Source organism: Vibrio sp. ZOR0018 (genome assembly GCF_963865925.1).
GTDB lineage: Bacteria > Pseudomonadota > Gammaproteobacteria > Enterobacterales > Vibrionaceae > Vibrio > Vibrio anguillarum.
Map to the genome: position 1 here is coordinate 1 of NZ_CAWMCN010000117.1, position 47855 is coordinate 47855.

The following is a 47855-nucleotide window of genomic DNA, read 5'->3' on the forward strand; positions in this document are numbered from 1 at the left end:
GCGCTGATGAAGATTCAGAACATCCAAGTCTACACCCATGACTCGATTGGCTTGGGTGAAGATGGCCCAACCCATCAACCAGTTGAGCAAGTGGCTTCACTGCGTTTGACACCGAACATGAGCACATGGCGTCCGTGTGACCAAGTGGAATCAGCCGTCGCATGGAAGTTGGCGATTGAGCGTAAAAATGGCCCATCAGCGCTGATTTTCTCTCGTCAAAACCTAGCGCAGCAACCACGTAGCGAAACGCAAGTTGCGGATATCGCGAAAGGTGGTTACATCCTAAAAGAGTGCGCGGGTCAGCCTGAGCTTATCCTGATTGCCACTGGCTCTGAAGTTGAACTGGCGGTAAAAGCCGCAGAGCAACTTACAGCAGAAGGTAAGAAAGTGCGCGTAGTTTCGATGCCATCGACCGATGCGTTTGATAAACAAGACGCAGCTTACCGCGAAGCCGTACTACCAGCAGCCGTGACTAAGCGTATTGCAATTGAAGCAGGTATCGCCGACTTCTGGTACAAGTACGTTGGTTTTGGCGGCAAGATTATCGGTATGACTACCTTTGGTGAGTCAGCACCGGCGGATCAACTGTTCAAAATGTTCGGCTTTACGACTGAAAACGTGGTGAAACAAGCACAAGAACTGCTTGCTTAAGTCTTCTTATTTTTAATGCAAAAGCCCAGCGAGTCATTCGCTGGGCTTTTTTGATCTTGTCGCGTGTGAAAAGAGATACATCACTTAAAAGGCACGCCACCAAAAGGCATAACTTAATTATTGGAAACAATAAATAACACTTCCACACGACGGTTACATGCTTTACCTGCATTGGTTTTATTCGTACAAGCCGGAACGTATTCACCATATCCACGGGTAAAAATAGAGTCCATCGCCACATTACTTTTCACTAAAGTGTTCTTTACCGCTTTCGCTCGACGTTCAGATAAACCATCATTAAAAGTGGGCGCTCCACTACTGTCCGTATGGCCATCAATCACAATATCAATACCGGGTTCTGAGGCTAAATAACGTCCCATCATAGTAAGCCAATCACCAGAGCCAGAGGAGACGGTGGACGAGCCCGTTTCAAATTTCACCGTATCTTTCAATTTAACCATAATGTGGTTACCTGGGAGAACCTCGTAATCAACGCCATTCTTCAATAAAAAACTTTGCAAAGAATCATAGCTACTCACGCGCTGCTGTCCCATCGGGCCTTGAACACCTGTTGAAGCAATCTTCGGCGCATAGCCCCATTCGGGATAGAGCACGTCAAAATCACCTTTTGGCGCTGCATCCAATAGATTGTCGCTAAACATCCGATCTGCGGTGGCTAATGTTCCACACCCCGTTAACAACATCAATAACGGTAAGGCTAAATACTTCATTCAAGCATCACTCCATTCTCTTACTACCTAAACTGTATCGGCCAAGACTGTAAAACTTTATATATATTTGGTAGCAATTTCGTGGTTGTTTCTGTTTTCCTTGTCACGGTAAGCCGTTAGAATTCAAGTATTCTTTTTTAACTCAATACTCGTTATGAAAAAAAACACACGCTATTGGTTGACTCTCATCACAACACTACTGATTCTAGCAGGCTGCGGTGACAACACTACGCCACAAAAAGGGAAACAATATGATGAGCTTCCCGTAAGTCTTGCAACATACCGCCTGCCAGCCGTCACGGAAGTGTTTTCGCTGACTTGCGGACACTGTCGTTCAATGGAAAAGGTCATCCCAGAGCTAGAGAAAATAACAGGCGAAACATTTGGTAAACTGCATGTCACCTTTAACGAAGGCGCACAGATTGGAGCCATGATTTACTATTCAGCCGTGATGCAACTGGGAGCAATTCCCGATCATGCCATGATGGAACAGCTATTTTCGGTCGTGCAAATGGATGAAGAAGTAACGTTAAGTGAGCGTAAAGAAGCGATTGATTTGGCCTTCAGCCAACGAGGGCTAATCAGCCCGTATTCGTTAGATGATGAGCAGCAAAAACAGTTATTCCAAGAGATTCAGCTCGCTGATGATATTTCAGTAAAAGGCCAAATCAATGCCGTTCCAACCTTTATTGTGAAAGGCAAATATTTAGTCATCACCTCCGGTCATAAAGATGTAGCAGATATCGCGAATACCATCTCATATTTATTGACTCACCCCTAATCCACAAGGCTTTAAAAATATGTCTAAATTTGTATTTCCAGTTATTATTTTTTTACTGGCTGGCTTTTTTATCTATCGTACGTGGAATAACCACAAAATTGCCGATGAAAATTTTGCTAAAGGCCAAGCGTTTTTGGCTGAAAATACTCAGCAAGATGGCGTGATAACAACCGAAAGTGGCCTACAATATCTCGTACTCCAACAAGGTACTGGCACCGTTCATCCGAAAGCCAACAGTCGTGTAAAAGTGCATTATCACGGAACTTTACTTGACGGTTCGGTGTTTGATAGCTCAGTTGAACGTAACGACCCGATTGTGTTTGGTTTGAAGCAGGTGATTCAAGGCTGGCAGGAAGGTCTACAACTGATGGTGGAAGGACAAAAAATGCGCCTGTTCATACCCAGTAATTTAGGTTATGGCAAAAGTGGCAGCGGCCCTATCCCACCCGCATCCGTACTGATTTTTGATGTGGAATTAATTGAAATCCAGTAAAGCGGTGTTGAGCCGCATTACGCGGCTCTATTCTTGAGAAGGGACTGGATAAAACACCAGTTTTCCTTCCTCTACCATCACACAATCCATTCCTCCAGCGTGAGCGGCTTGTTTACCCAAATGAGTATCTTCAAACACCACACAATGCTTAGGTTCGAGATCTAATAAAAAGGCTGCACGCAAAAATGTATCTGGATTCGGCTTATGGTTTTCAACATCAGACGCCGTTACTACAGCATCAAAGCGATTTAATAGCCCAGACTTTTTAAGCAATGCGAGTGCACTTTGCCTTTGGCTTCCAGTCCCAACCGCAAGCTTCTTTTTACCATAAAACTGCTCAACAACTTCATGAGTACAAGAAATTACCTCGCCACTATTTTCGATAGAAGAAAATGCCGCCATTTTAAATTGAGCGACCAGCTCTGGCACCAATTTGAGATCGTGCAGCTTATTGATTTGTGAAACGATTTTAGCGCTAGGCATGCCACCTAAACTGTGCAACCACTGTTCTGAGAATGGGAAACGAAAATGTTGCGCTGTTTTTGACCAAGCCTCTAAATGCGCTGGCATGGTGTCAAGCAACGTACCATCCATATCAAAAATAAGTCCTTGGTAATTTTCTAATTCAATCATGTTTATAGAGCGCCTCTAACAAATTCTATGGGAATCAACAAAATAAAAGTTCCAATATTGTGTCACGATAATGAATGTAATTTATATTTTTGCGTTCATTGATATACGCTTCATTTAATCCTAACATTCCAATTAAACATACTAATAATTACATTTTCATCAATTACTGTCATTTTACTTAGGTGTATAATCTCATGAGTATCAAACAAAAATTATATTCACTGGGTGCTATTGCGGTTATCGGGGTTCTGGTAATGTTAGCCACTACCACACATTTTTCCCAAACCACCGAAACGCTCAATCAAGCCATTAACTTAGTCGATAAACTTGAAATTAGACTGCTCAATTTGCGGCGCAATGAGAAAGATTTTCTTCTGCGAAGCGACGTGAAATACCTTGAAACCTTTAAAAAAAACAGCACTCTTTTTTTAGATCTGGAATAGCAACTTTCCCTCATCCTGTTAGATCGAGATCTCCCCTCTAGTAGCCAACTCCGACAAGACCTTTTGGCTTATAAACAAGGTTTTGAAAAATTGGTACAGGCTTATAGCCTATACGGATTAAATGAAAAATCCGGCCTTTTAGCCACTTATTTACAAGCATTGGAAACCATAAAACCTAATGCTGATGATGCATTACTTTTAGAGCTAATGGCGTTTGATCAAAGCGTGCAGGTTGGAGAGCTGCAAAACAGCACAGTGACCAACCGTTTTCCGGCATTAGCACAGGCCGCCCAACAGCTTGTCGATCAGAAAAAAGTGATTGGTTTGAAATATAATCAAGGGCTACTTGGTGAAGTACGTAATCTTTCTCATAATGTTGAACAACAGTTTGTTACCTTTTCTGAAGTGTTAAATAAAGAGATTACAAGTATTGAGCAAGAACTTAACTATGTGAAACAAGGGCTCAGTGCGTTAGTGATCGTGCTAATCCTTGGATTTATTCTCCAAATAGCGCGCTCCATTAACGTGCAAGTGAGTAAGTTGTTGTCAGTAATGCAAATGATTTCAAACAGCAACAACATCAGTTTGCGTGTTGAGCTGACTGGCCGCAACGAGTTGGTATCGATCGCAACTTATTTTAATACCTTACTCGATAAGTTCGAAACTCTTATCGCTGGCTCTCAAACAAAGTCTCACCAGCTATCGAACAGTACATCAAGTATGCATAACGAATTAGAAGATGTGATTGAACAGTTTCACGTTCAGGCTGACCACACCACGACAATGGCAACGGCCGTTCAAGAAATGGTGTCCACCATCAGCGAAATTTCAGAAAGTACTAGTGTAGCGGTAGAAGGTGTACACAAAGCCGCGCACAATGCTCAGCAAGGGCGTTTGGTGGTGGAATCAACGGTAAAAAATGTCGATGAACTCTCACGAACATTGGAAAAAAGTCAAATCTCCATCGCCTCATTGAACAAGCATGTCGAACAAATTGGCGGTGCTGTTAACATCATTCAAGGTATCGCAGAGCAGACCAATTTACTGGCATTAAATGCCGCGATTGAAGCCGCTCGCGCCGGAGAACAAGGCAGAGGCTTTGCTGTGGTCGCCGATGAAGTCCGCGCACTTGCCAGCCGCACGCATCAGTCAACGGAAGAGATCACCAATGTCGTTTCTGCAATTCAAAGCCAAATGAGCACCGTTGTCACTGATATTGCACAATGCAACACTCAAGGTCATGCGACGCTAACGGCTTCAGGAGAACTGGATAATAGTTTACGTCAGATTCTCTCTGACATGGAAATGATACAAAGTAACTCTGAGCGAATCGCCTCTGCAATTGAAGAACAAGGCATTGTGATGAACCAAGTCAGTGAATCGATCACCGAACTTAACTCTATCTCTGATAATAATATGCACTCAGCCAAACAGTGTTTGATTGAAGTCGATATCGTTTCCAAGCAAGCAAACGACATGGACAACGCGGTCGCCGAATTCCAGACTCAGAAATCCGTCAGTTAGCCAATGTATAGAGATAAAATATAGCGAGAGTTAGTGAAAAGGGTCTAGAGTTAGACCCTTTTATTCATGTTTGCTTAAAGCATAACAAGATGTGGATTACTTTTGTATTCCTTCAACATAGAGTTCCATATCGACATAGCTTGAAGCGCCCATTACTGCAATATTGAAATCCGCGAGTTCGATACGTGTTGTTCCCGAAAAACCAGCGCGTTGACCACCCCATGGGTCTTTACCTGCACCAATAAATTCTGCATCAATAGTAATGGGTTTGGTTTGACCATGCAGAGTAAGATCACCGAGCACTTCTAGTTTACCATTCCCTTTATCAACCACTTGAGTACTGGTAAACGTGGCTTGTGAATATTTTGATGCATCAATGAAATCAGCACTACGAATATGTTTATCACGTTCAGCATGGTTACTATCCAGGCTGCGAGTATCTACATTAACTTTCACTTTTGAGCTTGCAAGGTCGTTAGGATCGTAGGAAAACTCACCATCAAACTTGTTAAAGCGGCCCTTGGTAAAGCTATAACCAAGATGGCTGACTTTAAAGTTAATTGAAGCATGCGCACCTTTGGTATCTATAACATAGTCAGCAGCGTTTGCACCTAGCGGCATGAGTGTTGCGAAAGCCAATCCAGTAGCAAGTAACGTTTTCTTCATTTAGAAGCTCCTATCATTTTTCGTAGCGTATCGTCTTTATCAATAAAATGGTGCTTGAGTGCGGCAACAGCGTGCACGCCTGCTAAAATAATCAGCGTCCAAGCTGCGTAAAAGTGAACCGTACCAGAGAGATCGGCTTGTCCTTCAAACAACAAGCCCATACTTGGTACAGTAAACCAATTGAAAACATCAATCCCTCGGCCATCTTCTGTTGAGATCAAATAGCCTGATACAAACAGCGTCATCAATAATAAATACATTAATCCGTGCGCCGCTTTAGCCGCAATGCGCTCATAGTGGCCGCCCCCAATGGCAGGAGAGACACTCACCAACTTCCATAGTATGCGGAACAGGGTGACCGCGAGCAGCAACAAACCGACAGATTTATGCCAATGTGGCGCGGTGTTATACCATTGACTGTAATAGGTTAACTCAACCATCCAGATCCCAACACCAAACATACCAATGATAACGAGTGCGGATAACCAATGGATAAGACGCGTGACTAAGTTGTAATTTTTAACTTCAGTTGTCATAAATTTTCTAAACCAGCAAGTGAAACAGCAACAAAGTGAATTGAATCTATATTCTAGCCTAAATTATTAACACAGTATTTACCATACTTTACATTGTGGACATACTTTAGTACTGATTGAGTTATTCGAAAAAACTGAAGGAACTTATTGTGGATATAGATAACCACGACTTATGCTCAAACACCTTGAAACAACGGTAGCTTCAAATCATAAGGGTATAACACCTGTAGAATGCTCGTATTAGAAGAATAGTGTGAAAGATCAAGAACTCGCCATTTGCTGCTCGTGCTTGTTGATAACTGTGGTAATCTTGCTTGGCTTTATTAAAGGAGAACAACGAGTTGCTATTGGATATACTCACGCAAAGCGTCAACGAATTTCAAGCTGACTGTCTAAAACTTTGTGAAAAGCACTACCCCACCATACACAACCAAGGAATGAGTGAACATCACTTAGGACTGGCTTTTGCTCGCAGGTTGGCTCGTACACTCAGTGAATTTGGGCACCCATGCCACTATTCTGCTATTGAATCAATCCCTCAGCGAGACATGCCACACCATTACCGAGTGAGCAGTGATGCCGGAACGGTATGGATCCTGACTCACCATATGGTCAGTGCAGGTAAAACCTGTCGAGAAAAGTTGATGCAAGACATTGCGCAGTGGAAATATGAGTACGCTTACGCGATTCAACCGAATGATTTACTGTTATTACTGACCGATCACTGGATCAGTCGTAGCCAAAAAAGTCGCGAGTTACTTCATTGGTGGACAGGGCAATTACCCGATGAAATAGATCAATACCTCGCACAAGGTATCACGCTGTATGAAAGTGACTCATTGCTAACTCAATCTTTAGAGAACCGTTTTCAAATTAGCCCTTGTTATATTAAATTTAGCCATCCTTTAAAACGCTCTAAAAACCAGCAACTAGTCCGAAAATACGTTCAATTATATGCCGTATTACAATGGGCGTAACGTAAACAAACCGCCCTCATTTCCTTCCAAGTTCTAGATTTTACCTTATTACCCTCTTCTTTGTGCTGTCTTCTGATTTAGCACACACTCAATCAATTGAGCCTGCCGCATCACATTCACTAAATAATTCAATATTTGTGACGCTGTTTTGACAACCCACAAATTTTCATCTTAGCCAAAGGTACAATTGACAAAGGTCAAGGTGGGTCAATAATATGGCATGGCATATTGGCGCTCGGATGCTTCAAGCAAAAATTAATGATTAGGATGTCGAAAATTGTATGCTTTTAACTAACAAAACTCAGTTTTCAAAATGCATGTCTCTGGATTCCGATGGCCAGTTTATTGCTCATTACCAACATCTTGTGCTGCGAAGCGTTTTCCAGCCGATATTCTCGCGGGATAACCGTATTGTGGGCGTTGAAGCCCTAGTGAGAATAACCGCCAATGGCAGCACGACCATTCGCCCCGATTGCTTTTTCCATTCCGACACTATTAATCCCATCGACAAACTTAACGTAGAAAGACTCAGCCGAGTTATCCACATCCGAAACTATGCCCTTTCCGAATATCGTCAATGCCAATTATTTCTAAATTTACTGCCTGTCGCGGGTGAATTGTTTGCCATCAGCGACATCAACAAAGCATTGCTATGCGATCGCCTCAAAGAACTGCATATAGAACATAATCAACTGGTCATGGAATTGATTGAAATCGATTCAGAAAATGAAAGCAAGCTGCAATGCGCAACGCAAAGTCTGGCTGCAAATGGTTTTAAAATTGCCATTGATGATTTTGGTACTCAAGCCTCAACACCACAACGGGTTAATTTGGTGACGCCTGATATCATCAAATTTGATCGAAGCTTATTACTCAAATATATGCAAGGTGATTGTGACCCACTTATGGATGGCATTACCCTTGCGAAACAGAATGGTTCCAATACCGTTGTAGAAGGCATCGAAACCCAAGCGCAACTCGAAGCAATGCAAAAACTCGATATTGATATGTTTCAAGGCTATTTTTTAGCCATGCCGGAAGCGATAGTACCAGCCATTAAGATGGCCATTTAATAACGATATTCTTTACATTCGCGTAGCACCCCAACTTTACCGCTACTTTCAATATTCACTCACTGTTTTCCTAGCGACAACATCACGTTATTTAACTGTATGACATAGCGTGATGTTTAATAAGAAAAGGAAATAAGCTCTTGGGTATAAGGGTGCTGAGGATTGAGAAACAGCTGTTGCGTTTCCCCTTGCTCAACGACTTCACCCTGTTTCATCACCATAGTGTAATGGCATAATGATTTCACCACATGTAAATCATGGCTAATGAACAAGTACGTTAACCCATATTTTTGTTGCAGCGATTTAAGCAGATCCAACACTTGCGCTTGAATCGTACGATCTAAAGAAGAGGTTGGTTCATCAAGTAAAATGAACTCAGGTTTAAGCACCAATGCCCGAGCAATCGCGATACGTTGTCGTTGCCCACCTGAAAACTCATTGGGATAACGGTAGCGAGTGGCTGGGTCGAGTTCAACTTCTCGCATCACATCACAAATCATTCGTTCAACAGTTTGTCGATCATAACGGCTATGAACCTCTAACCCTTCACCAATAATCTGCGCCACCGACATTCTCGGATTCAGTGCTGAAAATGGATCTTGAAAAACGACTTGCATCTTGCTGCGATAAGGTAACATAGCTTTCCTATCTAACCCTTGCAGCTCATTATTGTCGTAACAAATCGAGCCTTCCGAATGGACTAATTTTAGTATCGCCATACCAGTGGTCGATTTACCCGAACCGCTCTCGCCAACAATTCCTAATGAATGTCCTCTTTTAAGCTTAAACTGCATGTCGGTGACAGCTTTAATATGCGAGACCGTGCGCTTGAATAAGCCGCCAGTGATGGGAAACCAGACTTTGAGATGCTGAAGCTGCACTAGAATTGAGTTGTCAGGGTTTACGTCAACGGGCAAACCTCGAGGATCGGATTCAATCAATTTTTTGGTATAAGAGTGAGAGGGTGATGAGAACAGCGTTTTGGCATCATTCACCTCGATCACTTGCCCATTTTGCATCACTGCAACGCGATCAGCGATACGCTTAACAATACTGAGATCATGAGTAATGAACAACATGGCCATACCCAGTTCTTGTTGCAGGTTTTTAAGTAGATCTAATATTTGCGCCTGAACAGAAACATCAAGCGCAGTGGTCGGCTCATCAGCAATCAGTAATTCAGGCTCATTGATCAAAGCCATCGCAATCATGACTCGCTGGCGTTCTCCCCCAGAAAGTTCATGTGGATAAGCATTGATCTTAATTTCTGGCGATCGAATACCCACTTTTTCTAACCATGCAATGGCCAACTGACGTGCTTTGCTGCCTCTTAGTCCTCGATGAATCTCCACAACTTCGATCAACTGTTTACCAACTTTGTGCAGAGGATTGAGTGAGACCATTGGCTCTTGGAAAATCATACCAATCCGCCCGCCTCGTATACCTCTTAATTGCCTCTCGCTACAGTTCAACGTGTTGATACCATCAAAAAAGATCTCCCCTTGCAAATAGTGGGCAGCACTTTTCGGTAACAACTTCAAAATGGCATTCGCCGTCACTGATTTACCAGAACCACTTTCCCCCACCAGCGCTAAAGTTTCCCCTGCGGAGAGAGAAAGTGACACAGCTTTAATCACAGGTTCAATATTGTCTTTTTGACCAAACCCGACCGAAAGATTTTGGATAGAGAGTACGGTTTTACTCATCATCTTCTCCCTGTCGAATGCGGGTCAAAGGCATCGCGTACAGCTTCGCCGATAAAGACCAATAATGTCAGCATTAACGAGAGCACCACAAATGCTGAAATACCTAACCATGGAGCTTGTAAATTGGCTTTCCCTTGCGCCAATAATTCGCCCAAAGAGGGCGAGCCGACTGGCAAGCCAAAACCGAGAAAATCTAAGGATGTTAAAGTCGTAACTGAGCCTGAAAGAATAAAGGGCATCATGGTTAAAGAAGCCACCATCGCGTTAGGTAGCATGTGGCGAAGCATAATGCGGCGATCACTCACCCCCATCGCTTGCGCAGCCCGCACATAATCAAAATTACGACAGCGTAAAAACTCCGCTCTCACCACGCCCACTAAACTCATCCAACTAAAAAGCACCATAATACCAAGCAACCACCAAAAATTCGGTTCGACGAAACTCGATAAAATGATCAGCAGAAAAAGCGTTGGCATCCCTGACCAAACTTCAATAAAACGTTGCCCAAGTAAATCAAGCCAACCGCCATAATAACCTTGAGTGGCACCAACGATAACGCCTATCACTGACGAGACGAGTGTTAATACAAAGCCAAACAAAACCGAAATACGAAACCCGTAAATAATACGAGCCAGCACATCGCGCCCTTTATCATCAGTACCAAGCCAGTTCACTGAATCTGGCGCTGACGGCACTGCATTATTGATATTAAAGTTGATGGTGTCGTAACTAAATGGGATCAATGGCCAAACAATAAAGCCTTTTTGTTCAATCAGATCGATGACGTAAGGATCGGTATAATCCGCTTCGGTTTCAAACTCACCACCAAAACGAGTTTCTGCATATTGTTGAAAGGTGGGGAAAAACCACTGCTGATCGTACTCAACCAAAAGGGGTTTATCATTTGCAATCAGCTCAGCAAATAGGCTCACCACAAATAAAAGCGTAAACAACCATAGTGAATAAAAACCGCGCCGATTGGACTTAAAACCGTGCCAGCGCAATACGTTTAATGGGTTGGACAGCCTTTTTTTTACCATCATGAACGAGCCTCAAAGTCGATTCGAGGATCAACCCAAATATAGGTCAAATCGGAAATGATGCTGAGGACTAATCCAAGTAACGTCATGATGTATAAAGAACTAAACACTACAGGATAATCCCGTTGAATGGTCGATTCAAAACCAAGTAGCCCTATACCTTCCAGTGAAAACATCACTTCAATCAGCATCGAACCGGTGAAAAATATGCTGATAAAAGCACTCGGAAAACCGGCAATAATAATCAGCATCGCATTACGAAAAACATGCTGATAAAGAATACGTCCTTCATCCAGTCCTTTTGCTCGAGCCGTCACCACATACTGTTTGTTGATCTCATCAAGAAATGAGTTTTTCGTTAGCATACTCAAAGTGGCAAACCCACCGATCACCATTGCAAAGATGGGCAAAGCCAAATGCCAAAAATAGTCGCCAATTTGTTGATACCAAGTCAGATCAGCAAAATTATTTGATACTAAACCACGCAGTGGGAACCAACTGAAATAATTTCCGCTGGCAAAAATAATGATCAAAATGATCGCAAATAAGAAGCCAGGAATGGCGTAACCTATAATGACCACCGCGCTTGACCATACATCAAACCTTGAACCATGGTGAATGGCTTTTAAAATTCCGAGAGGAATGGAGATAAGGTAGATGATCAGCGTACTCCACAGCCCTAAAGAGATCGAAACGGGTAAACGCTCAGTGATCAAATCAATAACATTGCCTCCTTTGAATAAGCTGTCACCAAAATTAAAGGTTGCGTAATTTTTTAGCATTTCAAAATAACGGACATGAAGAGGCTTATCGAAACCAAACTGTTTTTTTATCGCTTCGACTACCTCGGGGTCTAAACCTCGGGAACCTTTATATCCTCCAGTGTTAGCCGACAGCGACATATCCACCTCTTGGCCGCCTCCAGTAAATCGCTCCATAATTCCGTCACCATGCCCTTCCATTTGTGCAATCGCTTGCTCAACTGGGCCTCCAGGGGCAATTTGGATGATAAAAAAATTAATGGTAATAATCGCCCACAGCGTGGGCACAACGAGCAGCAATCTGCGGAAAATATAAGCAGTCATTGCATCCTCTTAACGGCGTTTTTCTGGTAGCAATTGCGCTTTCTGCTCCGAAACCCACCAAGTATCAAGACCAATATCATATTTTGGCATCACGCTAGGGCGCTCGAATTTGTCCCAAGTTGCGATACGATATTGGCTCAGATACCACTGTGGGATCAGATAAAAATTCCATTGTAGAACGCGATCTAATGCTCGGCCTAAAGGCAATAATTTTTCTGGATGCTCTTGATTGGCGGCAATTTGTTCAGTGAGGAAGTCGACAACTGGGTCTGCCACTCCGGCGCGATTGTACGTTGAATCGATGTAGTTTGAATTCCAGATAATCAACAAGTTAGGACTTGGGTAAGGATTCGCCGCATAGGCCGACGAAAGCATGTCAAAATCTCTATCGCGTAAACGCTTAAGATATTGTGTGGTATCCACTGAGCGAATCTTCATCTCGATACCAAGCTGTTTTAGATTTTTTTGCAAAGGAATAGCAATGCGTTCCGTGGTCGGACTGTAGATCAATAACTCAAACTCAAACGCTTTACCCGTTTCTTTATGGGTCATCACTTTATCTTTCAGCTCCCACCCCGCCTCTTTGAGCAATTGAAAAGCGACTCGTAGTTGTTGACGAATACGACCAGACCCATCCGTCACTGGTGGTTGGTATTTTTGGGTAAAAACACGTTCTGGGATCTTATCTTTTAGTGGTGTAAGAATAGTGAGTTCATCAGTAGAGGGAAGACCTTTCGCTTCATACTCTGTGTTTTGAAAATAGCTACGCGTTCGCGAATATTGATCGTAGAACATATTTTTGTTCATCCATTCAAAATCCATCGCATAGGTCAAAGCCTCGCGCACTTTCGGATCACTAAACACTTCTCGTTGAATATTAAATACAAAACCTTGGGTTGAAGCTGGACTATTATGCGCGATCGCTTCTTTCTTGATGAATCCTTTATCGAAGTTCAATCCAGTGTATGAGCTGGCCCAAAACTTCGCCGAACTCTCTTGGCGAATATCAAATTCCCCAGCTTTAAATGCCTCAAGCATTACGGTATCGTCGCGGTAATAGTCGTATTGGATCTGCTTGAAATTATGCCGCCCAATGTTGACTGGTAAGTTGGCAGCCCAATAATCTTTCTGCAACTCATAAGTGACACTCTGCCCAGTTTGATAACGTACGACTTTGTAAGGACCGCTGCCGACTGGCGGTTCATTTAATGGTTCTGCTAAGTTTTTATCCTGCCAATAGTGCTTAGGCAACACTTGAGTTGATTGAGCCAAACTAAAAAGCTTTTCTCTATTAGGTTCTGACATCTCAATACGAACCGTTAAAGGATGGATCGCCGTTACCGATTTAACCGCTTTGTAAAACAGTCGATATTGAGGCACTCCTTCTGTCATGAACTTGTTGAACGTAAACTCAACATCTTGCGCGGTGATCGGTTTACCGTCTTGAAAACGTGCGTTCGGGTTGATATCTAGTTCTAGCCACGAATAGTCATCAGAATAACGGACTTTAGAAGCAATCAATGGATAATAGGTATCAATTTCGTCACTGGGCGCAAACATCAGTGGATCATAAAGCTCACCACTGCCTGCCGCCGGAGCGCCTCGGGAAGCAAAGCGGTTAAAATTGTCGTAAGTACCTACCTCGCCATAAGTTACTTTTCCGTACTTAGGTGCGCTTGGATTAACATAATCGAAATGAGAAAAATTGGCGGGATATTTGGCTTGCCCAACGCCGGATAATGTTGTGGTTTCTACAACATCCGCAGTCGCCAAAGCACTCATCAGCAGCACAGTCACACCTAACAGCGTAGGCTTAATTTTTCTCATACTAGAATCCTTCCATTGATAACTTCGCGACATTCCATCAGTGTAAACTATTAATAATTCAGTCACTTGGGTAAGTATAGAGAAAAATAAGATTTACGAAACCCCAAGCTGCAATTATAACGAAACAACTTGGCATTGCTGGTAGGTGATGAGCCGCAATAAGAATTGGTAACTTTGTGGTTTTAGGAACGAAACGTATAGAAAACGCCGCGATGAGATAAAAAGCCCTGCCATGCAGGGCTTCACCGGCTTTAACCATCTGTGGTAATTTGGCTGATCAGCTCTTTTTCTACCTGCTCGGCCATTTCAAGAGCAATTTGGCACGTTCCAGCCGCTTGATGGCCTCCACCACCATATTTGAGCATTAATCCGCCCACATTGGTTTTAGAGCCACGATCAAAAATAGATTTCCCCGTAGCAAACACGATATTTTGCTTCTGAAAGCCCCACATTTTGTGAATCGAGATATTACACTGGGGAAATAAGGCATAAATGATAAACCGATTCCCCGCGTAAATAATTTCTTCGCCCGTCAAATCAAGAATGACAAGGTTTTTATAGACTTTGGCACAACGTTGAATCTGCTGTTTAGATAGAATTTCATGCTCACGGTACAAAGTAACGCGCTCTTGAACGTCCGGCAGAGCAAGAATCTCGGCAATGGAGTGGTTCGCACAGTAGTCGATAAGATCCATCATTAACTGATAATTGGAGATACGAAATTCATGGAAGCGCCCTAAACCTGTTCTTGCATCCATCAGGAAATTCAGTAAATTCCATCCTGCAGAATCAAGCACTTCATCCCGAGTAAACTGCGCGGAGTCACCTTTGTCGACAGCAATCAGCATCTCTTGCCACTGAGAGGGAAACGTATCCAGTCCGCCATAATATTGCCATACTACATGCGCGGCAGACGGCGCGTTTGGATCAATAATATGATTCGGTCTTTCACCTTGATTGCGAATAGTTTCCGATAGGTGATGATCAAAAATTAAGTGAGCATTAGCGACGTAAGGCAGGTTAGTGACAATGTCACGCTCAGTTGTCGTCACCTTCCCATCTTGCATATCCTTTGGGTGAACAAATACGATCTCGTCAATTAGGTTGAGTTTTTTGAGCAACACGGCACAAACCAGCCCATCAAAATCGCTGCGTGTCACTAATCTAAATTTACTTTCAGCTTGTTGATGCTCAGACATAGACAATTTCCTTATTAGCAGTCATATCACTGCTCGGCGTGGGTTTAAGCAGTGTTTTGTATATCAAATTCTGAGTTAACACCTTCTAGGTTTACCAATGCAGGTGGTATGTTTTAATTTTAGACGCCATCGTCTTTTTAACAAACTTAACACAATGGTTTTCAAACATTATTCAACACAGCACATCATTTTATTGAGCAAATATCGAATAAAGTAGTGAGGTATGAAGACTGCTGTTACAACTAGGGAATTGGAGGTAAGAAAAAGCCAGCAACAAATGCTGGCGGTTAGGTTGAGCTAAGAAGCGAGGTATCTCTATTTACGTTTATTCTGAATGTACTTACGGCTCACATCAACAAGCGCTACATCTTTAAAGAAACTACGACCAAGTAACAATGGGTAAGTCAGATGTGTACGATCGGCAAGCGTAAATTCGGTTCTCTCTTTGAGATCACCAATTTCAATCCAAGCGATAACGACCGCACGTCTTTGTGTACCCTCTGCGCTGGATTGCCGAATTCTGACCCAGCGTTCAACAGGTAAACTTATCTCATCACTTTTGATGTCATCGTGTTCAATCCTGAACTTGACCCAATCATTTCCATCGCGTTCAAAAGCAACAACATCCACAGCGCTAATTGAAGAGGTGGTGGCTCCGGTATCGATACGCGCTTTGAAGCTTTCGTTCAAGCCCGGCACATAGACCCACTCTTTTTCACCTAAAATAAGCTTACCGTCTGAGGTTTTCCTTGCCTCGACCACAACTACTGGCTCTTTCGAGGGCTTTTTAACCGGTTTTTGTGCCTCAGTATTTTGTTGTTTTGGCTCTTCAACTTTTGGCTTTTGCTCTGGTTGTGTTGAGGTTTGGTTTAGCGTGCTGCATGCCATCAAACCAGTACTCAACATTAAAAGAGCAATAAGTTTCAAGTGTTGTTTCATTGACCCACCTAATCAAACTGATAAATATTTAAGAGACATTCACTATGGCTTGAGCAACATACGGAATATGTTGTTCTGATAAGCCTGCAATGTTAATTCGGCCATCACCTACCCCATAGATTCCGTATTGATCTCGTAGCTGAGCCATCTGTTCTGGAGTAAAGCCTAGCACAGTAAACATCCCTTTGTGACTTTCGATAAAGTCGAATTGTGAAGTATTGTGCTGATTTCTCAAATGATTACACAAGGTTTGACGCAGGTTTAACAAACGCTGTTGCATTTCACTTAACTCTTGCTTCCAAATCGCGGTTAATGCTTGATTTTGTAAAATAGTTTTCACCAATGCCGCACCATGATCGGGCGGCATAGTGTAGGTCGAACGGGCTAACGTTAGTAATTTACCTTTCGCATTCGCCACATCTTGTGCGTTTTTACCGACCACAATCGCGGCACCTGTTCGTTCTCGGTAGAGACCAAAGTTCTTTGAACAAGAGGTGGTGATCAACATCTCTTCGACGTTGTTTGCCATAAAACGCAGCCCTTTCACATCCTCTTCAAGACCTTCACCAAACCCTTGGTAGGCAACATCAACAAAAGGGATGAAGCCATTTTTCTGCGCAAGACTGGTGATCGCTTGCCATGCGGCGAAATCAATATCCGCGCCCGTTGGGTTATGGCAACAACCATGGATAAGCACCACATCTTTTGGCCCTGCTTGCGATAAATCATCAAGCATCCGCGCAGTATCGACTTGCTTAGTCTCGCGACAGAAGTAAGAATAATATTTCACTTTTAAACCCGCCGCTTCCATCACAGGTTTATGATTGACGTAACTTGGGTCAGTAATCCATACCGTCGTTTCGGGTTGTGCTACGTGCATTAAGTCACCGAGCATACGCAGCGCACCGCTTGCTCCGGGCGTTTGAATCGCAGCCACACGATCAAGCACTGAAGTGCCAGACAATAATAAGTTCACCATGCTTTGGTTAAACTCTTCACACCCAGCAAGCCCAACATACGATTTAGTGGTTTGTGTGGCAATCACGTGCTCTTGCGCTTTGGCAATGGCGCGCATAATCGGCGTCTCTCCTTGGCTATTACGATAAACGCCAATGCCTAGGTCAACTTTTTCGCTGCGAGGATCGTTGCGGTATGCAACCGATAATGAAAGTATTGGATCGAGTGTTGGTGTTGGTAAATGTGAAAACATGAAGGTCACAACCCTTTGAAATTCAAGTAATGACCTTCAAGTTAGCACTAGATACATAATTTTTACAGTTTAAATTGATGGATTATTTGATTGGCACTGCCTCGCCATTCTAAGCTTGGATCGGCTTTATCCTGTTCAAATTTTCCATCAATCAAGACATCAACATATTCAATGACTTGTCTTTGAGCATCATTGAGTTCGTTTAGGGTATATCCCGTCCATAACCAGATATCTTTCCCCACACATTCAGTCTTTACTCGTTTAACCAACTGCAAAATAGAAGCAAGGTTTTGCGGGTGTAAAGGATCGCCACCCGACAAGGATAATCCTCGGCGCTTGATGCGCGTGTCGTTCAAATCGGTGATGATCTGCTGCTCTAGTTGCTCATTGTAAGTGTGGCCAGAATGCAGCGACCAAGTCCCTTTGTTATAACATCCTTTGCACTGATGTTCACAGCCGGAGACGAACAGCGTACAACGCGTCCCCGGGCCATTCACAACATCAATCGGATGATATTGGTGATAATTCATGCCAACAGGTTACTCACTATCACTTACAAGTGTTTAACGCGACGTTTAACTTCTTCTTGTTTACCGAAGTTAAACGGACGAGCATCTGGGCTACCAAGGTAGCCACACACGCGGCGGGTTACGGAGACTTTGGATGAGTCGTGATTACCACATTTAGGACAGGTAAACCCTTTACTCGTACACTCAAATTCGCCAGTAAAACCGCATTCATAGCACTCATCAATTGGCGTATTGGTCCCATAATAAGGAACACGGCTGTAACTGTAATCCCAAACGTTTTCAAGCGCTTCTATGTTTTTCTGCATATTCGGAAACTCTCCATAACAGATAAATCCACCACTTGAAACCTCTGGATATGGCATCTCAAAATCAATCTTATCGTATGGATTAACTTTCTTTTGCACATCCAAATGGAAGCTATTGGTGTAATAACCTTTATCCGTTACACCTTCAATCACACCAAATTCTTTGGTGTCAATACGGCAGAAACGGCTGCAGAGGTTCTCACTTGGCGTACCGTACAAACTGAACGCGTAACCGGTTTCTTCCGCCCATTGGTTAACGGCCCCTTTCAGGTATTTAATGATATCTAACGCGCGATCTCGCAGTTCACTATCATCATAAACATGTGTATCACTGCCATAGAGTGCAGTAATGGTTTCGTGCACACCGATGTAGCCCAAAGAGATAGATGCTCGGCCATTTTTGAATATATCGGCAATAGAATCATCGGCTTTTAAACGAACACCACATGCCCCTTCCATATACAAAATAGGTGCGACGCGTGCTTTGACTTTTTCAAGGCGGCTGATGCGAGTTTCTAAAGCACGGCGAGCCAGTTTTAATTTTTTATCGAGTAATGTGTAGAACTGTTCAATATTTCGGCCCGCTTTCAGCGCGATACGAGGTAAATTGAGACTGACTACCCCCAAATTATTCCGCCCTTCGTGAATCAGCTCACCACCTTCTTCATATGTATTTAAGAAGCTGCGGCAACCCATTGGGGTTTTGAATGAACCAGTCACTTCAACTACTTTGTCGTAGTTGAGAATATCCGGGTACATGCGTTTGGTCGCACACTCTAATGCGAGTTGTTTAATGTCATAATTTGGATCTTCCGCTTTATGATTTAAGCCATCTTTGATGGCAAATACCAATTTAGGGAATACAGCCGTTTTACGATTTTTGCCTAAGCCAGCAATGCGATTTTTCAAAATTGACTGTTGAATCAATTTAGAGGCCCAACTGGTCCCTAGACCAAAGCCGAAAGTGACAAACGGAGTTTGCCCATTATGTATTATATCAGTCATTCTCATTCTATTTTTAATAGAAAGATAACATTGAGCCTTATACAACAATGAGTTATTGTAATATTGATTATAATTAAAGGACTTTGACTGCTCTCATGAAATTAAAAAATGTCAGATACGTAACCAACAGACAAACGACGATTGTTAATTCTCGAGTAGTCGAAACGACCTCTCATCACCTCTACAGGATTAGTGATGGTTGTGAAATCGAGGAATTTCGGTCTTACGAAGAGGAAGTGGTACGTCTAGCCGAAACTACAACTAAAAAGCAAAATCTGAGTCCTAACACTCTCAATTCATACAGAGGAGCTGTCATTAAATTTATAGATTACCTCCATGAAGCAGGTGTTATGGGATCTGACGTCCCTTTAAATTTAACTCATGCACATAAAGTAATCACTAGCTACCCAGCATACATCCAAAAAGAGCCAAAAAAGAATGCCACGCATGAAGTTCTAGTTTTGCGAGAATTAATGGAAAGCTTCCGTCCCAATCTTGGCAATAATGCAATAAATGTGCATTTAAATGCAATTGAGCACTACATCAAAATATCTGAACGTTATGCTAGGGCAACTCATACCAGAGCCTGCCGCGCAATGGGTATCTCTCCATCAGAGACCGAATACCAGCCGTTGTTTGATCAAGTTTGGAATTCATCAGAACTTTCACATTCACAAAAATTATATTGGCAGAATAATACCGCTCTGGGTGGAATTCTCGGTGCGCATAATATTAAAGGAGAAATGAATCAAATATTCTCACGTCAACCCACTGATGAGTCGCCTGTTCGCGATAAAGTTGCGATTACGCAGGAAGAAATAAAAACCTTGCTCAATCAGGAATCCTTATCAGTTCGTGATAGAACGTTATATGCCCTGCTATTCGCTAGCGGATTACGGATTAGTGAAGCATTGCTACTCCAATTAGCACATATTGATTTTACAGAGCGAAGGATCTTTTTGACCCCAAACATATCAAAACGTGGCTTAACCTTAGAAGAAATTAGATTATGTTCTGCATGGAAAGGGCGTAGAACTCTGAACAACGAAGTAAACCTGTTTGGTGTAGCTGAAGGAATTTTCTGGAATTCACTGCACGAACTCCTAACATCTATGATCACTGATTATAGCCATGATTTTTTGTTCACATTTGAGAAAGGTATTAATAAAGGTCGTCCTTACCTACTGACTCAAAGAGCCGATGAAAAACGCAGTCACTCTAATATAGTTACCCGATTCAAAAAAGCTTTAATGGATGCTGGCATTTCAGAAGAACTACTACACGGGCCGCATTTTGCTCGACATGCACTAGTTTTCTATTTAAATACTGAATGCCCTCGCCTAACTGAGGATGGAAAGCTAATTTACGGTTATGAACTCAACGATATCAGCAAATTGATAGGTCATACAAACCCTCTTAGCACAGAAAAATACAACAGAGACAATTCAGAAAAATTAAATCAAGAGCACAAGCTTGCTCGTGAGGTTACACGCCTGAACTTAAATGAACAACAGGCTGAATTACTGAAAGAACAACACTATCATCTAGCCCAAGCAAAAAAATTAGAGGGGATGCTATTGAAATTAGAGGATCATAAAAAATGATATTCAATACAACAAATGCACTTTATTACCCATCTGGTAAAGACAAAGCTAATAAGCGTTGTACGGAAATTGCTCTAGATCTTAAGACTCGTGTATCTGCCTTCTTTTCTAATGTCGGTGTTGACAAAAAGTTTTGTATTCCAGAGATGGAAATATTAGATCGAAGCTCAAACATTAGTATAGGCAGGGCTGATGTACGATGCGTAATCTGTGAAATAGCTGAAAATATAACGGATACAGGAAAACTATTTTCAATCGCATCTCAAACAGCTAGCGCTTCCAACTTTGCAACCAGAAAGAGCAACGCAAACAAACATAATCACAAGGGAAATATTGGTGCAGTCGCATTCATAAAACATACTGAGGAATTATTTCTATCTGTTGGAATTAAACCCGAACAAATTAGTAAAGGGGCATATCAAGCGGTAATATTGTATTCTAGGTTAATACTAATCAAACTTTGGAGAGAGGGCTTAGTTGTATTACCAGTTTCAGCCGATTTTGAGCTAGGATCGAAACGCTTTGAAGAATTTGCTCAGTTTAAACCGACTAACCACAAGTCAAAACCGCCAATGTACGGAGCGTCTAATGCTTACTGCATGTTGTTACAAAATGAGTTTACACAGCTTATTAACGACATTCAGAGCGCTACTCCACTAGAGGCACTAGTCATCGAACATGAAGAAGGAAGATGTTACGATGCAATGTCAAGTATCATCTATTGTAGTACTCTGTATACACCCCAAGAGATTAATATTAAATCTTACGATGGCATTATAAAATTACTCTGCCTATATGACACTTTTGACATAAAGAGGCCTGCTGATGCTAGCCTGCTCAAGGAACTATCAGGTGGAGTCATCCCATTTAAAGCTCTACGTTCTAGATTAAAGGATTTCCGAGCTTTTGCAACCAAATTAGGTTGTCATAAAAAAGACATATTAAGTGGTCATACACGTGCTATCACCGTTCCCTACAAATCTGAATTACTCCAACTCCAGTCTATATCGCAATTTAATTTTGATGAGGTCATGTACGAGAAGGATGAAGAAGCTCTTTTTCAGTTCTTCGCTGACAATGATTACCAAGCCACTCAAGAATTTTACAATCGCGGTTTGCTTGGGAAACCTGACTTCAGAGCATGGGATACGTATAAGGACAACCACCTAAAATCTCTTTCTAAACCTTCTTTTGCGAATGCCCAATGGGGATGGAATGTTATTTACCAATACATTGGTTATGTATCTTGTTGGTGCGATATGTTTCCAGAACAAGCAGAAATCGAAGGCATATTCACTCCAACGAGATTTAGGGATATGGATAGAGAAACATTCGTGGTTCGCTCGCACTCCAATCAAGACAAAGATACTGACCAATGGCCACGCACACTGAGCGATTTTTTACTACGTAAATCAGTTTCGGTGGCGACATGGGTAAAGGCAGCAATTAATTCAGTTGAGGATAATTTTCGTTTTAATACCGAACACGTTGGCTCAGGAGGTAAACTGCTATTACCAATGGAATTCACTAACGCTTGGCATAAATCACAACGAGGCATCAAGTTAGGATCTCTGAGCGAGTCTGTCAAAAAGGTATTTACAAGAGATGAATACGCCGTAGTTTTGCAAATCGCCTATGCCATTGAAAAGTATGGTGCTTATCTCCAAGAGCGGGTGCTAGAAGGATATAATTATCAACTACTCGGTTTTAGACCTGCAATTTCATACCATTCTGATAATCAATATAGGTTGATTGAAATTGGTGGAAGAATTTCAACTCCTGCTGGAATATTGAAATATCAAGTAGATAACACTCCACTAAATGGTGATATTGTAGAAAAAAAGACAATAGCTAACGTGTTCCACTGGGCGATACCTTTAGCGTATTACGATGATTTTATACGCGTTGGTGAAAATAATAATAAGGCTCTCAAACGTGCTGTTTATTCCCATGACTGCGCAGGATTTTCTCCAATAGTATGGTACGTTAATGATGAACTTAAATACTCCTACGTTCGGTTAGATAGTCCCTCGAAAATCATCGAAAACCTATTCTCGATGACTAACTTTGGAACCATAGAAACAAAAACAGAACACATGATCACCCCTCTACTTGGACCAATCAGAGGATTTATAGTGGCTCTTGAGCAGGGAATACGGCATAAACATATCCGCTATTTAGATAAACGTTTTTTCGATCAGTTCGTAGACCCAAAAAATGAGGACGGGATCGTTCAACTATTGATTAGCACTGATAAAAGTAGACGTAACCCCTGGAAAGCGAGTTCACACATCGATGTTGTAACAATGCTCAGAGCTGAAAGGGACTTTCAAAATTTGAGAGCAGATGTTGATCATCTGATTTCTTATAATGATACAGGCTTAGAAGTCGATGTATTATTTCGCAACGCATCAGGACAGCCCTTTTCAGAAATTGTGTGGGCAGACATTTGGAAGGCATTCTTAAACATTTCACAAAGTATTATCAATAACTCATTTAACGATGTCATAGAAGAATGCGAGTTTGTTAAGATGGTTCCATTATCAAGTAAAGATAGTATGACATCTCAAACGGTTGAAAAGATAATCTCATCTGATAGTGAATACGTTACCCGAGCCAAGGTTCCAGGAAAAAACGCCAAACTTGGGTTTGATGCTCAGGGTCATCGTGTAAAACTACTGGCATTACTGTCACCTCACTCAACTAGAACAACGTACGTTAGCCACCGAGTTGGCTACATTCCTATTGAGACTGTTAGTAAAAACATTGGTCATATGAAGGTGGCTACAACCTTCTATTACTTCAAAGAAACAGAAGAAGAAAGAGCGCGTAAGGTTGGTGAATATCGCAGAGCCAATCTGATGCTAGTGCGTGGTAGCAACAACACAGATAAAATCGTACCTATGCGCACTATGGATGTTTCTCAATCTGAAGTAAAGGAGTCATTCAAACATCGTCCTTCCGAGACAATGAGCTTATATGGTTTTACATCAATTCCAATTGTAACTGTTGATGATGACGGTAATGAAATCATTAACCCTACAGGTATGGATCTTGTTACTTCTACTCCTATGTCGATGATTGCCTTTTCATCCACACATATCTGTGTTCACAACATGGAATGTCCATCAGATATAATTACTGAAAATGGTGGTTATCAACGATGTGGAGTTTGCCGTATTAAGATTTGCCATATAGACAATCTGATATCGATTTCGCGTATAGTTCAGCGGTTGGAAATAGATTTAAAGAGTAACGTAACATCCCTGATAAATTTAAACAGGAGTAAAATTGATGACAAGGTTGTTCACAAAGTAGAGGTTGCTCAACTTAAAAGAGAGCAATCTGTTTTGAAGAGTGAATTGCTTGGTTGGCAAGCTGCCCTGCGTATCGTAGAACAAACACGGTTAAAGTTGTTGGATAAAAAGAATAATAACAAGTTTGTTGTTTCTGCACCAAAGTTGTTATCAAAGACGATATCGTGCGAGACATTTAAAATGTCACTCCCTGAATTATTTTTAAATCATATGACTACTATGAGTGATGTTCCGTCACTAAACAGTCCTGAAGTAGAAAAAATTATCGCAAAAATTGAGAAACGCATTCTATTGGAATCTAAACGGGCTAGTGAAGATGTTATGAGAGGAGTCGAAAGCTGTTTCGTAAATCATTCTCTAGATCCTCGACACATTATGTCTCCAATTATGAGCATGTTGGATGCCAAAATTATCACTAAGGAACAACTCATAGACGTAATTGAGAGTGATTTATCTAATACTCAACCTTTAATAAGAAGCCCATTGCAAAGTAATGTACTAGAGGCCTTATCTAATGGGTAATAAAAAGAAGAGAACGGAGTCTCTCGCTGATCGAATAGAACGCGTTGTTGAGATACTTGATACATATATCAAGACCCCAAGCCTCAAGGTGAGTATATCAAATATGGATCAGCTAGCGAGTAAATTAGCTAGGGAAACGGGAATTGGATACTCCACGTTACTTAAGAGCACGGCTAAAGGTGGTTACTACCGTGAATACCTCGATAGTGCATTACTAAAAATTGCACCTAGCATGGGTAAAATAGGCTCATTGGCACAACCTGAACCAAAAAATTGGGTACATCAAAAGGCTATATATGAGTCCAAAATTGGAATTTTAAACGAAAAGATAAACAAACTGAGATTGAATCTACAACAGGTAGAACTAGCACTTTCTACTGTGTCTCAGTCCAAACTGACACTACATGAGGTATCTGATATCAGACAAGCGGACATTGTAGTTGAAATGCTATGTAGAGCACTTGCCCAAATCTTGGACCATGAAGAAGTAGGATTAGACTTAATGCCCGACGGGAGTATTGAGTATTTCGGTGAAACTCTTGTTAGTTCAGATCAGGCTCAACCCTACTTAGCTTGGCAGGAACGTACCAAACCTGCCCTTCTCAAAGGATAAAGATGAACATTGAACCAATCAAACTGACAGCTGAGCAAGAGAATCTGCGTGGTGTTGCCAAATCTTCGCTATACGTCCAATGCTATAAACAAGTGATTAATCAGATGCGTGATAAAGGAATCAAATTCCCACGCGACAAACGTGGTACGAATGAGCTGGGAATTAATGTGACTAAACTGGCTAAATGGTGTGCTTTTAAGGATCGCGCAACATTGTATAACAACTCTACTATCAGGAAGGCACTTCCTGAAGACATACGAGATATTGGAATTGAGGATCAAGAACCGAAATCAATAATAGAAAAAAAACATGAAAATTTGGTTGCTGATCAAGCAAGAGATATAAATGAACAAGGCGCTCTAATACTGACTCTCAATGCCCGCATACAAATGCTTGAGCAGCAATTGAAAGAGAAGGATTCAATAATATTTAATTTGGAAGTGAGTTTGGCAGGCTCTGAGCAAACTGTAAAAAACCATATGGCGTGCCATGCAGAGCAGATCGCTAATTCTATTCTCAGCGGAGGGCGGACATTTGATCGAGCTTAGATTATTGGTAACAAATACCAGTAAATTAAGGAACTCTTATATTGTTTATGGTAATAACACTGCGAACAATAAAAGACTGTCTATACTCATCAATAACGAAGATACATATAAGACACCTTGTGAAGGTGAAGTATGGATATTTTCTTGCACAAACAATAAAAATCTGGTCAATTACCGCTCTCAATACTCGGCTATATCAGGCAGGTTACTTTTATCTGCCTTTCATGATGTCGAGCACGATCTTAGTGTTCTAGAACGAGCATTACGTCAACACGAGTTACCTACCCTTACAAAGCAACTATTCTTCAAGCATCCCGAATTCCGAGGAATTGGTTGTGGAGAGCAACGAATTAAAACAGCAATTCGGAGAGTTGGATCTGCAAGACTGTTCTTAAATGAACTAAAAAACAACAATCTAGCTGCCATTGTTGATGCATTTAATAGTACCGAACGTGGACTCGCGTTTCTAACGGCATACAACTCCGTTCAGGCTGAATTTGAATCTATTGAATTTATCGAAATGGCTGGGTATGACAAACGTACAGCGCATAGACTCATCAGGTTATTAGGGCGAAACACAAAGGCTTTATTGACGAGTAATCCTTACGCTCCTATTCGCTTCGGCTGTAGATTTAATAATGCATGGGGGGTTGCCGAACGATTACGAAAGACCAAAGAAATTAATATTCCAGACAACTCCACTTTTAGGTTGATTGGTGCAATTGACTACGTTGTATATCGCTCACTAAAGCAAAACCATACTGCTATAAGTAAAGAAAAATTCAGGGTAGCACTATCATCGTTGATTGGAGAAAAATTAGTTGATGTGGCTATTAACACAGGACTGTCACAAATGGTTCTATGTAGAACTAGTAAAGGAAACTATCAAGGTGTCGGATTAGCCTATCTTGAAAACATCGTCGAAAAATCAATGGCGAAGAAATTAGTCAATTCAATTGAAGCAAAACCATCAGATGAAAGAATCATCACTCTGATAAACGAGTTTGATGGATACTTATTTAAAATTAAGGGATTCCACCTTACAGAAGAGCAAAAAACACTCGCACTCAACTCGCTGAGCCATAATCTTTCAGTTACTCAGGGAGAGGGGGGAACTGGTAAAAGTACTGCTCTGGCATGCATTAAGTACGTGTGTAACCGTCTAGACAGAGCTGTGTATTTTGTTGCAGTTTCAGGCATAGCCAAAAAACGTGTTAAGGATGAGTTGGAACGAATGCGAGTGATTCGAAAATCAAACATAAATCTTTTCGGAGACAGCGAAGATGAGGTATGTTGTTATACGGTGCGAGGGATAATTCGTCAGGTCGAACTAACCGTAGAAAATCCAAATATAAATAAAGCAATACAGCTACACCAGAAGCCACTAATTGTGTTTGATGAATCTTCAATGCTGGATTTATCACTTATAGTTGAGTTTGCATCTTTGTTCGATAAACATGCTATTGATTACAGTATCTCAATGGTGGGAGATATTGCTCAAATCGCTCCTGTTGGTTTTGGGGTTATTTGGCAACATCTCGTAAACCTAGGCAGATTGAAGCCTGATATTTTGCCATACAGTGAACTTAGTACTGTCCATAGGCAGAAATCTGACAATCCGATCAGAGATGTTGCGAAACTTGTAAGAGCCGTAGGTCATCTCAAACAGGATAAATGGGATGACAGAACATATGAGTTTTCAAGCAATCCACTAAGCGCCCTAACCCACCTAAGTTCATTTAAAGGTCAAGCTGGCGTCTACTACCTGCAAGTTAATGACTCACAAATCATTGCAAATGCATATGCGTTATCCAAAAAACTTGGGTTAGATAGTTCCCAAGTCATTACACCTTTTTCAAATGCAGATAACCTACTTTCTACTGTATCGATAAATAACCAGTTCATAATAAATGAGCGAAAGTGTAGCGACTCCCAAACTTTATGGGGATTTGGTATAGGTGAACGAGTTATTGTCACAAAAAACTTTGCACCACTTGATCTATACAATGGTGACATTGCAACTGTCACTGACATTCACTACGAACAAGTTGAAGCTGGCGGAGATATACAAAAGAAACTTGTCTGCCAGTTTAGTCAAAGGACTATCACTATAGATGAGAACACTTGTTTTGATGCTGGGTTAGAACATTCTTATGGTATCACCATTCATAAAACACAAGGCTCAGAGTTTACCTTCACGATAGTTCTATTACCCAAATCCACCTCCACATCTTTTGTGGAGAACAGTATGATTTATACAGCGCTAACGCGTTCTAAAACTGCCACCATTTTTATCGGTGACATGGAAATATTAACAATGGCAATTAACAGCAAACCCGCATACATGAGAATTTGTTCGGGGTTTGATCTTGACGCAGAGTTATCGAAGGCTAAAGTGTAGCAACTCATACTCGATCTTACACATCCGCTGGTTGGTCACAACTAGATCGTACAGTAGGCATGCTTGTATCGTAACTCAAAAATGGACATGTTTTATCGCAATTGCTAATTTAGCAAGATTTTGATTACTTAAAGTATTACAAAACTCGCTTAAGTCGATGTCCAGTCTTACAAGAGCAGATCAAACTGACGCTATATAACTCAAGTAATCTCAAACACTCGCCTATCCAGTTATCGGATAGGTTATCTCGAGATCACTAGAAGGAGATGAACTTAACCGATGTTGAGGCACGCCAAGAGCTATCAATTTATCTTGCGTATACGATATGCCATCACCATAATTCCAGTTCTCCCAAACAGCATTAGGGTAAGCTTCCAAGATGCATCTAAAGTACAGAACATCAATATCATTGACCGAATGGCCTATCACAATGATTTTTGTAACATCTCCGTAGCCTTCTAGTTGAGCACGATGACGTTCTAGTATCTCAGCTACTGGTTTGTGAAACTTATCTGTAACTGAAGCAACTGTTCTTTGGGACTCATCAAACCAAGGCTCGTCTTCATTCCATGGTATCGATGTAGATTGGTTGCCATTCCCGATTCCATGTCCAAAAATGACATTCGATCTGGCTTTACCATGAATATGCAGAACATCTTCGTCAGGAACTGAATATATGTCTTGGAGAGTAGATGTATAGTTGAAGTTAATGAACTTAGATCCATTAGGAAATTCAAATAATTGCGTGGCTGTGGTTACCTCTATTGCTCTTATCCAAGTTTTGAACGTATCTGTTACTGCATCCACCAATTCATCTACTTTTATAGTCATCTCATCTTCATAGCCATACAGTAAGCTACTTGAAGAGTCCGCCAGCTCATCTAAGCTTGGCTGTAATACGGCTTGCTCGCTGAAATCACCCTCATTGAAAACACCTAAGTTTTCTTCAAAGTTAGACCACTCTTGATCATCGTAAAACTCAGGGAAAAAGACAAAATGCTCGTTTAGATCATCATGATGGTTTTGATGGAAATGCCAATAACTTGTAGGTAATCCATTCTGAATATCAAAACCATTACCGATTATGACTAAAGTTGTCACGCCAATACTCCCCTACAGATAATATCTCAAAGTTACAAGTTACAAGTTACAAGTTACATAGTATAACAAGCAATAATCGCATAATCTTATGATTAGTCTACAAAATTCCAGAGTAAGGAATACGTTCATTCGCCCCAATTTTGCCTTTCACTTTAGGAGACAGTTTATCCCTGAACTTACACGAATCCTCGTTCTCCTCACCTTTGTAACCAGAACAAGCTACATACACACCATACCTGCCTAGTCTTGTAATTTTGGGTGATTTGCAACGAGGGCATAGCTGGAACTTAGCCTTACAAGTTAAACACTCACCATACCTCGATTTCTTAACCGCTAGACCATCAGCACAGCATTCGCATTCAACAGCTTCCGTCAGACAGCCTAATCCTGTAGAGCACACGTAAGTACCACGCTCACCTTTCTTTGGCTTGAGGTATCCTGTTTTACAGTTGGGGCATTTCCTTGCAGCCAATTTTTCAGGAGTGAAGTGTTCTGACACTATATTGATTTTATATTCAGGACTAAGTAACTCAAGGACAAATTCAGACGGCTCTTTCGGGTCAGCAACCAAATAGCAACGCTTCTTTGAACGAGTGATTGCTACATAAAACAAACGTCGTTCTTCAGCATGCGGATACATATCAACTGTTGGCATCAACGCACTTACAACCTCGTTCTCTTTTCTTTCAGTCGGGAAGCCGAAGTATCCTTGGTTTAAATCTAAAACAAAGCAGTAATCCGCCTCTAAACCTTTCGAACCATGCAACGTCCAAAACTTCATATTCTTGAACCCACGTTTCTTCGTGAAGCGCTGAGCTGCTGCTGTTTGACTCTTACGGTAACGGGTCAGGATACCAATTGAAGCATCAGCATCATCTGCATAGATTTCCTTTATCGCTTTCTCAACAGCATTCAAAGTAGCTTCAGTAGGATCTTTTTCATTGGCATCATGATTATCAATCAGAAAGACTTCTGATGAATCAACTTGAGTATGCGTGACGATCTGCTTCTGGTATTGCTCTGGGTTCTTCATTACAAAGCCGCCAGCAGTGTCAGCAATACTATTGTTGTATCGAAAGGTCTTTTGCAATTTGGTCAGGGCATGATTACCAACGTTATTTTGGAATCGTGTCGTGTATTCGAGCTTACCACCAACAAACGCATAGATAGCCTGCCAGTCATCCCCCACTACAGTGAGACTTGTTCCTGACGCTTTCAACAGCTCCATCAAGAAATTCCACCTAGAAACGGAGATATCTTGAAATTCATCAACAAGAATGAACTTCCACTCAGGCTTAAACATGCCCTCTTTCAAGTACTGAGTTGCCAAAAGGATCATGTCATCGAAATCAAGGTGGTTTCGGCTACGCAACTCACCAACATAGGCTTGTCTAAATCCCTCAATCAATTCCATATGACTGCGTGCATTTTGGATATCTGCTACTTCCAAACGACGCTGGATTTCATAACCCTCAATCGCCTCTGAACGAACGGCTGATAGCGTTTCGGAAAGCTCATTAACAGCATTTTTGATGAAGTCTTGCTTTCTTACAGCCTCAAGAATCTCTTCCTTCGATATTGGCTTAGGCACTACATTTAATGCCCTCAACTTAGCTTCTAATACGGCTTCAAGATTGCCCTCACACCAATCATAGTGATAAGTATCAACCAGATCAGTCTCCATCTTTTCGTGAAGAGCTTTTTTGTCTTTAATTCCCTGATTGTATTTAGCTTTATTGATATCAGCTCTTGTGTTTTCCTCTCTATCGATACCAAAGTGCTCAATGTAAATCTGATCGCTTATTGCTCCTTCAACAGGTTTCACATAGAAATCTGGACGATATGGAAAACCAATATTGATACCAAGACGATTGCTATAATCAGGCTCATACACATATTCAATGCCATTCTTGAATAGCCAGTTGCCAATCAATACCTCTTGATAGCCTTTTACCTCAACACCATTCAACGTGATGTACTTCTTACCTTTCAAAGCTTCTTGGTGGGCTTCTTCAGACTCAGATAGGAATGGGTTGTATGCGTAATATATCGTCTCAATGAAAGTGTTAAGATTTTCCTCACTCTCTTCGATGAAAGTAACAAGCCAATTATTGATAAATTCAAGCAATGCTGGCTTTTCTACCAACCAACTCATGTTCAATTTACGAAACTCTTCCACAGATTGCTTCTGAGCTGCGGCGATAACTTGGAAGCCACGGCTATGAAACGTGGAGATCTGCTTGTCGAGGTCATAATGGTGGATATTCGCAGCTTTCAGTCGTTCTTTGGAGCGAATACGAAGTTCTTCGGCAGCGGCATTACCATATGCCAACACCATTACTTCTTCAGGCTTAGCCAATTGTCTTTCAAGAATATCCGTTGTTTTTGCGACTATAACAGATGTTTTGCCTGTTCCTGCGGCAGCAAGAACCATATTGAAGTCATCGTGCTGAACTACTGATAATCGTTGTTCTTCAGTAAGTGGATTGCTCTCAATGCTATCGTAGAAGTTTTTACGGGCATTGAGCACTCTACCAACGTGCAACTCTCTCAGATAGTTTGCAGAGCTTGAGATTGGGCTTAACTCAGATAGCTTCTTAATCTTTTGTAGCGGTTCGCCTGATAGGTATATTTCCCATGCATCAGGTGTCTTGTTGAATAACCGAACCATTGGTTCAATGATCGCTTGAACGTCAGGGATAGCCGACTCACGCAGATATTGACCTACTGTGGCTTTTGAAAATCGAGTGTATGTGTCTGTTATTTTGGATTCGATTGCTACTTGAATTGATCGATTAATTGCGTGGAATTGTGGAATGATCTTTCTATGACTCAGACCACTAATAACAACCACCCCGTTATCAGTAGTGACTTGAAGGTTGTGACCAAAAATAGAACGTTTTATGGTGCAGAAACCAAGTATATTAGAGTACTTGATTGTTCTAGAGGATGACTTACCTACCACCTTGAGGGAGTGCTTCCCGAACACAATCCCTTTGTACTTACCAAGTAGGCTGACTCTTGATTTTATGATCTTCTGAGGCATTTAATATTCTTGCATCGCTACACAGTAACTATGATGCCATAGAAGAGATAAGCAATGAACAAAAACTCATACACATCCAAGTTAATATGAGGGCAGGTTAAGTAATACGGCGAGGATGGCACAATGAGCTTGGTCATTTGCGAAGGCATTCCAACATAAGATTCTCATGATTTCCTCAAAAAGGTTTCGACACATTTTGGGGCAAAAATGCGTCAGATAAACGCATTGGGACAATGGCGTGAAAACATCAAACCAGTTGGCTCAAAGGTGGGTAGATTTCAGACATTATGTGTATAATATCCGCAAGCTAAGCTTCATCATACTTACCCGAATCTAATTCAGTGAAAAAATAATCGCCATCCATTAAGTCATCTTCTGTGATATCTAAAAAACGAGAACAAACTAATCTCATTTTCTCTTCTTCCGTAAGATAATCGTTTTGCTCTAGCCCTAACTCACCTGATGCTACATTTGCAATTTCATTAGTGTGTACAGTAGAAGGGGTCATTCCCTCTAGAAGTTCTTTCTCTGATGGCCGCATTTTGCTCATTTTTCTCTTCTCAGCACATGATGACATTAGATAATGTATAGCATAATGAGTTACCAGCAAAATGCTGTAAACCACTCAACAACAAGGTTTGGGGCATTTTCGTGTTTCATGCCCCGCCAGCACGCCTCTGGACATTTCCGAGTTACGATCTCTGGAGTACGCTAATATTTCAGATTATTTCAAGTAGCTCTGCAATGAAGTTTGTATGTCTACAACGCGCAAATCTTCTTATCTACGTCACAGCTAATTTTCACCACGAGAGTTTTTATAAGAAGACACCCGCAGTAATTCACACTACTGGCAATTAAAGCTGTTTACAGTTGTGAGATTGCAATAAATGTTAATTCATTAAGCATTTGAGCACTTCCTTGTGCCAGCTTTAAAACCTTACCCAATGGCTAATTTTGTCTCCGCAAAACGCAGTTTTTTCTGGCGTGGGCTGGCTAAAAAGTACGCCAAGGTTAATGGACCCAATCTCCCCATATACATCATAAAGATGATAATGAGTTCACCCGATGCGGAAAGCTGACCTGTTAAGCCACGAGATAACCCCACCGTACCTAATGCAGAAACCGCTTCAAACACGACATCTATCATCGGGGCATTTTCCGTCAAGAGTAATGCAAAGATGGCTAACCACGTCACTACAACCGAAATCATCGTCAGTGCAAGAGCTTTGCTGATCGTATCTTTCGCGATTTCACGTTTAAACACATGGATTTGCTCATCACGACGTAAGTAAGCGTACGTCGATAAAATCAATACCATAAAGGTGACAACTTTGATGCCACTTGCGGTACTTAACGAACCACCACCAATGAACATCAGCACTAGAATAATTGCCGTTGTTGCATCTTCGAGTTGGTCAATCGCAAGTGTATTAAAGCCTGCGGTTCTTGGGGTTACCGCCTGAAACCAAGAAGCCAGCCACTTACCGAGTTCGCTGAGTGGCGCTAAGGTGTTGGGGTTATCACGCTCGATTAGGTAGATGGCTATCACTGCCACGGCATTGATAAGCACGGTTCCCGTTATCATCATGCGGCTATAAACCGTCAGCTTTGACCACCGACGGTTTCGCTTTAAATCCATCCAAACCGAAAAGCCTAACCCGCCAATGATAAATAGTCCTGTAATCGTCAGGTTAACGACGGGGTCATCCACATAAGGCATTAAGCTATCAGCACTTAAGGCAAACCCTGCATTATTAAACGCACTGATGGTATAGAAAAAACCGTGAAATAAACTGGTTGCCCAGCCAAGTTCATCGCTCCAATACCAGGTGAGTATGGTCATCCCAACCAGTTCGACGGTCAGAGCAAACATCAGCACGGATTTAGCGGTCGCAACAAGCGTTGAGGAGTCGGTTTGATTAAATGCTTCTCTTGCGACGGTACGCTCTAAAAAGCCGATTTTCCCTCCCAAAGCAATCAAGGTCACAATGGCAAAGGTCATGAGTCCGAGGCCACCACACTGAATGAGTAAAGCGATGACAACTTGCCCAAATAAGGTGAACTGAGTGCCTGTATCAACCACCACTAGCCCTGTCACCGTTACGGCTGAGGTAGCCGTGAACAAACTCTGTATCCAAGTGATAGGCTCATGAGCCGCGATAGGCAGTTTGAGTAATGCCGTACCCAGCAGGATGAGCAGTAAAAAGCTGCCACTTAAAATCAGGGGCGGCGCACCAACTATTTTTTTTCCTGACTTAGGTTTACGTTCTATCGGCGTGATAGAGGGGTGCCACAATACCATGTCACACCAACCTTGGGGCAAGGTATTTTAGCTCAGCGCGAGTGCCGCACAACAGAATGATATCATTCGCTTTCAAGACAAAATCATGACCAATCTGATTGAGCACGTCTTGTTCACGTTTGATGAGAACCGTTTGCACACTGCCTTTGGCATCACCAAGAATTTGTCCAATCGGAGTGTCGTGTAACGATGCTCTGATATGAATTTCAACCACATACAACCCATGACCTAAGGACAAGTAGTTATTCACCATAGGGTAGTTTAGTGCCTGAGCGACACGCACGCCCATTTCCTCTTCTGGATGGATAATACGTTGAACGCCAAGTTTTGACACTATGGTGTGATGTGCTTTGGTACTGGCCTTAACCCAAATCTCTTTAACACCGAGATTTTTCAATGCCAAAGTGCAAAGCAAACTTGACTGCATGTCTTCCCCAATCGCGATCAATACCGCTTCACTGTTGCCAAGATCTAATTCACGCAGCGCATTCTCATCGGTGGAGTCACAAATAATGGCTTGCGTTAACTCCTCGACATATTTCTCAACGATTTTTGGGTCGCGGTCAACGCCCGTCACGGTGTGTCCGAGATGGATCAGTTCAAGACTGGCCGCGATACCAAAACGTCCAAGTCCAATGACAGTAAAATGTGCCATGACAATACCTTTACTATTTTTTCCAAAAGTGTGGCAATAACATGGCTAACACCGTGAAATATTCCAGTCGGCCAAGGATCATTGCCAGATTTAATATCCAGATGCCTGTATCAGAAACAGGTTGAAAATTGCTTGCTACCACGCCAAAACCAGGTCCAAGCACATTGATACACGCTACCACTGCGGTAAAGGACGACCAAAAGTCCAGTCCTGTTGCCATCATCAGCAAAGTGAACACCACGGTGGTCAGCGCTGCCAGAGACATAAAAGCCATCACAGCATTGGTCACATCAGAGGTTACAACACGCCCTTGATAACGGATCGGCAAAATGGCTCTGGGATGGGTAAGCTGACGAATTTCTCGGCGAATCACTTTAAACGTGATGATATCGCGCACAAATTTATTGCCCCCTGCGGTTGAACCTGAGCAACCACCAAGATAGGCACAAAACACCAAAAAGAGAGCGCTTGCCGCAGGCCAACTGCCCAAATCCGCTGCCCCAAATCCTGTACTGGTCATAAATGAGACGACGCTGAACATGGCAAAACTCAGTGAGGTAAGAAAATCGTCATAGGCAGAATGGCTAAAAATGTACCACCCCAAAACAAAGGAGAGAGCAATCGCTGTAAGAATAAATACTCTTGACTCTTCATCAGAGACATACAGACGTAGCCCTGCAAAACCACTTCGAAATACTCGAAAATGAAGACCAAAGCTGATCGCGCCCAACATCATGAAAATGTTAGATAGCATAAGGATAAGGTGACTTTCAAAATGCCACATACTGGCGTCATGCGTCGAGAACCCGCCCGTTGAAACCGTGGTAAAACTGTGCGCAATGGCATCGTAAGCCGACATCCCTGCAAGATAGTAAGCCAACGCACACGCAACGGTAATCGCCAAATACACACCCCAGAGATAATGTGCTGTCTTATTAATACGGGGCGAAAGCTTGTCATCTTTAATCGGTCCAGGCGTTTCTGCCTTAAGCAGTCGCATTCCTCCGACATTGAGCATGGGCAATACCGCGACGACAAAAATCACCACGCCTAATCCACCCATCCACTGAAGAAATTGGCGATACAAGAGAAAAGATTTCGGCATATCGTCCAAGCCAGCCAGGATGGTGGCACCTGTGGTGGTTAAGGCACTGATGGACTCAAATATTGCGTCAGTCATACTGACTTTGGTAACGAAATGGATCGGCAATGCACCTAAGAAGCCTGTTAATACCCAAGTTAAACTGGCAAACATTAACGCATCTCGAAACGTGACTTTATGCAGCTCACTTTTTCGCAATAGAACGGATAACAAAAAAGCAGAGAGAATCATTACCGCCGAAGGAGAGAAGAAGTCACCTGAAATATGATCTTGAAAAACAAACAGCGACAACAAGCCAAATGAACCTTGCACAATCCCCATCCAAAGCATGGGCATAACCAAGAGTCGAACGGTATTCTTGAGATTAATCACGAGATGGCTCCATCGAAACTAAACGGTAGCCAATCCCTGATTCGGTTTTAATGAGCTGTTGTTCGTCTGCACTGTCGTTAAGTTTTTTGCGCAACTGACTAACCAGAACGCGCAGATAGTGGGTATCGTCGGTATGACTTTCGCCCCACACCTCTCTCAATAAGTCTGTTTGTTTCACAAGTTGCCCTGGTGTAATCATGAGCATTTCAAGAAACGCAAACTCCTTTTTGGTCAGAATCACTTCGGTATCGTACAGCCAGCATTGATGGGTACTTTTTTGTAGTTTGAGCGCACTAAAAGTAACGATATCGTCGCTAAAATGGTCACTGACCAAGTCTCGCAGCAGTACCTTAATCCGTACAATAAGTTCTTTAATGCCAAATGGCTTACTGAGGTAGTCGTTAGCTCCAGCCTCCAGCAAGCGGATCTTCTCTTCTTCTTGATCCCGTGCCGTTAGGATGAGCACAGGCGTTTTACTTGACTGACGGATCATCGATAGGAACTCAATACCATCACCATCAGGCAATCCCAAGTCGAGCACCACCACATGCGGCTGAACACGCTCAAATTGCACTTTTGCCGTGGCTAACGAGTCGGCTCCCACGTAATCAAAGCCTTCAGCCGCTAATGAAATGCGCATAAACGTTTGGATTTGAGGCTCATCATCCACCACCAGTATTTTGTAGTTCACTACTACTCTCCTTGTTGACTGCTTGGCAGCGAAATCCGAATCAAACAACCTTGTTGTACTTCTACGCATTCGATATGGCCTTGATGGGCTGAGACCACGCCTTTTGCCACACTCAATCCAAGGCCTGAGCCAGAATCGTCACTTCTTTTTTCCTTGCCTGAATAAAACAGCTCGAACATTCGTTCTGCTTCATTGGGTTGCAGTGATTGGCCTTGATTGTAAACATCAATCACCACATTCTGCTGACTCTGATAAATTGTCACACAGACCTGTTTATCTTTAGGGGAATAACGCAGCGCATTGTCCAAGACATTAAATAATGCCTGCTCTAGCAAAGCCCGACTGACATCAACCAATGAAACCGCCCCATTGACGACGACCTCAATACTTATTGTGGATGAAGAGAAGCGGCCAATGACGCTTTTTACAATGTGTACTATGGATTCTTGTTGCTTCTGGATACGAACCACGCCGTGTTGCAATTTCGTCGCTTGCAAAAGATTCTCTATGTATTGGTGTAAGCGATGGCTTTCTTTGATGGCACTGTCGAGCAGTTCATCCTTTTCTTGGGCTTGCAGTTGCGTCTGGTATTCTTTAAAGGTGGTGAGATTACCGATAATCCCCGCGAGCGGAGTTCTCAAATCATGAGATACGGAGAGCAAAATTTGGTGGCGCAATTGAACCTGTTCCAACGCATTTTGTTGGCGTCGATACCGCTCAGCGAGCTGGCTAGTGGTAAAGGCAACCACAATAAAAACAAGTAAGTTGATGATGTCATCCAAGTGGAACATCTGAAGCGAATATCGAGGTGTGGTAAAGAGGAAATTGAAACTGACCGCTTCGGCAATCGCAGCCACATAAGCTATTCGTGACTGGCATTGAAGGGCAATCACAACGATAGAAAGCTGGAGTATCAGCAATACCGCGATGGTTGAGCCTAACCAGTGATCAAGTCCTAAAGATACGACAAGTGCAAGAACAAACACCGACGCTGATAAAATATAACGCTTCTGTAGCCAACTCATTGCCATATAAGTCATTTGAAAGAAAATCTTAACAGCGACTCTATCAGATGCGCAGTCAGGGTTCGCGTAAAAAAAGCGTAAAAAATGGCGAATTCTAGAGACGTTATATCCAATCAGAGAAAGCCACAAACAGCATCGTAACTTCCTCGACTTATGTATTGGTTAAGGCTTAGCCTAAACTTCATCAGCTACAACCAATATCAATCTATTGTGTGAATCAAAAGAAAATTTCGGGATAGAACTGTGGAAAGTTTCCGTGTAGTGGCATAGTGAATTTGGTCACTTAGTTAGAGGTGATATCATCACCTCATAAGTTAACAGGTGACATTATGACAAAACGTGCAAGACGACTATTTAGCGCAGAATTTAAGTTAGAAGCAGCGCAGCTAGTCTTAGACCAAAATTACTCAGTGACTGAAGCAGCCCAAGCCATGAATGTGGGCAAGTCCACGATGGATAAATGGGTTCGCCAGCTTAGAGAAGAACGCCAAGGGAAAACACCGAAAGCTTCACCTATGACCCCTGAGCAAATAGAAATTCGGGAATTGAAAAAGAAGCTGGCTCGCCTTGAAGAGCATAATGAAATACTAAAAAAAGCCACGGCTCTCTTGATGTCGGACTCACTGAACAATTCTTGACAATCAAGAAACTCAAGCAGAGCTACAGCGTAAAAACATTATGCGAAGTCTTCAATGTTCATCGAAGTAGTTATCACTATTGGCTTAAACGCCCAACGGTAATTAACGCTGAAACAGTAAAGTTGCGCAGCTTGGTCAGTGAGGCTCACGCTGCAAGCAATGGCTCTGCGGGAGCGAGAACCATTGCAGATATAGTCACAAATCAGGGTGTAAAGCTGAGCCGATACCGAGCAACAAAACTTATGAGAACGCTTGGTTTAGTGAGTTGCCAAGTGCCAAAACATCGTTACCGAAAAGCTTCACAAGAACATATTGACGTTCCAAATCACTTAGGTCGTCAGTTTGCGGTTACCGCCCCAAATGAGGTCTGGGCTGGCGATGTTACGTATATTTGGACAGGTAATCGGTGGATGGATCTCGCATAGCTTCATGTGTCAGGTCGGGTACCCAGATATCAACTAACTCACCCGCTCTTAACAACCTCGCTAAAGCGACGGCATCTCGATGATCATTTTTGATCTTGTTGGTTGATATCTTAGGTATTCTAGAAGGAGCCACAACTGTACACTCTATGCTCATGCTAAGTAGCAATCGATATAGACCGTAGCCTGTTGGGCCCGCTTCGTAGCAGACAAGGATCGTACCGTGAAGCTTGATTAGCTTCTTCATTAGACGAATAACGGCATCTTTTGCTGAAGAAATATTCCCATAAAATCGAACTTCTCCCTGCCGCTCTGGACATGCAATCGCAACAGCAATTGTATCCTTGTGCACATCAAGTCCAATATAAGCAGAATAGTTGACGGATTCCATATTGATGACCTCCAAAAACGCACCAGTAGGTAAGTCTAAGTATATAAGGTCATACCATCTGGCTCTTCTCAACTAACCCTAATGGGGCTGAAGCGAGCGCGATGCTTTACAGCATCGTCGAGACGGCGAAAGCCAATGGACTCATCCTCTACGACTACATGGTCAAGTGCATGCAGGAATTAGCGAAAGCTGAACCTGATATCGATGCGCTCCTGCCTTGGAACTTCAAACATTAGCAAGATCGACCCGTGGGTTCATGGGGCGTTTACTCTGGTATTGCAACGATTTGGCCATCCTAAATGTGGCTGGCCAAATTCTCTTATCTACAACATTGAGTTATTTACTGATGATTAAAGTCTATGTATCTATAGACTTTCACATAGTTTTATTACTATGCCTTTGATGCTTTGAAATTCAAACTCTTACTATTTCTGGTAAATGTCGTTCCTACAATATAATCATTACTGTCTAACGACTCTTCAATACTCTTGGTTGCAAAAATAATTTGAAACTCAACTTGAGAATTAGAAAGAAGATCATGAATAGCTTTTTGAAAATTTTTAGAACGACTATCTTCCATACCGCCATTCTCAATACCATCAAGAATCAAAAACCTCGGAACACGTAGGTATGTTTTCTCCAATGATGTCATCAATAATGCTAGCCTAAATGAGTTGTATAAATAGACCATACCACTTTCAGAAAAAGATGATTTACCATTTACTGATATACTATTGGAGGCAAAATCAAATTCTATATTTTTAGCAGAAGCAAACTCATCCTCCGAACCAATATCTTTTTTAAGAACTGAGATAAGATTCTTTGAAATACATTCTCTAACTTCAGGTTCTCTCAATCTATAAATATTTTCTTTTCTAGATATTTTATCTTTAAGATCGTTGACTGCCTTTTGAGTCCTATCTCTTTCGTCAGTAAGCTCCGCTATTGAATTTAATAATTCAGCAATTCTATCTAGGTTCTCAATTTTTTCTTCTAGATAACCAATCTTCTGATAGCAACCAAATATCTTTGATTCATTCTTGTTATTTATAGATGTTATGACAGACGAACTTTCCGAAATACTTTTTCTCAACTGCGTTCTCAAGTCTTTTCTCTTTCCTTCAAGAACGTTAAGTTTTTTATTTTTTCGTTCTATTATTCGATTAGACTCAGCAAGTTGGAGATCTATTTCGCTTGACATACGCAATAAATTTTCGTTTGCTTCACCTTTATCATTAGTTTCTGAACCACATAATCCGCAACTATTCTTTTTCACTGAGTTCAGTTTGGATTGACAACAAGGGCATACTTGGAAAGAGAAGTTTGATATTGACTTGTTAACAACAATTGCGTCTTTAATAGCTAATTTTTTGTCTTTCAGTTCTGAGATAAATTGTCCAGAGTCTTCAATATCATACTGAAGTGTTCTTATTTCACTCTCACACTCATAAAGGCTTGTTTTCAGCTTAATGTTGTTAATAGCGATTTTTTCAGATGTAGACTTCTCATCCTTATATTCACCAAAAGACTCTAATTTACTATTAATAACATCCTGATTTAATTCAACGATCTGCTTTAAATAGTCCTTCTTTTCGTCTTCAATGGAGCTATACTCTCTAGAAAATGACGTTTTACCAACAACCGAGTGTATTGCTGTAATCTCTGAAACTAACTTGGTGAGTTTCTTATCTTCTTCAATAAGTGCTATTTTATAGGCATAAAGATCGTTATCGTACAAGCCTAACAGGTAGTTACCTATAGACTCCCTCTTAAATGCAGAGTCAAATGGCTCGATATTAAAAATATTACCTGAAGCGTTAGATTGGTCACCATAAATAAGTCTTAACACTTGGTGTATAGTAACATTATTGTTATTTGCATCCGCTTTGGCTTCAGGAATATTAAGAATGTCAAACAACTTTTGAGAAAAGCTAATACTATCGTATTGAGATGAATATGAGTGTTTTTTCCAGTTTTCAATCCCAGTATTTAGAGCATCGGCTATTGGCATAAAACAAAACCACATTGGTTGTTTTTCTTTACCATTGATATCTCTTTTTATCGTAATATCAATGCCATTTACCTTAAGCCCAACATATACGGAATCGCATGCACCAGCTTCATCTTTCCAGTTAGTTACTTCATACCCCATCCCAAAAACTAACAGTTGGATAATTGAGGTCTTTCCTCCACCATTACATCCGCTAAGAATATTTATTCCATGGTGAAAGTCTTCGTCATACATATAACTACTATTTTTAGTAGCGATAAGCCTCGAGACTCTTAATGATGGATTATATAGCATCATATTTACATCCCATTAAGTTACTTGCAGACTTCAAACCATTATCACCTACTAAGTCCATATCTATAAGGTGCTTTTTTATAAAAGACACTGCTTGTGATGATATACTATTTAGTTCTTTAGAAATAATATCTTTTATCTCTGGAGATACTTTATCATAATTTAATGCTAATCTATTCGTCTCTTTTACAAAGCTAATAACACCTAGAGTTTCTAAGTAACAAATAGCCATATCTTGAACAGGTTTCATAATCTCAAATAGGTTATTATCACTGTAGTTTTGATAGTTATTAGTAAACGACTTAAACACATTCCTTTCTTTGACCATATCTCGACCAAGTTTCATTTTAGATATATGAACAGGGTGTGCCAAAATAAAATCAAGAATTCTCAGCCTATCCTTTTCCACTTCTTTGCCATCTAACTCCATCGATAAAGCAGATAACCTTAAGACTGTATGATTTACGTCTATAGACTTGTTATAAACTAACATTCATCCCACTCCAGATGACAGTTACCAGTCAAATAAAATACCATCCCATTAATCTGCCTATGGTATATCTCTAAAACATTTTCCCCTAACTTTTCAGAGATCTCTATTTCAACACATGTTCTTAAGAGAACTTTTACTTCAGATACTGAAATACTAGGGTGTAGCTTCGGTTTAATCTCTGTATTAAAGATAGACTCAACATCTGCAAGAAGATAAGTGATTATTTTTTGTGCTGAGTTGTAATGTTGATACTTTAAAATGAGTTTAGTAATTAGCTCTTTTAGCTCTTCTGCATCTTCAATAAACTCTGAAAGACCTACATCAGACAGTTTCTGTGCTAGGTCTCTACGCTTCTTTTTTTTGGTCTTATAGTGTTGCAACTCATCAATAAACTCAAAGGTCAGCTGCTCGCCAGTGACCTCATCTTTATAAGCTTTTGATAGGTGGTCAAGTTGAGTTGGCTTAGGAAGGACATTCTTTACCATGTCCCTCCCTGCATAATCACCTTTAATTAGAACGTTTTTTAGCCGATTGAACAAAGTCATTTATCACTTCTTATCACGACCAACAAAGTCGCCACCGATGTCTACATTTTTCAAACTATTCTTAACGCTTTTGCCAGATTTAAACTTCAATACAACACGGATCCCTAAACCTAGAACAGCTACTATAGCAACACCAATCAAGCCCATTGTCATAAGATCATTCATCAAAATACCTAAAATTCATAAGGTTATACCAAGTGGTTGGGAAACGTATGATAATTCCTAGAGATACATTACCTTCATATGAGTCTGATTGTACTACAAAGTAAGTAGCTGAAAGAAATGGAATTTGTGACCGCCACCAAGGAATCGTGACTTAACCTAAAGTAGTAATATACCCTGTAGATCCATTCAACTCCTACTAGGGAGTTGAAACCAAAGATAACCAATTACTTAACGTAAAATTTAAACGAAGTTAGTAGATATGCTTGATTAAGCATTAGTGTCGGTACTAAGAGCTAAATGTATGCAATTAGTATACATGCTGAGTAACTGTTTTAATGAGGCTTAAAGGATACTACCGCCAGCCCACCAAACGTTTAGAAAGAGCAACGGGTCAGGTCTTGCGTTTTGCCACGCATTACTTTTTGTATACCAAAACTGGCTAACTATGCATGGTGTGTTTAAAAGCGTAAGAAGCTTCGGGGCATCAATGCGTTAGATTGTTAAGTCTAACGCACCAATTGCGATTACGAAAAGTATGCCAACTAATGGCAGGTAAAAGCCAAAGACTGCCCTTTTGTCTTCCGTGGAAAACTGCATCTCAGTTCTTCATTTAGATTCCAGTTATGTCAATGGTATCTTCATGAAGTCCTTGATACTTGTCTAGTGATTGAGAAAGAAAGCTACAGGAGTAAGTACAACGCACAATTGCGCTGAAACTCGAATCCAGATAACGCATCAATACCTGAGTTAGCTGATTTTTTTCTTGTACTCAAAGCTTCACCTTAATCAAAACCCTCATAGCATCTTCATCAGATAATGCCATTCGCCCTTAAACTTTGCTACGTACTGCCACGGAGCTGCTCAGTATGGGGAACAGATTTTGCCTCTATGTTCCTGTATAGCAAGATATTTTTACATACTTTAGGTAAGACGAATATCCCATCACGCTCATATTTAGTTGTTTTAAATCAAAGATTAGGACTGTTTTCGATAACCAAAAAAGTCTGATGACAGCATATTTTATGCGCTAAACCATTGAGTATAATGATAAATAATTACGGCAATAACTCCTTCACATCACAGCCCAAAGTGTCTGCAATCTTATACAGCTTTTCAAGCGTGATATTGATTTTACCGCGTTCGATGCGGCTCATATAGCTTCTATCTATCTCAGCGAGAAGGGCTAGTTTCTCTTGTGGTAAACCTTTGGATCTTCTCATATGTACAATACGTTGGCCTACAGCTTCGGCAAGTTTCGTGTTCATGTTTTTTATTTATGAAATTAATTTCCTGAACAATGCACACTTGCGGACTATATGACCACGGATTATAATCCTCAAAATTAACGCAATCGGTCATTTTTTATGCAAACGAAGGTGAAAATCAGAAAAGAGCTATTTCTCGCCATTTATTACAATGAACACTTCTCTGCCAACGACCTAAAATCCTTTCCATTAGATAGTGATGAAAAAGAATACTTATCGGATGAATACGTCGAAAAAAAATTGAAGGAAATGTCGTTGATCGGCGCAGTCCTTTCGTGCGGTTTCGATAAGCATGGTGATGAAGAATTCTCCAAAGGTTTTATGTTTAACCATATCGACTGGGAGGTCGTGGATTACGACAATTACAGTGAGGACTCCAACTACCGTTCTTTCAAAAGAGAAAGTCTTTTGACGATTTTGCAAGATAAACAGTCAGAGCTATCAGAGTCCTACTCTCTTCATAAAAGGACATGGAAGCATTTCAATCAGTTGTGTGCTCAACACTCAGAACTTCGGCTGTGTTTAGACGAGTATATATCCGAGTATGACAATCGTAGATTAGATCTCAAAGCCGAAATGCAGGCAGTAGAAAACGCAATTACCTTCTACAAAAACGCAGCCCACCCAGTAGAAAGTGGGGGCTAATTTGCACAATCCTATTCTTTACGCACATGCAACAAACAACATGCTCGTAGGGCAGTTTGTCCAACGGTCGAAGACCAACTTCTCATTTTCATACTCTGATGAGTGGTTAGCATATGATTCAGCTTTCCCTCTTTCGTTAAGCCTACCGCTAGTAAGGGGAGAATGCTCATCATTGAATGCACTGAATTTTATTCACAACCTGCTTCCTGACTTGAAAGAAGAACGATTAAGTCTTGCTCACTCAGTAGGTGTGCAATCCAACGATGCATTCAATTTACTCTCCAAGATTGGTCATGATTGCACGGGCGGCATTTCATTTACTGAGAGTAGTGAGGAACCAAACATAGGATGGGAATATCGAGAGATCTCGGCAAGTGAATTAAATGAACTGGTTACTCAGCGTAAGTCATTTCTTCCTTTTTTTGGGGAATATCGACCTTGTATTTCAGGCACTCAGCGAAAAACAACGCTAACTAGGTTGAACGGTAAATGGTACGTACCTCAAGGGAAATCAATCAGTAGCCACATTATCAAATATCCGATGGATACGATTGCGCAAAGCAACACCGTACTAGATATGAGCAGCAGTGTTGAGAATGAATTCATCTGTAATCAAATTGCTAAGGAGCTTGGTTTTAATGTTCCCAATATGGAGATAATAACGGCAGAATCAGGAGCCAAAGCCCTTGTAGTGGAAAGGTTCGACCGATGTTTTGTTGACAGAATTGTGTCGCGTAGACACCAGGAAGATTTCTGTCAGATTTTCGGTGTTCCTGAACATCAAAAATATCAATCGGAGAACAACCTCGGAGTCTCCAAAATTGTTGATGTTTTAAGTTTCTCTGCGAAAAGCAAGGCGAACAATCATGACTTTTTTAAGTTCATGGTTTTGCAGTGTCTTCTTGGTGCCACTGACGGTCATCTCAAGAACTTTTCCGTGCATATTGATCCAGGCGGACACTATCAGATCGCACCGTTCTACGATTTGCTATCAGCTTATCCCGCCGTCGGTGCCACTGGATTAAATAAACGAAAGCTAAAGCTGGCAATGGGACTGAAAGCATCACGAGGATACAAATATCATATCTGCAAAATTTATTTACGACACATAGATCAGACAGCGAGTCAGTTCGGTATCAGTAATGCTGAATGCCATGAAATCGTCTCGGACTTTCTCGCTCAATTTACTAACGCACTTAGTTCTATAGATAAACGATTTCTTGGAAAGGAGTTCTCGTTAGTAAAGGACGCCATATTTCAACATGCCATTGAAATCGTAGATAGGCTAAACAGATCAATCAAATAAGCACTTGAGGTAATAATTGTTACCCTTTCTGTAAACATAATCGCTGGTAATGGGGGGAGATATGTCTGAAACAACTACTAATGAAAGTAACACTACTCTTGATTTAAGGAAGTCTTTTGCTCTGTTAAGTGTCGATAAGAACGGTATCGTAACTATGAAATTTGGTGATGAAGTAACGTTTTTTATGAACGACAAATGCCCAGCGATCACGACCGCTTTATTAAAAGTGATTGCGTCAATAAAAAATGGGAGTAGCCAGCAATGAAGCGTGAAAAAGAAAAAAAGATCAGTGGTTCAACAGAAACTTCGTGTGAGAACCAGGATATTGATCACTTTCTAGACTTACTCGAAAAAGACATAGAGCAACATCCTAGTAAGCTGATTGTTCATTCTCAAGAAGTGAAAGAAGAATTAGACGAGATCGTCAGTGATTATTCGCGACTATTAGGAATGAGGATGGTATGAAGGCAAAAATCGGCGTTCTATCAGAAGAGCTTGCTCGTAAACGCATGATTCGTATTGCTGAAGGGAAAGTGGCATATGAAGAGTCTTCTCCTCTTTTTCTGTTCGAGTCATTAGCTACACTTTCACAACTGTTGTCTAACGAAAATGTTGAACTACTGAATTTGATTGCTCGCGAAAAGCCAAACAGTCTTGATGAACTTGCTGAAATGAGTGGGCGCAGTATCAAGGATGTTACTCATACTTTCGAAGCTCTTTCATCTAAAGGTTTTGCTCACATAGAAATGAAGGGAGGTAAACCTCGACCAATTGCGTTGTTTACAACGTTCGAGATCGTTATGGGCAGCTCTCTTTTACTTTACAGCTAAGGGGTATTATGTTGCCCAGCAGCCTAAATAGCAGTTAAAGCAGCATCAAACCAAGAGTGACGGCTCCCTTTTTCGGCTTTCTCTTAGCCAAATAGGTCTTGGTATTAAGTGTCGAATGAGAGTGTCCTGAATTCTGTGTAACTGTCTAAACTTAAGCCTTAAAGGCTAAGGATGGACAATATGGATAAGAAAGCACT

The 47855-nt window shown here is 41.4% G+C and carries 40 protein-coding genes and 5 pseudogenes; 18 read left to right on the top strand and 27 right to left on the bottom strand.

The window, feature by feature from the left end:
- On the top strand, nucleotides 1–651 hold a 651-nt coding region (locus AACR75_RS11340), incomplete at its 5' end, for a transketolase-like TK C-terminal-containing protein (protein WP_047690357.1).
- 113 nt (nucleotides 652–764) lie between these two features.
- On the opposite strand, the gene AACR75_RS11345 is transcribed toward AACR75_RS11340, so the two are convergent.
- Entirely contained in the window at nucleotides 765–1382 is a 618-nt protein-coding gene (locus AACR75_RS11345; RefSeq protein WP_013867846.1) for an OmpA family protein, read from the bottom strand.
- A gap of 154 nt (nucleotides 1383–1536) precedes the next feature.
- On the opposite strand from AACR75_RS11345, the gene AACR75_RS11350 reads away from it, so the two are divergent.
- Together AACR75_RS11350 and AACR75_RS11355 are read left to right on the top strand one after the other, a co-directional pair.
- Nucleotides 1537–2163, top strand: a complete 627-nt coding sequence (locus tag AACR75_RS11350) for a thiol:disulfide interchange protein DsbA/DsbL (protein ID WP_047690361.1) — start codon at nucleotides 1537–1539, stop codon at nucleotides 2161–2163.
- 19 nt (nucleotides 2164–2182) lie between these two features.
- Nucleotides 2183–2656 (top strand): FKBP-type peptidyl-prolyl cis-trans isomerase, encoded by a 474-nt coding sequence (locus tag AACR75_RS11355; protein ID WP_047690366.1) that lies wholly within the window; start codon nucleotides 2183–2185, stop codon nucleotides 2654–2656.
- Between the two features lie 27 nt (nucleotides 2657–2683).
- Here AACR75_RS11355 and AACR75_RS11360 read toward each other — a convergent pair whose 3' ends face one another.
- Complete coding sequence (locus AACR75_RS11360; protein ID WP_047690369.1) at nucleotides 2684–3289, bottom strand: beta-phosphoglucomutase family hydrolase; 606 nt, start codon at nucleotides 3287–3289, stop codon at nucleotides 2684–2686.
- A 194-nt stretch (nucleotides 3290–3483) separates the two neighbouring features.
- Between AACR75_RS11360 and AACR75_RS11365 the strand changes: the two are divergent.
- Nucleotides 3484–5256 (top strand): annotated as a pseudogene (locus AACR75_RS11365) (methyl-accepting chemotaxis protein).
- A 96-nt stretch (nucleotides 5257–5352) separates the two neighbouring features.
- Here the strand turns inward: AACR75_RS11365 and AACR75_RS11370 are convergent.
- The gene (locus AACR75_RS11370; protein WP_013867851.1) at nucleotides 5353–5922 is read right to left on the bottom strand and encodes a YceI family protein; all 570 of its coding nucleotides are present in this window, start codon (nucleotides 5920–5922) and stop codon (nucleotides 5353–5355) included.
- Nucleotides 5919–6458 (bottom strand): cytochrome b, encoded by a 540-nt coding sequence (locus tag AACR75_RS11375; protein WP_013867852.1) that lies wholly within the window; start codon nucleotides 6456–6458, stop codon nucleotides 5919–5921. The genes AACR75_RS11370 and AACR75_RS11375 overlap by 4 nt, the downstream gene beginning before the upstream one ends.
- Before the next feature lie 341 nt (nucleotides 6459–6799).
- Here AACR75_RS11375 and AACR75_RS11380 point away from each other — a divergent pair, with 341 nt between their 5' ends.
- Complete coding sequence (locus AACR75_RS11380) at nucleotides 6800–7435, top strand: hypothetical protein (protein ID WP_047690371.1); 636 nt, start codon at nucleotides 6800–6802, stop codon at nucleotides 7433–7435.
- Between the two features lie 281 nt (nucleotides 7436–7716).
- On the top strand, nucleotides 7717–8508 hold the full coding sequence (locus AACR75_RS11385; protein ID WP_013867855.1) for an EAL domain-containing protein: 792 nt from the start codon (nucleotides 7717–7719) through the stop codon (nucleotides 8506–8508).
- A gap of 116 nt (nucleotides 8509–8624) precedes the next feature.
- Here the strand turns inward: AACR75_RS11385 and AACR75_RS11390 are convergent, their stop codons facing one another.
- The 9 genes and pseudogenes from AACR75_RS11390 to nrdD form a co-directional block, all read right to left on the bottom strand.
- Nucleotides 8625–10217 (bottom strand): ABC transporter ATP-binding protein, encoded by a 1593-nt coding sequence (locus tag AACR75_RS11390; protein ID WP_052190346.1) that lies wholly within the window; start codon nucleotides 10215–10217, stop codon nucleotides 8625–8627.
- Nucleotides 10214–11257 (bottom strand): ABC transporter permease, encoded by a 1044-nt coding sequence (locus AACR75_RS11395; protein ID WP_017046433.1) that lies wholly within the window; start codon nucleotides 11255–11257, stop codon nucleotides 10214–10216. The genes AACR75_RS11390 and AACR75_RS11395 overlap by 4 nt, the downstream gene beginning before the upstream one ends.
- On the bottom strand, nucleotides 11254–12339 hold the full coding sequence (locus tag AACR75_RS11400; protein WP_013867858.1) for a microcin C ABC transporter permease YejB: 1086 nt from the start codon (nucleotides 12337–12339) through the stop codon (nucleotides 11254–11256). The genes AACR75_RS11395 and AACR75_RS11400 overlap by 4 nt, the downstream gene beginning before the upstream one ends.
- A 9-nt stretch (nucleotides 12340–12348) precedes the next feature.
- Nucleotides 12349–14166 carry an extracellular solute-binding protein gene (locus tag AACR75_RS11405; RefSeq protein ID WP_047690375.1) on the bottom strand — a complete coding sequence of 606 codons (1818 nt, stop codon included), beginning with the start codon at nucleotides 14164–14166 and terminating at the stop codon, nucleotides 12349–12351.
- Nucleotides 14167–14417: 251 nt separating this feature from the next.
- The gene (locus AACR75_RS11410) at nucleotides 14418–15365 is read right to left on the bottom strand and encodes an exopolyphosphatase (RefSeq protein ID WP_038148427.1); all 948 of its coding nucleotides are present in this window, start codon (nucleotides 15363–15365) and stop codon (nucleotides 14418–14420) included.
- A 315-nt stretch (nucleotides 15366–15680) separates the two neighbouring features.
- Complete coding sequence (locus tag AACR75_RS11415) at nucleotides 15681–16304, bottom strand: ATP-dependent zinc protease family protein (protein WP_010320469.1); 624 nt, start codon at nucleotides 16302–16304, stop codon at nucleotides 15681–15683.
- Between the two features lie 28 nt (nucleotides 16305–16332).
- Nucleotides 16333–17514 (bottom strand): amino acid aminotransferase, encoded by a 1182-nt coding sequence (locus tag AACR75_RS11420; RefSeq protein WP_013867862.1) that lies wholly within the window; start codon nucleotides 17512–17514, stop codon nucleotides 16333–16335.
- A gap of 62 nt (nucleotides 17515–17576) precedes the next feature.
- Nucleotides 17577–18044, bottom strand: coding sequence for an anaerobic ribonucleoside-triphosphate reductase-activating protein (gene nrdG / locus AACR75_RS11425; RefSeq protein WP_047690379.1), 468 nt, complete (start codon nucleotides 18042–18044; stop codon nucleotides 17577–17579).
- 23 nt (nucleotides 18045–18067) lie between these two features.
- Nucleotides 18068–19339: pseudogene (nrdD, locus tag AACR75_RS11430) on the bottom strand (anaerobic ribonucleoside-triphosphate reductase); the annotation flags it as partial.
- Nucleotides 19340–19449: 110 nt separating this feature from the next.
- On the opposite strand from nrdD, the gene AACR75_RS11435 reads away from it, so the two are divergent.
- The 5 genes from AACR75_RS11435 to AACR75_RS11455 are packed head-to-tail and all read left to right on the top strand — an operon-like array spanning nucleotide 19450 to nucleotide 28359.
- Entirely contained in the window at nucleotides 19450–20958 is a 1509-nt protein-coding gene (locus AACR75_RS11435; protein WP_047690382.1) for a tyrosine-type recombinase/integrase, read from the top strand.
- Nucleotides 20955–24797 (top strand): hypothetical protein, encoded by a 3843-nt coding sequence (locus tag AACR75_RS11440; protein ID WP_047690385.1) that lies wholly within the window; start codon nucleotides 20955–20957, stop codon nucleotides 24795–24797. The genes AACR75_RS11435 and AACR75_RS11440 overlap by 4 nt, the downstream gene beginning before the upstream one ends.
- The gene (locus tag AACR75_RS11445; RefSeq protein ID WP_047690388.1) at nucleotides 24790–25410 is read left to right on the top strand and encodes a hypothetical protein; all 621 of its coding nucleotides are present in this window, start codon (nucleotides 24790–24792) and stop codon (nucleotides 25408–25410) included. The genes AACR75_RS11440 and AACR75_RS11445 overlap by 8 nt, the downstream gene beginning before the upstream one ends.
- 2 nt (nucleotides 25411–25412) lie before the next feature.
- Nucleotides 25413–25958 carry a hypothetical protein gene (locus AACR75_RS11450; RefSeq protein WP_047690390.1) on the top strand — a complete coding sequence of 182 codons (546 nt, stop codon included), beginning with the start codon at nucleotides 25413–25415 and terminating at the stop codon, nucleotides 25956–25958.
- On the top strand, nucleotides 25945–28359 hold the full coding sequence (locus AACR75_RS11455) for an ATP-dependent DNA helicase (protein WP_047690392.1): 2415 nt from the start codon (nucleotides 25945–25947) through the stop codon (nucleotides 28357–28359). Before AACR75_RS11450 ends, AACR75_RS11455 begins: the two co-directional genes overlap by 14 nt.
- A gap of 222 nt (nucleotides 28360–28581) precedes the next feature.
- On the opposite strand, the gene AACR75_RS11460 is transcribed toward AACR75_RS11455, so the two are convergent.
- The 8 genes from AACR75_RS11460 to AACR75_RS11495 all read right to left on the bottom strand — a co-directional run bounded on the left by AACR75_RS11460 (nucleotide 28582) and on the right by AACR75_RS11495 (nucleotide 38653).
- Nucleotides 28582–29460: a bacteriophage abortive infection AbiH family protein gene (locus tag AACR75_RS11460; protein WP_047690394.1), complete on the bottom strand. Its 879-nt coding sequence runs from the start codon at nucleotides 29458–29460 to the stop codon at nucleotides 28582–28584.
- Between the two features lie 97 nt (nucleotides 29461–29557).
- Nucleotides 29558–32506 (bottom strand): UvrD-helicase domain-containing protein, encoded by a 2949-nt coding sequence (locus AACR75_RS11465; protein WP_052190347.1) that lies wholly within the window; start codon nucleotides 32504–32506, stop codon nucleotides 29558–29560.
- 307 nt (nucleotides 32507–32813) lie between these two features.
- Nucleotides 32814–33056: a hypothetical protein gene (locus AACR75_RS11470; RefSeq protein WP_029628096.1), complete on the bottom strand. Its 243-nt coding sequence runs from the start codon at nucleotides 33054–33056 to the stop codon at nucleotides 32814–32816.
- Between the two features lie 387 nt (nucleotides 33057–33443).
- Nucleotides 33444–34808 (bottom strand): TrkH family potassium uptake protein, encoded by a 1365-nt coding sequence (locus tag AACR75_RS11475; RefSeq protein ID WP_047690397.1) that lies wholly within the window; start codon nucleotides 34806–34808, stop codon nucleotides 33444–33446.
- A gap of 1 nt (nucleotide 34809) precedes the next feature.
- Nucleotides 34810–35463, bottom strand: coding sequence for a potassium channel family protein (locus tag AACR75_RS11480; RefSeq protein WP_025787165.1), 654 nt, complete (start codon nucleotides 35461–35463; stop codon nucleotides 34810–34812).
- A gap of 13 nt (nucleotides 35464–35476) precedes the next feature.
- A complete protein-coding gene (locus AACR75_RS11485; RefSeq protein WP_047690400.1) occupies nucleotides 35477–36937 on the bottom strand; it encodes a TrkH family potassium uptake protein in 1461 nt (486 codons plus the stop codon).
- Nucleotides 36930–37628, bottom strand: coding sequence for a response regulator transcription factor (locus tag AACR75_RS11490; RefSeq protein WP_047690402.1), 699 nt, complete (start codon nucleotides 37626–37628; stop codon nucleotides 36930–36932). Before AACR75_RS11490 ends, AACR75_RS11485 begins: the two co-directional genes overlap by 8 nt.
- A 2-nt stretch (nucleotides 37629–37630) precedes the next feature.
- Nucleotides 37631–38653, bottom strand: a complete 1023-nt coding sequence (locus tag AACR75_RS11495) for a sensor histidine kinase (RefSeq protein ID WP_047690429.1) — start codon at nucleotides 38651–38653, stop codon at nucleotides 37631–37633.
- Nucleotides 38654–38982: 329 nt separating this feature from the next.
- On the opposite strand from AACR75_RS11495, the pseudogene AACR75_RS11500 reads away from it, so the two are divergent.
- Nucleotides 38983–39713, top strand: a pseudogene (locus tag AACR75_RS11500) (IS3 family transposase); the annotation flags it as partial.
- On the opposite strand, the pseudogene AACR75_RS11505 reads toward AACR75_RS11500, so the two are convergent.
- Nucleotides 39706–40104 (bottom strand): annotated as a pseudogene (locus AACR75_RS11505) (IS110 family transposase); the annotation flags it as partial. The pseudogenes AACR75_RS11500 and AACR75_RS11505 sit on opposite strands and share 8 nt — an antisense overlap.
- A gap of 47 nt (nucleotides 40105–40151) precedes the next feature.
- Here AACR75_RS11505 and AACR75_RS11510 point away from each other — a divergent pair.
- Nucleotides 40152–40340 (top strand): annotated as a pseudogene (locus tag AACR75_RS11510) (transposase domain-containing protein); the annotation flags it as partial.
- Nucleotides 40341–40495: 155 nt separating this feature from the next.
- Here the strand turns inward: AACR75_RS11510 and AACR75_RS11515 are convergent.
- The 5 genes from AACR75_RS11515 to AACR75_RS11535 form a co-directional block, all read right to left on the bottom strand.
- The gene (locus tag AACR75_RS11515; protein WP_047690407.1) at nucleotides 40496–42412 is read right to left on the bottom strand and encodes an AAA family ATPase; all 1917 of its coding nucleotides are present in this window, start codon (nucleotides 42410–42412) and stop codon (nucleotides 40496–40498) included.
- Nucleotides 42399–42902: an ABC-three component system middle component 5 gene (locus AACR75_RS11520; protein ID WP_047690410.1), complete on the bottom strand. Its 504-nt coding sequence runs from the start codon at nucleotides 42900–42902 to the stop codon at nucleotides 42399–42401. Before AACR75_RS11520 ends, AACR75_RS11515 begins: the two co-directional genes overlap by 14 nt.
- On the bottom strand, nucleotides 42896–43387 hold the full coding sequence (locus tag AACR75_RS11525) for an ABC-three component system protein (RefSeq protein ID WP_197056808.1): 492 nt from the start codon (nucleotides 43385–43387) through the stop codon (nucleotides 42896–42898). Before AACR75_RS11525 ends, AACR75_RS11520 begins: the two co-directional genes overlap by 7 nt.
- 63 nt (nucleotides 43388–43450) lie before the next feature.
- Nucleotides 43451–43612, bottom strand: a complete 162-nt coding sequence (locus tag AACR75_RS11530) for a hypothetical protein (RefSeq protein ID WP_156117118.1) — start codon at nucleotides 43610–43612, stop codon at nucleotides 43451–43453.
- A gap of 1055 nt (nucleotides 43613–44667) precedes the next feature.
- On the bottom strand, nucleotides 44668–44877 hold the full coding sequence (locus AACR75_RS11535; RefSeq protein ID WP_047690416.1) for a helix-turn-helix domain-containing protein: 210 nt from the start codon (nucleotides 44875–44877) through the stop codon (nucleotides 44668–44670).
- Nucleotides 44878–44976: 99 nt separating this feature from the next.
- Here AACR75_RS11535 and AACR75_RS11540 point away from each other — a divergent pair, with 99 nt between their 5' ends.
- The 5 genes from AACR75_RS11540 (at nucleotide 44977) to AACR75_RS11560 (ending at nucleotide 47658) form a co-directional block, all read left to right on the top strand.
- Nucleotides 44977–45522 (top strand): hypothetical protein, encoded by a 546-nt coding sequence (locus AACR75_RS11540; RefSeq protein WP_040122813.1) that lies wholly within the window; start codon nucleotides 44977–44979, stop codon nucleotides 45520–45522.
- Nucleotide 45523: 1 nt separating this feature from the next.
- The gene (locus tag AACR75_RS11545) at nucleotides 45524–46828 is read left to right on the top strand and encodes a type II toxin-antitoxin system HipA family toxin (protein WP_234934597.1); all 1305 of its coding nucleotides are present in this window, start codon (nucleotides 45524–45526) and stop codon (nucleotides 46826–46828) included.
- Between the two features lie 61 nt (nucleotides 46829–46889).
- The gene (locus tag AACR75_RS11550; protein WP_171817111.1) at nucleotides 46890–47093 is read left to right on the top strand and encodes a hypothetical protein; all 204 of its coding nucleotides are present in this window, start codon (nucleotides 46890–46892) and stop codon (nucleotides 47091–47093) included.
- Nucleotides 47090–47293 carry a hypothetical protein gene (locus tag AACR75_RS11555; RefSeq protein WP_047690420.1) on the top strand — a complete coding sequence of 68 codons (204 nt, stop codon included), beginning with the start codon at nucleotides 47090–47092 and terminating at the stop codon, nucleotides 47291–47293. The genes AACR75_RS11550 and AACR75_RS11555 overlap by 4 nt, the downstream gene beginning before the upstream one ends.
- Entirely contained in the window at nucleotides 47290–47658 is a 369-nt protein-coding gene (locus AACR75_RS11560) for an HVO_A0114 family putative DNA-binding protein (protein WP_047690421.1), read from the top strand. The genes AACR75_RS11555 and AACR75_RS11560 overlap by 4 nt, the downstream gene beginning before the upstream one ends.
- The last annotated feature ends 197 nt before the right edge of the window (nucleotides 47659–47855 follow it).

Bases quoted from the DNA above. Each gene is read 5' to 3' on its own strand.
- AACR75_RS11520 (WP_047690410.1), bottom strand. From the start codon at position 42,902: ATGTTAGTTTATAACAAGTCTATAGACGTAAATCATACAGTCTTAAGG.
- AACR75_RS11445 (WP_047690388.1), top strand. From the start codon at position 24,790: ATGGGTAATAAAAAGAAGAGAACGGAGTCTCTCGCTGATCGAATAGAA.
- AACR75_RS11475 (WP_047690397.1), bottom strand. From the start codon at position 34,808: ATGGTATTGTGGCACCCCTCTATCACGCCGATAGAACGTAAACCTAAG.
- AACR75_RS11560 (WP_047690421.1), top strand. From the start codon at position 47,290: ATGAAGGCAAAAATCGGCGTTCTATCAGAAGAGCTTGCTCGTAAACGC.
- AACR75_RS11470 (WP_029628096.1), bottom strand. From the start codon at position 33,056: ATGAGCAAAATGCGGCCATCAGAGAAAGAACTTCTAGAGGGAATGACC.
- AACR75_RS11540 (WP_040122813.1), top strand. From the start codon at position 44,977: ATGCAAACGAAGGTGAAAATCAGAAAAGAGCTATTTCTCGCCATTTAT.
- AACR75_RS11465 (WP_052190347.1), bottom strand. From the start codon at position 32,506: ATGCCTCAGAAGATCATAAAATCAAGAGTCAGCCTACTTGGTAAGTAC.
- AACR75_RS11550 (WP_171817111.1), top strand. From the start codon at position 46,890: ATGTCTGAAACAACTACTAATGAAAGTAACACTACTCTTGATTTAAGG.
- AACR75_RS11535 (WP_047690416.1), bottom strand. From the start codon at position 44,877: ATGAACACGAAACTTGCCGAAGCTGTAGGCCAACGTATTGTACATATG.
- AACR75_RS11495 (WP_047690429.1), bottom strand. From the start codon at position 38,653: ATGAGTTGGCTACAGAAGCGTTATATTTTATCAGCGTCGGTGTTTGTT.
- AACR75_RS11345 (WP_013867846.1), bottom strand. From the start codon at position 1,382: ATGAAGTATTTAGCCTTACCGTTATTGATGTTGTTAACGGGGTGTGGA.
- AACR75_RS11435 (WP_047690382.1), top strand. From the start codon at position 19,450: ATGAAATTAAAAAATGTCAGATACGTAACCAACAGACAAACGACGATT.
- AACR75_RS11405 (WP_047690375.1), bottom strand. From the start codon at position 14,166: ATGAGAAAAATTAAGCCTACGCTGTTAGGTGTGACTGTGCTGCTGATG.
- AACR75_RS11395 (WP_017046433.1), bottom strand. From the start codon at position 11,257: ATGATGGTAAAAAAAAGGCTGTCCAACCCATTAAACGTATTGCGCTGG.
- AACR75_RS11440 (WP_047690385.1), top strand. From the start codon at position 20,955: ATGATATTCAATACAACAAATGCACTTTATTACCCATCTGGTAAAGAC.
- AACR75_RS11410 (WP_038148427.1), bottom strand. From the start codon at position 15,365: ATGTCTGAGCATCAACAAGCTGAAAGTAAATTTAGATTAGTGACACGC.
- AACR75_RS11515 (WP_047690407.1), bottom strand. From the start codon at position 42,412: ATGATGCTATATAATCCATCATTAAGAGTCTCGAGGCTTATCGCTACT.
- AACR75_RS11370 (WP_013867851.1), bottom strand. From the start codon at position 5,922: ATGAAGAAAACGTTACTTGCTACTGGATTGGCTTTCGCAACACTCATG.
- AACR75_RS11350 (WP_047690361.1), top strand. From the start codon at position 1,537: ATGAAAAAAAACACACGCTATTGGTTGACTCTCATCACAACACTACTG.
- nrdG (WP_047690379.1), bottom strand. From the start codon at position 18,044: ATGAATTATCACCAATATCATCCGATTGATGTTGTGAATGGCCCGGGG.
- AACR75_RS11355 (WP_047690366.1), top strand. From the start codon at position 2,183: ATGTCTAAATTTGTATTTCCAGTTATTATTTTTTTACTGGCTGGCTTT.
- AACR75_RS11400 (WP_013867858.1), bottom strand. From the start codon at position 12,339: ATGACTGCTTATATTTTCCGCAGATTGCTGCTCGTTGTGCCCACGCTG.
- AACR75_RS11480 (WP_025787165.1), bottom strand. From the start codon at position 35,463: ATGGCACATTTTACTGTCATTGGACTTGGACGTTTTGGTATCGCGGCC.
- AACR75_RS11415 (WP_010320469.1), bottom strand. From the start codon at position 16,304: ATGAAACAACACTTGAAACTTATTGCTCTTTTAATGTTGAGTACTGGT.
- AACR75_RS11525 (WP_197056808.1), bottom strand. From the start codon at position 43,387: ATGGTAAAGAATGTCCTTCCTAAGCCAACTCAACTTGACCACCTATCA.
- AACR75_RS11555 (WP_047690420.1), top strand. From the start codon at position 47,090: ATGAAGCGTGAAAAAGAAAAAAAGATCAGTGGTTCAACAGAAACTTCG.
- AACR75_RS11420 (WP_013867862.1), bottom strand. From the start codon at position 17,514: ATGTTTTCACATTTACCAACACCAACACTCGATCCAATACTTTCATTA.
- AACR75_RS11390 (WP_052190346.1), bottom strand. From the start codon at position 10,217: ATGATGAGTAAAACCGTACTCTCTATCCAAAATCTTTCGGTCGGGTTT.
- AACR75_RS11530 (WP_156117118.1), bottom strand. From the start codon at position 43,612: ATGAATGATCTTATGACAATGGGCTTGATTGGTGTTGCTATAGTAGCT.
- AACR75_RS11375 (WP_013867852.1), bottom strand. From the start codon at position 6,458: ATGACAACTGAAGTTAAAAATTACAACTTAGTCACGCGTCTTATCCAT.
- AACR75_RS11385 (WP_013867855.1), top strand. From the start codon at position 7,717: ATGCTTTTAACTAACAAAACTCAGTTTTCAAAATGCATGTCTCTGGAT.
- AACR75_RS11360 (WP_047690369.1), bottom strand. From the start codon at position 3,289: ATGATTGAATTAGAAAATTACCAAGGACTTATTTTTGATATGGATGGT.
- AACR75_RS11450 (WP_047690390.1), top strand. From the start codon at position 25,413: ATGAACATTGAACCAATCAAACTGACAGCTGAGCAAGAGAATCTGCGT.